Source organism: Halorientalis sp., assembly GCF_028275115.1.
Taxonomy (GTDB): domain Archaea; phylum Halobacteriota; class Halobacteria; order Halobacteriales; family Haloarculaceae; genus Halorientalis.
This window is the reverse complement of the sequence record NZ_JAQCNH010000083.1, coordinates 1-57,671: the sequence shown is the minus strand read 5'-3', so window position 1 is coordinate 57,671 and position 57,671 is coordinate 1. Positions and strand designations below refer to the sequence as shown.

The window sequence follows — 57,671 nt, the reverse complement described above, 5'->3', positions numbered from 1 at the left end:
GTGAACGACTGGGCGAGCCCTGGAACGAACACGACGGGGAACTCCAGCCCTTTTGCGTCGTGGACGGTCAGCAGCCGGACACCGTCGGCCTCTGCGGGCACCTCGGCGTCGCCCTCGCGAGCGGACAGCTCTGCTGCACGCTCGATCCGGTCGACTAGCGCCGAGAGCGTCTGCACGCCGTCCTCGTTCCACTCCCGGAGCCGGTCGCGGAACTTCTCGACGTTGGCGACCGCCTGCCGGCCTCGCTCGTCGACGGCGAGACTCGCGAGATAGCCCGTCTCGTCGACGATTCGACCGAGTAACGCGTCCCAGGTCTCGACGACGGCGTCCCCGCCGTCGATACCCGCGAGCCGTCGCCACCGCTCGACCGACGCCCTGGCTGCGGCGAGCCCCTCGTCGTCGGTCCGGCCGAGCGCCCGCCACAGCGCCCCGTCGCCGACCTCGCTGGTGTCGAGAGCTGCCCAGCAGCCGACGACCGTCGGGTCGTCGAACCCGAACAGCGGCGACCGCAGGACGCCGAACAGCGCCAGGTCCGCGGTCGGATCCAGCAGGACCCGAAAGAGGTTGCGGAGAGCGACTACTTCGGTCCGGTCGTAGAACCCGATACCCGACGCGACGGTGTAGGGCACCTCGTACTTCGAGAGGGCGCGCTCGTACTCGTCGAGGTCGTTGCGGTTCCGGAGCAGGACTGCGACGTCGGCGGGCTCGACCGCCGTCGCCTCCTCGACTGGCACCGCGTCCTCGAAGCCGACCGTCTCGTACCGCTCCGTCTCCCCGTCGAGCAGTGCCGCGACCTCGGCGGCCAGCGTCTCCGCCCCGAGGATACTCCGTGTCTCGGGCGTCTCCGAGAGCCGATTGGGGCCGTCGAACAGGCGGCTCCTGGCTGCCTTCTCCTCGGGCACGAACACGCCCGTCACGCCAGTACTGACGTCGGCCCCGTCGGTCCGGTTCGCCGCGAGGGACTGTGCGACCGGCTCGAAACTCGTGTCCGCCGTCACGCCCGTCGGCACGTCCCGGTACTCGGCGGGTACCGCGCCGAAGAGGTGCTCGAACAGGTCGTTGATCGGGTCGAGGACCGCCGGGAGCGACCGGAAGTTCCGGGCTAGACTGCCGTCACCGCCGGTCTCGCGGTCGCGGTCGGGGTCGGCCGGCGGGCGGTCGACGTTGGCGGCCGACAGCCGCTCGCGTTCGCGCCGGAACTGTGCCACGTCGGCTCCCCGGAACCGGAAGATGCTCTGTTTCTCGTCGCCGACGACGAACACGTTCTGCCCGTCGTAGTCGTTCTCGGCGGAGGTCAACAACCGCACGAGCCGCCACTGGCGCGGGTCCGTGTCCTGCACCTCGTCGAGCATCACGTAGTCAAACGAGTCACGCACCTGCGCCCGGACCGCGGGCGTGGTGGACAGTAGCGTGACGGCCCCGTCGATGAGGTCATCGAAGTCGAGGACTGCCTCCCGGCGTTTCCGCGCCTGATATCGCTCGTGGAGGTCCCGGTAGAGTGCCGCCAGCGCCGTGTACGCCCGTGCGGCGTTCCGGTCGACGCCGAGCCGGTCGGCGGTCGCCCACGCCTCGACGGGCATCGCCTCGGCGACGACGTCCGTCGCAGTCTCGTACCGGTCGGCGTTCGCCGCCGTCCAGTCGTCGTGGCCGGTGTACGACCAGACGTCGAACCCGCCACGGTAGGCGGTCCCGTCACTGGTCAGCGCCTCACACAGCGCCGCGACGGCGTCGTGCACCTCGATGTCGTCCATCTCGTCCGGGGCGAACTCGTGTGTCGCCGCCACCTCGGCGACGTTCTGCGCGATGGTGATTCGCTCGCGGCCTGCGGATTCGGCCGCGGCCACCCGTTCGATGTCCGCGACGGCCGCCGCGACGCCCTCGGCGTCCAGACAGCGCCGTGCCTCGTCGACGTCGACCGTCGCGTACTCCGAGCGGACGTACGAGAGATACTCGGCGGGCGACCGGTCGGCCCAGGCGTCGGCCCACTCCCGCGCCCGGTGGTGGTCGGCCAGCAGGTCCCCGAGCAGTTCTTCGAGCCGCTCACGGCCGTAGACGACCGTCACCGCGTCGAGTCGCTCGTCGTCGAGGTGTGCCTCGACGAACGACTCGACGACCTCTCGCTGGTAGCCGCGGGCGGCGGTCTCCTCGATGACGTCGAAGCCGACCGGGACGTCGGCCCGGAGCGCGTGCTCGCGCAGGAGCCGCGCACAGAACCCGTGGATGGTGTGGATGTACGACTCCGGGAGCGCCTCGTGGTAGGTCTGCCACTCGCGGCGAGACTCGCCGTCGGTCGTTCGCAACCGGTCGCGGACTCCCTCTCTGACGCGCTCTCTGAGTTCCCGGGCGCCGCTCTCGGTGAAGGTGATGGCCGCGACCGACGCCGGTGTGGCATCGGTCTCCCGGAGCAGCGTCATGTACCGGGAGGTGAAGGTGGTCGTCTTCCCGCTTCCGGCGCCGGCCGTCACCGCGTAGTTGCGGTCGTGGGCCTCGACGGCGCGCCGCTGCGCGGCCTCGAGGTGCTCGAACGAGACCATCAGTCCTCCGCCTCCTGGCCCGCCGCACCGTCGTCCATCCGGTACTCACTGAGGTCCAGGTCGTCGTCGGTCGCCCGCTCGGAGACGTAGTGCTCGCTCCAGTCGAGCCGGCTGATCGTGTCCCGGCGGTGGTGGTGACGCACGTCACAGACCGCCCGGAACGAGCAGTGGTCGCAGCCGGCCTGTGACGCGGGCAGCAGCGTCGGCTCGAACGCCCCTCCCTCGACCGCGGTCGCAATCTGCCCGAGCCGGACCGGTGTGACCGCCCGAACGAACGACCGGAACCCCGACCGCTCCTCGAACGGCAACAGCCACGGCGCCGACACCGCCGGGAGCAGTGCTCCGTCCTCGACGTCCGCCCTGGCGGCAACCAGCCCGCTCCTCGGGTCGATATCCGCCGGGTCGCCGAGCGCGTAGTATGACCCGCCCACCACCTCGTGGGCCACGCCAGTTCCGTCCGACAACGCCGTTTCGAGCGCCAGCCCGTACAGTGGCAACTGCAGTTTCGTACCCCGCACCACGTCGCGCCGTCCCGGTGCCCGCCCGGTCTTGTAGTCACGGACGTGGAACTCGCGGGGCGTGCCCGTCCCGGTCGCGACGTCCACGCGGTCGGCGACGCCGTGGAGCGGGACCGGACCGGCGGGCGTGTCGATCTCGACCGGGTCCGCCGAGAGCAGTTCGACGTCGTCGAAGTCGAGCCCCATCGACCCCTCGAGGTAGGTGGGCTGTGTCCCGACACCGGGCTGGTCCTCGTACTCCGCATCGAGGATGCTCGCGAACAGCCCGGTGGACGCCTGGCCGCCGAACTCGTGGTAGGGATTCGCGTCGGGGTCGCCGAGCCCGCCGAGCAACTGCCCGACTTCCCGGCCGGCGAACGGCGTGTCCGCGGCGCCGAGTTCGTCGAGTCGGTCGAGCGCGACGTCGAGCAGGAGCGCCTCGGCGCGTTGGCGGTCGACGGTCTCGATCCTGACGGGCGTGTCGGCGGCCTCTCGCAGGCGCCGGTAGAACACGGCCAGGACGTCGTGGACGTAGGTGCCGCGGTCGGCGTAGGAGACCCCGTTCGCGCTCCCGTAGTCCTCCTCGAACCCCAGGATTCGCTTTGACATGAAAAGAAACGGACAGCGGGCGTACTCCTCGACAGCGCTGGGGCTGTACGGCTCGCGACGGTCGGCCGGAAAGACCTCGTCGATGATCTCCCCGATCTGTGCGTCGTGTGGCGTCAGGTCGGGCTGGGAGCGACGCCACGCACACCGGGCACCCTGGACCGCGAACTGCCGTCCGGACGCGGGGAACCAGTCGGCGGCGGCGAGCGGCGCCGTCGCCCGGTCGGCGGTGTCGAACGCTTCGCCGCGAGCCCACGCCGCGTAGGTCCGCTGACAGTCTTCTGCCGTCCTGTCGGGCGGTGTCGGAGTCGGCTCCCTGTCCGCCGAGACGTACCGCTCGAGTTCGGAGAGCACCGGCGCAGGCACGTGGTCGGTCCCGTCGACGGTGTGTCGTGGCCGCGAGAGGGTCACGTGGTCCGAGCCAGTCAGAAGCGTCCCGAGAACGTACCGGGCTCGGCGCCCAGTGTGGGCGCGGCCGAACTCCTCGTCGGCCTCGTTCACAGCGGCGAAAAACCGCATCCGGTCGGACTCCTCCGGGAACGAATCCATGGTTAGCCCGAGGACGAACAGATGGTCATACGCGGTCGTAGCGGCCTCCGCGAGCGGGCGGACGTCGACGTACCCGGGCCGTCGACGGGGGCCACCCACCAGTTCGGCGAGCAGTGCCTGCCGGACCCGCGCCACCGGGTCCACGGTCGACAGATGCTGGCTGACGCCATCGAACGACGACAGAATGCGTTCGACCGCCCGGAGTGCCGAGCGCTCGTAGGCCGGTCGGTGTGAGCCAGTCGCGTCGTCGTCCCCGTACTGCTCGACGGTTTCGGGGACGGACAGGAGGTCGAGCGCCCCCGTCAGGGTGTCCGTCACCGCCGTGACCGAGTCTGCCGTCGGTTCGAGATGGTTTAGTAGGTCCGTAATCCCGGCCGCGACGGCCGGTTCGTCCATCTCGTTGAGGGTCTCTACGAGTGCGTCGACCGACGCTCGTTCGGTTGCCGCGACCGCCCGGCGGACGGTCGCGGGCTCGATAGCTGTGTCGTCGAACGAGACGAGGCCGTTCGTACAGAGGTCACCGAGCAGCGACGGGGTCGGTTCGTCGACGAGGGCCAGGAGCGTCCCTGCGGTCGCGCCGACGACCGTCCCCTCGATCCCGACCTCGTTGTGAAACGTGAACGGGACGTCGTACCCCGACAGCACCTCGGCGAGCGGGCCACGGTAACTGGCCCGGTCCGTCACAACGACCCCGATGTCCGCCGGCGCGACCCCGGCGGCTAGGCGGGAACGCACCTGCCGAGCGACCAACCGGACCTCCGCTCGCTCGGTACTCGCCGTCGTGATCGAAAGTCCGAGTTCTGCGGGCGAGGGCAGGTCCTCAGCCGGTTGCTCGGGTGCGTACATCGCCCGGGCGACGCTCAGCCGTCGGTCGTTCGTCGTCTCTGGTGTCCGATACTCCAGCTCGAAGTCCAGTGCGTCGTAGAGCTCGAAGGTGGACTCGACGCCGGCGTCGAGTCCCGTCGCGTCCAGTGACGGATGCGTCGCCGCGACGGCACCGAGTGTGGGATTGGCCTCCGCGAGTCGGGCGACGGCTTCACGCTCGGCCGGGGCGAGCCGCGTCAGCCCGTGAAGCACGACCACGTCGACCGCGTCGGGCACCGCCGCCAGAAGCGCGTCGTTCCGCAGCAGGTGGAGGTACTGCTCGGCGACAGTCCCGGTGTCGGGGTAGAGGTTCGCCGCGAGCGTCCTGTACGCGTCGTAGACATCCGAGACGACGGTCGCCTGTTCGTCGAGCGGGCTCTCGGCCCGCGTCGGAAGAACCGACTGGAAGGAGCCATAGAGTGCGTCGGAGACGAGGTCGTCGCTGCCGTCGGTGCCCGCCGTCCGGAGGGCGTGTGCGATGGCGTCGGGCGTGTCGTAGCCGGCGTACTCGAGCAGGGAGAACAGGCCGCGCATCTGATCGACGAGCGCGTTCGCCGGCTGCTCGATGCCGACGAACGGCCCGTTGCTCGCCCGGTCGCCGTGGATTTCGAGCGCCGCCTCGACCAGTCGCGAGCGTGCCGCACGCGAGAGCGTCGCCGTCGCCAATCGGCCAGTCGCCCGCTCGAAACAATCGGACACGAAGTCGTCGAGGGTGGCACACCTGAAGCGGAGCGGGTCGTACTCGTCGCGCCACTGCCGTCCGAGCCGCTCAGTGTCCTCCCGCGATTCCGTCAGGCAGAGCACGCTGTCCGGCTCCGCCCCCGCGAGTTCGGTCGCCCGTGTGAACGCCCGGCGTGTGACCGCGTCCCCGGAGGGGCCGGCCAGAAGCGTACGAGTCCCGTTCACCGTTGTTCCGTGAGTGGGTACAGGAACATGAATGTATGGCCGACGCGCTCGGTGCCACCGGCCGCGTCGCTTCGTCTCACTGCCCGTCGCCACCTCGAAGTGCCGCCGCGACGGCGTCGCCCACGAAGGCACTCGCAGCGTCGTCGTCGTCGAACCGTGCCGAAAGCGCTGCCGCGACGGCGCCGTCGAGTTCGACTGCGGTGGTAGCGTTGCCGGCCAGGGCCCGCTGGAGCGCGACGTCGACCGCGTGCCCGACGGTTGCGCCGGGCGTCTCGTCCACGAGCGCGCCGAGTAACCGCTCGTGGTGGTCGGAGAGTTCGACGTCCAGGACCTCGCGTGGCTGGTCGTCGGCCCGGTCGGCGAGCTGCACGTCGTCGTCGACGGCCGTCTTCAGGAGCGCCGCGACCGCGTCCGTCACGACGTCCGCGAGCGGCTCGTCCCTGGCTTCGGCGGCGGTGAGCAGGAGACTATTGACGGTGACGGCCGGCTGCCCGGCGGTGGCGTCAGTCTCGGTCGCTGCCTCGGCCCCTGTGGCGGCCGAGCCACCGTCGTCTGCCGTCTCGTCGGTGGTGGCCGGGTCGGCGGCCGACCTGTCGTCTTCGGGCTGGGGCTCGTCGACGATTCCATCGACAGTCAGGTACCGACCGTCCGGGAGCGGGAGGGCGTAAGGCTCGCCGTCCTCGACGGGCAGGAAGATCGGGTCGGCTTCGGCGTAGGAAACGCCGATCTCGGCGACGACCTCCCGGGGGAGCATCACGGCCTCGCCGTCCGGCGGCTCGGGCCACTCGCTCCGGTACTGCGGGAGCGACCCCGGTTCGCCGCTCCCGTCGCGGTTGTCACACCGCTCGCGCCAGTTCCGGTACGCGTTCAGCCAGTATCTCAACTCGGCGTGTAACTCCGTGTCGGATAGTCGTTCGTCGTCCACGGCGACACGATACCCGTCGTCGGCCTCCTCGATGTCCACCTCGGCGTCGTACAGGTTCGTCGCGACCGCTTTGCACGCGCGGTATGGGCTCAGCGTCAGGCGGTACTGCTCGTACGCGTCGTTGCGTTCGGGATACAGTCGCTCGTCGTCGGCGTCCGCGGCCGCCCCGGCGCTCGTCCAGTCCGTCAGCGCCGGTGTCGTGCGTGGTTCGTCCGCGTCGTGGGCCACCTGCGTATCGTAGATGTGGGCCTGCAACGACCGGAGGTGTTCGTGTGCCGCCTCTGTGTCGACCAGCAGGCGTTCGTCCTCGACCCGTTCGAGCAGTTCAACGCCGCCGTCCTCAAGATCGGCGAGTACTGTGTCGGTCTCCGGGTGGGCGCGAAACAGCGGCGCCTCACGGAATGTCTTCCCGAGGGCACGGAACGAGGCCGCCCGCTCGAGCAGTTTGGCACCGTCGTCGACGAAATCGATCGCGTCGGGCTCGGTCGGCTGTGCGATGAGGTGGTGGAACTCGGCCGTCTTCTCGCCGGAGGGGTTCCGCAGGATACGGCCGATCCGCTGGACGAGCGAGGCGTTCACGCCGCCACGAGAGACGTTCACCGCGACCTCGGCGTCTGGCATGTCTACTCCGGTTCCGAGGAGGTCCCCCGGACCGATGATGACACCGTGGTCGGCCGCGTTGAACCGCTCGACGGTCCCGAGGCGGTCCGCGTCGCTGTCGTCGAACACGAACAGGTCCGCTTCGGCCATACCGTGGCGTGAGACCAGTCGGTCACCCAAACGTCGTGCACCCTTGTAGGAACGGACCAGTACGACGGTCTTCTCTGCCGGTGCGTGCTCGGCGACGAGGTCGGCGATCGCGTCGTCGTCCGGGGTAGTGTTCCAGCGGAGGGGTTTCCGGGCGAGCAACGCCGAGGCGAACGCGTCGAACGCGCTGGAGCGGCTCCGCAGGTCCCCGCCGTCGTTCGACTGGACGAGCGACCGGAGGTCGTCGTAATCGACGACGTCCGCGGGGAGTGTGTCGGCGTCGACACCCAGCGCGTCGGCGTCGAGACGGCCGGTCGCGGCGTCGTAGCCGGCGGTGGTGATGCGGGTCTGACTGGCGACGCGGTCGACCCGGTCACCGGTCGCCGGGAGGTAGCGGACCGTCCAGGAGAAGTCCGCGATGACGCCATCCTGGCGGGCCTGTGCCACGTCGTACCGATAACAGCGGGGCAGAACGTCGTCGAGGGCGTCCTTGGCGTCCGGGTCCCCCACCCAGCCGTCGTCGATGGAGCCGGACATGGCCAGGACCGCGTTCGCGCCGTCGGTCAGTGACTCGAACAGGTCGCCCCAGCCGCGCCCGCCGCGTTTCGACCGCGTGTACCGGTGCGCCTCGTCCAGGACGACGAGGTCGTAGTCGTCGAACCAAGTCACGTCCAACAGCCCCTGAGCCGTCCGGAACTCGACCGTCCCCCAGGAGAGCTCGATGGTTCGCTCGTCGTCGCCCGTGGGTCGAGTCCGTGTCGTGGGGATGTCGAGGTGCTCGTCGAACTGGGTGCGCCACTGGTCGAGGATGAGGTCGGTCCCGGCGACGATGAGCACCCGTGGGTCGGACGGGACGTCCGGTGTCGAGTCCGCCCCCTCGGTTGGCACGTCGAGCGCCGCCCGGTCGGTCGGGTGGAGGGTGTCGTACCGGAGCGACAGCGCCGCGAGCCCGAGGACGGTCTTGCCGGTCGCAGTCGCCATGTCGACGTAGCCGAACTGGCCGTTGTCCTGCCACCGTGCGAGCGCCTCCCGCTGGTGGGTCCACAGCGGCGTCGTCATCCGGGGTGCGTCGAGCTGCTCGACAAGGTCGGCCCGGCTCGCCCGCGACCCCGGCAGCCGGTCGATGAGCGCCTGGGCGTAGGCGTCGACACGTGGGTCGGAGAACAGCCGTGCCGTGAGTTCTCCGACGGAGTCGGTCCCCCGGAGCGAGCGAAGCCCAGCCCCCGCTTCGCCGCCGGTTTTGACGGACTCCTCGATCGCCGCCGCGGCGGTCTTCTCGGTGATCGCTTCCAGCGCCCGGTCGATGTCCATCGCGCCGTCGTCGGTTCCGAGCGTGTGCCGGAGCGCGTTGAGTTGATAGGCGAGGTCGCCGATCGTCGCCGGGTCGTAGTCTGCGAGCGTCCCGGCCAGCCCCGAATCCTCGCCGGCGATCGCCTGGAGGCCATCGACGTAGAACTCGCCGGTCGCCTCTTTGAAGTTCCAACTGCTGATTGTTCCGCCGATGTCACGGTGGTCGTCGGTCTGCCCGACGGCGATTCCGCGACAGAGGTCGAGCGCGGCCCGGTCGACCTGCGCCGGATACTGCGTCGGCTCTATCCCGTCACGGTCGAGACGGTCGTTCTCGAACTGTGCCGCCGGTGTGGTGTCGTCGGTTTTCGCCTGAAGCGGATCGTTTCCCGGCATTCGTACTTCCCACTGACGTGTGAACTGTATTTGACAACGTAACGCACGATAATAACTTTCCCCATCCCGTCGTTGAGGGAAACTGATACATTCCGACGGTCGTTGTACACGCCCATGAGCGATTTCGAACGGGCGACACTCGTCGACGACCTCCGGGCAGTCGCGGCAGGGGTGGCGGGTAGCCCATCGATCGAGACGGTGACGGCGGAGTGTTCGGCTGGAGTCCGGGAGTACGTGGACACGTTCGGGAGTTGGTACGAGGCGCTGGCAGCGGCCGACGCGGCTGAGGGACTGTCCCCGCCCAACACAGACCGGGCGGATTTGCTCGCCGACCTCCACAGACTGGCTGCGGACGGGGACACGGTGACGAAAAACAGAATCGCCGAGGAAGGGGAGTACCGGCCCGCGGCGTACGAACGGCTGTTTGGCTCGCTGGTGATCGCGCTGGAACAAGCGGGCGTCGAACCGACCACGCGGCAGTACAATTTCGCCGGCGTCGAACCGCCGCCGGAGCGTGCGGCCACGAAGAACATCCGCCACCTCCGTGAACACGGCCCGACACCGAGTTCGGAGATGCCGCTCGGGAGCGACGCGAGCGACCGCCAGCACGGGATGTGGAAGTTCGTGATCAGGGCCGGGCGGTCGAGCGCCGACGCCGGCGGTGGCCGCCCCGAACCGGTCTACTACCTCGACGCGGACCACGACCCCGAGACGGTCATGCGGGCGTTCTTCGAGGCCAACGAGCGGTTGCTCGAATCCAAGACGTACCACGGCCTCATCCAGGGCGTGGGCGACCACAACGCGGACTGGGTCGACATCGCGAAGGAGTTTCTCCCGGACCTCGTCGAAGCGGCGAGTAACCACGACTCGGGTGACCCGGGCGTGCTGTACGTGGTCCCGGACGGGGGGACGACCCGCGACGCGGCGGCGTCGACGGTCACACAGCAGACCGACGACGCGGGAGTCATCAGCGACGTCGACGTTTCGGAAGGATACGTCTGGGGGCTCCCGGACGACCAGCAGGCGGCGTGGAAGCAGGTCGATCCTGGAGATCTCGTCTTCGTTCGCCTCGATGAGACCCTCTACGGGTTCGAGGTGACCGAGTGCGCCCGAGACTGGAACGCGACGACCGATATCTGGGCGCGGTACGAGGACGGCGTCAAAGTCGCGGGGCCCGACAGACCCTGGCCGCACCTCCTCGTCGGGACGACCGGCGGGGTCTTCGGAACCGCTCCCGACGAGTTCGAGACCGCGGTGTCGGCCACGCTCGACGACGGGCCCATTACGTATCTGGAACCGGACGCCGTCTCGTCGGTTCTGGACGCCGGTGACCGCTGGCGTCCGGTCGAGACACCGGTCGACGCGACCGCGGCCCAGGCCGCGGCAACCGAACACGACGAGACGGATGCCGACAGTTCGGGCGAGGCGGACGATGTACCCGACGTCGGCGCGTCGGCGACACACACCACGAAGACGGAAGCCGACGGCGGTTCCGCAACCGAGCGCGACCGAACGGCCGAGGCGCCCGCCGAGACCCTCAGCATCAACGCGACCGTCGCCACCTTCGCGACCCAGGAGGGCGACTCGTTCGTCGACGAGGCGGTTTCCGCGCACCTGAAACGCTCCGTCGACGGTATTGAGCCGACGACGACGGCTGTAACGGCCGACGAGACGGCGCCGATCGCGGTCGACTTCGGGTCGAACGAGCCGCTGGTCAAGGCGCTGTGTGGCCCGAATGGAACCTACGAGTCGCCGGCCGCGTTCCTCGAGGATGCACTCCGCGTGGCCCTCGACCTCCCCGACGAGGACAGAGAGGTCACCCTCACACTCGACGGCGCGACCGCGGCGCTGCTCGAGACACGGGCAGCGGCACAGGATACCGACCTCACGGGGCTGCTCACGGAGCGAGCCCGCGCGCTCGCGGCCGAGTCCTCACCCCATGTGACCGACGAGTGAGCCCGCGCCGCACGACCGGCACGGCAGCGTGAACACCGCATCGTCAGGACGGAGGAAGGCGGCGTTCGGTCGGTCGACCACGCCGGTTGTCGCTCAGATTCCCGGAATGCCAAACGCGTCGAACTCGGTCACGCCGGCTCCGACGAGTAGGGAGAGGACCAGAATGGCCGCAGCCCAGGCGACCAAGGCGATAGCGGCAGCCGAGAGCCAGCCCCCAGAGTACCGGCGTCTGATAACGCCGAGATACGCCAGAAACACGAGGACAGGGCCGAGACCGGGAATCCAGCCGAAGAGGAAGCCGACGACGCTCCAGAGTATCGCGCCGAGCAGCGCCGTCCAGACCGCGTGTGCGTAGTCGTTTTCGCCGGTCACGATTCGCGCACCGACGTGGATTCCAAGCGCCCCAATCAGCAGGCTCACGAGGAAAACCACCAGACTGTCGACGAGTCCCATGTTCGGTCAGTTCCCGCGACGGGTGAAAAAATCAGTGACCGCGGCCGAGAAACTGCCTCGGTACCACGCCGTCCCGGGTCATCGACACAGAGCCCACTCCGTCTGGACTCCTGGTTGGGTACCCACAGGTCGAGGTTTCGGGTATCCGCGAGCGCCCGATGTGTCCGGAGAGAAGTCGAGACGGCGTCTCGGTGGCGTCGCGTCAGCGGCTGGGCCACACGGCATCGAGACGAGTCCCAACGTCACGGCCCCGGCAGACGAGCTTTAGAGCGGGAGTCCACTGACGAGCCTCGGGGCTTGACCCCGAGGCGATTGACCTGACGGCGGCCGGCCAGCCTCTCCGCTCGTGGAAGCGGGGCGGGGCAAAGGGTAGCACCCGTCAGCTATCGTTCTCGTAGTACTCGGCGACGAGGGCAGCGGCTGAATCGGCGGTCTTTCGATACGCACGGCCACCGTCGGGCGTCCTAACGGCGAACGAGTAGGTATCACTGTCGGGAACGTACCACCGGTCGCGGTGGCGGTCCATCGCCTCTGGCAGGTCGTCGTCGGCTCCCGGCCCGGTGTCACGCACGGCTCCTGCCGAGTGACCCGCTGAACCGCTCTCGACCGGCTGGCCGCCGTTCGGGGTGGACTCCGCGTCCGGTCGCTCGGCCTCGGCCACGTCCGCTCGCTCCTCGGTCGGCGCGACCAGCAGTTCGGTTTCGGTCGGTGGCGAGGCGGTCGTTTCCACGCCGAGGTCGTCGTCGGCGTGCAGCTCCTCCAGCGTGTTCTGCATGAGCAACTGCTGTGTGTTCCGTTCGGGTTCGTCCGCGTCCGGACGGCGCTGGACGTAGGTCCCGTCGGACTGCATCTCCCAGCATTTCCGATTGTCAGCGAGCATTATCTCCAGAATATATCGGAGCTGTCGGCGGATTTCGACGTCCTCGATGGGTGTCACGGCCTCAACGCGGTTGTCGAGGTTCCGAGTCATCCAGTCCGCCGAACCAGTGTAGTACTCCGGCTCACCACCGTTCTCGAAGTAGAAGATGCGTGAATGTTCGAGAAACCGACCGACGACGCTGTACACCGAGACCGTCTCGCTCACGTCTTCGAGGCCCGGGCGGAGTCGGCAGATATCCCTGACGATGAGGTCGATGTCGACGCCGGCGATGGATGCGCGGTAGAGTTCTTCGACGATTTTCGGGTCTTCGAGCGCGTTCACCTTGGCCACGATCCGGGCGCGCCGGCCGGCCCTGGCGTGGTCTGCTTCTCGCCGAATCATGCGCGTGAACTCGTCCCGCATCGTCACCGGGGCGATGAGGAGTTCGCTGAACTCTTCGTCGATCGACGGGCCGGTGTAGAAATTGAACAGCTTCGCCAGGTCGCGACCGATGTCTCGGTTCGCCGTCAGCAGTCCCAGGTCGACGTAGCCTTTGGCCGTCTCGGAGTGATAGTTGCCGGTGGCCACGTGTGAGTACAGCTGCATCCCGTCGTCTTCGGCACGGACGACGAGTGCCGTCTTCGTGTGGGTTTTCAGCCCCCGGGTTCCGTACGCGACGTGAATACCCTCCTCTTCGAGTTTCCTGACCCACTCCAGATTGTTCTCCTCGTCGAAGCGAGCTTTGAGTTCGACCATCACGGCGACCTGTTTGCCGTTCTCGGCCGCGTCGATGAGGCTCTGGATCACCTTCGAGTCCGATGCGGTCCGGTAAATTGCGGCTTTGATCGCACGGACGTCCGGATCGGTGGCCGCCCGGTCCAGAAACTCCTGGACCGTTCCGGTGAACGAGTGGTACGGGTGGTGGAGGAGGATGTCTCTCTCTTGGATCGCCTCGAAGATGTCAAGCCCGTCCGAGAGGCTGTCACCCTTCCACTCGTCGCCGGCAAAGCGCGGATGTGGAAGCGGTGTCCACGGTGAGAGTGACAGGTCGGGTCGGTCCAGGTCGGTGAGCGGCATGAACTCGCGAAAGCCGAGCGGTCCGTCGTGCTCGAACACCTCTCGCTCATCGAGGTCGAGCTGTCTCGTCAGGAGGTCGCGCATCTGCTCGGACATCCCCGCCTCCACTTCGAGCCTGACGACCGAGGCGAATCGGCGCTGCTCGATGACGTCTTCGATCATCTCGATGAGGTCTTCGGCGACCTCCTCGTCACGCCGGACTTCGGCGTTCCGTGTCGGGCGAAACAGCGCCGTCTCCTGGACCTCGACATCGGGCAGGAGGAGGTCGAGATTCGATCGAATCAACTCCTCTATGAGTATGTACCGGCTCCCGGCCTCGATTTCGATCAGTCGTGGCTGGTTCGGCGGAATCTTGATACGGGTGAATACGTCCGTCTCCCTATCCTCTCGGGTGACGAACACGCCGAGCGAGAGGCTGAGATTCGAGATGAACGGGAACGGATGTGCCGGGTCGAAGCTCAGCGGCGTCAGAATCGGGAACACCGACTCCTCGAAGTACTCCCGGAGGTCGGTGCGGTCGGCCGCGGAGAGGTCCTCCCAGGACTCGATGTCGATTCCCGCCTCGGCGAGTGCCGGTTTGATCTCGTCACGATAACAGGCCATCTGGTCGTCGAACATCCCCTGCATGGTTTCGAGGACCGCCACCCACTGCTCGTGAGGTGTCCGACCGTCGACGGACTGTTCGGTGACACCGGCCTCTATCTGCTGTTTGAGTCCACCGACACGCTTCATAACGAATTCGTCCATGTTCTTCGTGAACAGTCCGAGGAATCGAACCCGTTCGAGCAACGGCGTCCGCTCGTCGAGGGCCTCGTTCAGGACGCGTTTCTGGAATTCGAGTTGACTCAGTTCACGGTTCAGGTAGTACTTCGGGTCGGTCAGGTCGGCGATCTCGTCGACGGTCGCTGGAGCGGACTCCGAATAACGCTCAGTCATCGTTCTCCGGCCAACCCGCAACGAGTCGAGTTGTGCCGTGGTGTGTCTCTTTGTCTGGTCGTCATCAGATGTGGATTTTGACTGTGGGTGGTTACTGAAACAGGAGGGCAGACGGGTCGGCAACGCCCCCGGGCGGCTGCCCTCAAGCGAATGTCATTATTACACTTTCGGTTCCAGTCTTTTTTGCTTTTTCATTTCCGTGCCTGGCGGTATTCAAACCAGCACACTCAGTACCGTGTGTTCGAGGGGTCGGATGGACGTATCTCGGTGGAGAGAGATGTGAAGTACCTCGGGGTCAAGCCCCGAGGCACTCGGCCTGTTTCTCTGTAGAGGCAGGGTGTCCTCCAGATTACTCCCCAGCCCGTTCCACGGGCTGTCGAGGGGAGTGCGCCGGGAGGCGGCCCCGAGACGGTCCACGGCACTGTCGTCTTCTGGGTCTGTGAACGAGGTCTGAGTCCAGTGTGACGCCATCGAGTCGCTCCCGCTGGGGGCCGCCGAACGCTGTGTGGGCCGGATGTCACGTCGTGGTGCGGGCGTGTTACATCGTAGCGCTTCGGATCGAAATCGTCGGTCATCGATGTCGAGTCCGTGTCGGCCTCGGTGGGTCGTCGGACATCGGTTTCTCTCTTTAACCAACACATGGTGTGAGGGTAGCTCTGTTGGTTAACACCGGGGTATCGATTTTATTTTCGACTGGTCACACCGGCGGTTTGGACGCACGAGCGCAGTTAGCGTGCTATCTATCGTCGAAAAGCGGGCCCGAACGGCCGAATATCGGCCGTTTTGCCGCCCTGAACTGGGCCCATTCGGTACTCCGGCCCTCCAAGTCGAAGCACCAAGTTACAATCCGTTCGAGGTGTACTTATCTCTGCTGATGTGTCCCGGGGATGGACGTTCGAGAACGAGAGCCGAAGTCGAACCGCTCGTCGGGTGACATCGTTTCGACCGTGCCTGCCGTTGTCGCTCGGGACGGCGCGTGCTTCACCGACATGGGGGTCCGGAGTTCGCCTTCCGGTTCGTCTCCGGCGGGGAGAGAGACAGGGCCAGGTGTACGAGCCCCGGTTTCCGTTCACGAGTAGCCCAGATGCTCCAGTCGGTCGGTCACGGATTCGGGTGGGGTCGCGTCGTGTTCGTTTCGCTGTGGTGTGGCAGTACGGATTCGGTCGCGTCGCGACCGGACGGCGTCGTGGAGGCGACCGACCGTCGACGGTGCGGCCTCGTCCGGTGAGCGTGGGTCCTGCTCGTCCGGGTCGGTGTCCCTGTCGTACAGTTCGGCTTCGCCGGTTTCGTCGTGATAGACGTACGTCCAGCGCTCGTCCCGCGCCGACAGCAGGAGCGACCCCTCGGTCGGGGACCGCGGAATCGGCTGGGTCGTCACCGACTCCCCACGGACGGTCACGGACACGACGGGACTCTCCTGGTCGATGTCGCGCCCGTCGAGGGCTCCACGCACGCTCCGTCCCTCGAACGGGGCGGAATCGAGCCCGAACAGTTCCGCGACCGTCGCCGGGACCACCTCTAAGCCGACGGGTGCCTCGACCGTTTCACCGTCTCGGCCAGGCCGGTGGACGACGAGCGGAACCTCGAGGAGTTCCGCGTACAGTTTGGGATAGTGTGCAGTATGTCCATGTTCGAGGAACTCCTCGCCGTGGTCGCCAGCGACGATGAGGCAGGTTTCGTCGGCCAAACCGCGGTCCTGCAACGTCTGTACGATTCTCGCGAGACTCCGGTCGACCTGGCGCGCAGCCCCGTGGTATCGGTCCCTGAGCAGCGAGATGTCCGTCGTGCCGAGCAGGTTCCCCAGGCTGGCGTTCGCCTGCTGGAGGAGTCGTGAAAAAGCAGACGTCTCCGAGTCGCCTGTCAGATACCGCGGAGCGGGGACGTACGGCGTGTGCGTGTCCATCAGGTGTACCCAGACGAACTGCCGTTCCTGTGTCGGACGAAGGACCGCACACAGTTCGTCTTCGATGTCGAGCAGTTTCGAGGTATCGACTGTGTGTCGGTCGTCGGACGAGACAAACGGCCGACGGAGGGCGCTACTGAGCAGTTGGACCCAGCCGTTAGCCGTCGGATGTGTTGCCAGCCACCGGTTCACCCGCCCGGTAGTGTTCAGAAACGAGTCGAATCGGTCGAACCCGCGACTGTATCCCCAGTGCTCGGTCAGGAAGCCGTTCGCGGCGTTCAGGCCGACCGTCTCGACACCGTGTGCCGAGAGGTGCGACGCCAGTGTCGGTGTCCCGAGTTCGTGACCGGTCGAACCGACGAACACTGGATCCGGCCCCAGAATCGAGGGGAACGACAGTGGCGTCCAGTTGCTGTGTGCGTACGCCCGCTCGAAGTCGGTCCCCGTCCTCGCTAACTCCGCAAGTGTCGGCATCGTTTCGAGACAGTCTCGCCGGAGTGAGTCGACCGTGACCAGAATAACCCGATTGCACCAGCGCGTGCCGTCCATACACAGTTGACGGACCGCCGAAACGTAGCGGCTGCTATGTGTTCACAGTAGCAGTAACTACCGATCAGTACTCGCGGTCGGGCGGGGGGTGCCGGAAAACGCGAGGAATCGGCTCCAGTCACGCCGGCGAACAGCGACACCCAGTCGCCGGACAGCTATCCCGACAGTTCGGACAGGGCAGCGTTCGCCCGTCGGTCGCCACACGAGTGCGAACTGCACTCCTACAGTCGTTACAGATGGACGGTCTGTTGACCGAACTACTGTGTTCGAACGTTAGATATACACCAGTGCTCACGTCTACAACGACGCTCGTCGGGTGTGCGTAGAAACTGAAACTGCGGGCAGATGTATCATCGGTAGATTTTTTGATTATATCGAGATGAGCGGACTGTTCCACGACCACGACTCACAGAGTGCACAGGCCCTCGGCCTGGGCGTCGACTCGGTGAGCCAAGCCGCCGGCTACGGCGGCAACATCGCCGATGCCGCGCTTTAGAAGGCCTCGCCGTGTCTGTGAGGCGGGCTGAGCCGTCGGCTCGGTCGGTGGACAGCGGCTCAGCCGTCGTCAGTCCGGCGAGATATAGATGTTGCATATAATAAGTAATATTCGAGGCGTTTATAACCGCGAAGGAAAGGAAGGTGGGCGATGTCCGAATCGGATTCCGGCAGACCGGTGTAACCGTTTGCCACGTCGACGGGACCGGTTGGTCCCGCGTTCGTGGATGCTGGCGACGCCAGTCTGTGTCACGAGTCGGACCGGCCCGTGACGTACTCGTCGAGGTTCAGCACGAGGACGACGCCGATTGCTGTCGCCGCCACCCCAAAAATCGCCCCGGGAACATTCAGCACCCAGGAGAGGTCGTCGAGCGCGAGCGATGTCCCGAAGAGAGCACTAACGGACGACTGCAACATCAGTATCCCCAACACCAGTGGTGGAATCCCCATCGCACGCGGGTTTTTCATGTGAACACTTCACTAGCGAAGTTTGAAAAATTATCGGATTCCGTATAAATACTGTATATACAGCGGTGGGCCGCTACTGATAGCTATAGAGGTCGTCTTCGGAAACGCTCGCGTCGCGTCCACGCAGTTTTCGAGGGGTGACGAGAGCCACTTTTGCCACGGGCCCGTGGCGGCGGGGTTCGTAGAATCCGGAACGTGGCGACTGGACTCGGGTCGGTCGAAGCAGGTAAGAGGGTGGGACGGAGTACACGGTGTATGGCCGACGGGTCGATCTGCTACGCTCTGGTTCGGAAAGTCGCCGCCGAAAGGGGAGTCGATTCGGACTCGCTGGCGCCGCTACACACCGCAATCGACCCCGACGCGCTCGAATCGATGTTCGATAGCTCCAACGGGTCGCGACTCCGGAACGGGCACGTCTCCTTCGAGTACGAGGGGTTCACCGTCAGCGTAGACCACGAGGAAACAGTCTCGCTCACGTCGAGCGCTGACGACGAGTAGTTGCGCCGCGTCGAGCGCAGGGGTCGAGTTCTGTTCGGGCAGTTCCTGTCAGGAAACAATGACAGAAATCAAATAACTAGCGGGAGATACAACAAGCAGATGTTCGATGAGCGTTCGCGGGACGTCTTGGAGGCCCTCCCGGAGTCGGCGATGTACCCCGTTGCACTGCTCACCCTGTTGCTCGGTTCGTCGTTGGCGTTCGCGACGAGCCACGATATCCTCGGTGCGGTCGGCGTGTTGATACTCTGTTTACTCTCGCTCGTGTTCGGCGCGCTGCAGATGCCCGAGCGGATGGAGTAAGTGCTAGAACAGGCCGAGAATAGCCGTACTCAGCACCTGCACGAGTCGCTCCCAGACCGAGAACCCGACAGTAATCGACAACACCGTGTCTAACCCGAAGAAGGTGAACAGACCGGCGCCGAAAAAGTGGGCCTTCCGGAGGTCGAACGTGTGGGAAAACCGGTAGAAGAACACGGCGTTGGCGAGGCTCACTGGGACGATCACCAGCATCTCGCCCGCCCAGATTGCAGGGTGTGCGCCGTACTGGATAGCGAGGCCGATGGTGACCAGTTGTGTCTTGTCGCCGAACTCACCGACGGCCATCATGCTAAAGATCGGAAAGAAGGAACCGAACGTCGTTGGAACTCGCCCGACCAGCGGGAGTTCGTATCCGTCGATTGCCCGAACGCCGGAGCCGTCGGTGTCCATCGGTTGTTCCTCGGCCGCCGGCGCCGACCGCCAGAGCGCGGCCGCAAAGAACAGAAAGAGAATGGCAGTAATGGCGTCCAGATAGACGCCCGGGAGCGCCCCCTGGACCGCCTGCCCGAACCAGATTTCGAGGGCGGTCCAGCCGGCGAATGCCGTCCCGGCAGCGGAGACGACCACGAGAGGATTGTAACGCGTCGAGAGTCCGGAGATGAGAAACTGCACCTTCTCCCCCGGTAGCACGGCCAACTGGGCGGTCATCGCGACCACCATGATTTCGAGAAAGCCGCTCATAGCTCCGTGACGTGCCGGGCGTCGGACTGCTCCTCGGTGTCAACGTCGACGGTCTGTGCCCTGATCGTCCCTGCCACCTCGTCGGGGAGATTCTGCTGGCCGTCGCCGTGAGAGACTGTCAACATTCCGATCGGTGCCTTCTCCTCGATTACGAGCCGGCGACCGGGAACGATGCCCGCTTCGGCGAGGTACTCCAGTTCGTCCTCGTCCCGGTCCCTGACCCGTGCGACGACGACGCAGTCACCGACTGCGAACTCCCCGAGTGGCCGGGTCTCGTCTGCTGTCGGCGGTTCCAGTGTGGCCTCCGGGATCGGGTCGCCGTGGGGGTCGACCGTCGGGTCACCCAGTCGCTCGGCGATTCGTTCCTCGAACTCCTCGCTGATGTGATGTTCCAGCACGTCGGCTTCCTCGTGGACTTCGGTCCACTCGTAGTCGAGGTGGTCGACCAGGAACGCTTCCAGCAGTCGATGATGCCTGATGATCTCGACAGCGACCGTCTCTCCCTCGTCCGTCAGTTCAACACCCTCGTATTTCTCGCGTGCGACGAGCCCCCGCTCCTCCAGTTTCTCCATCATACTGGTGACCGTCGGTGCCGTCACGTCGAGCGACCCCGCGATCAGTGACGTCTCGACCGGTGCCCCGCCCTCACGCTGGAGGTCGTAAATCCCCTTTAGATAGTCCTCCATCACGTCGCTAAGCATTCTCGTGAGAGTTTAGACGAGTCTAATTCATAAAACTGCCCCTTCGAACAAATTCGTTAATGTGGGGGAAACAGTTGGCCTGAAAGCGGTGACGGACGGTTCACCAGTCGCCGGGGCGGCCCGGCGCGACCGACGGGAACTGCGGTTCCCAGGATTCGAGGTCGCTGCCGCACGTCGGGCAACAACCGGTTGGGCGCAGAGACCGGAGAACGGCTTCAGCCCCACTCCCGCCGTCGAACACGCCCGCCTGCATCGCGAACGCACACTCGTCGGGATACGACTCACACCTGATCCCGGTCGTCTGCGCGACGACTGACCCCCAATTTTCGCTCATAGCCGTATCAACGATGTCGTTATACTTACCTTCCGGGGTCGGACAGGAACCGATCCGGCAACGTTCGGCGTGCCGGTGTCGTCGACTACAGGTTCCAGTCCAGGTTCGTGGCAATCTCAGTGTGACCAGCCGAGTGCAGTACCGTCGCCACACCCACGCCAACGAGAACAGAGCCAGCGAGGACGCCCGAGACGAGCACCGTCCACACCGTCGGCCCTGCCGACTGGATCGACGGCGAGTACGTCGCAATAGCCCAGAAGAAGTCCCCGATGAAGACCCCGCCACCGATCAGGAGGATAAGTCCGAGGAGACGACTCGGGGTCGGCGTCGCGGGTTTGTCTTTGATACGCATCGAACAGTACTCCGTATTCCAGCGACATACGTGTTACTACAGCCACGAGTGTCGAGAACGTCTGCGCCCTGCTCCGGTCTGGTGCCAGGACCCGCCGCCGATTCCTCGACGACACCGGGCCAGAGACTGCGACCGGTGACGGTCTCTCGCATTCAGTTGGAGTCGGCTACTCTGAACACGACACTCATACCGGGCAGACACCGAGAGCAATCGGTATCGAGGTATCGGACGGGGCGACGCGGTTGGCGACCGGCTGGCCCGCGATTCCAAAGTTTTGAAGCTGAGGCTGGCCCGCTATCGGGGCGCGGTCGTCTCCCCGCGCTGAACTGGAAGATTGGTCCAGAATCGACCGACGGTCGCGCTCCCTCGACCGGCGGGAAACCCGCCCAGAATGTCGATACTGGCGGCTTCGGCCTCGCCCTATTTTACGAGTTGATAATTGGGCCGAGCCAGTTTATACCGTTGAACAGGTACATTGTATAGCTCAGTTCATGCTGGGAGCAATCCGACGCAGTTACGGCATCAAGCTGTCGGTGGGGTATCTAGTTACAGCTGTGTTCATTGCAACAGTTGGAATCACAACGAACGACGCTGGGTCGACGGTCATCGCTGCTATCGCGGGACTGCTGACTCTGGGCTCGATTAACGCCGCGGAGACCGTGGCGACGCTCCGGGAGAATACCAGACAGATTCAGCAGGTGGCAGCAGGTGAGGTCGAGGACGAACTCACGACCAAGCGGAGCGACGAGTTCGGTGAGTTCGTCGATACCATCGACGACATGCGTGCCTCTCTGCGAACGCAGATCGACCAGGTCCAGACGATGCGGGCCGACGCCGAAGAGGCCAAGTCGGAGGCGCAGGCGGCACAACAGCGTGCCGAGGAGGCGGAAACTGAAGCCCGAGAACAGGCTGTCAAGTACGAGCGTGTGGCGACGTCGTACGCGGAGACGATGGCAGCAGCTGCCGACGGCGACCTCACCAGGCGGTTGGACGTCAGTCACGATCAGCCGGCCCTCGAGACCATCGGCGAGTCGTTCAACGAGATGATGGACGACCTTCAGACCGCACTCGGAACGGTCGTCGACGTCAGTACCGACATCTCGACGGAGACGAGTGAGATGCAACAGGCTGGCCGAGAGATGCTGGACGGCGTCAAACTCGCCGACCAGCGGGCGACGGACATTCAGGAACGAACCGAGCGCCAGCAGTCGGAACTGCAGGCAACGACCGACGACCTCGGCGAAGTCAGTCAATCTGTCAGGGAGATGGCAGTGACACTGGATAGCGTCAGCGAGCAGGCCCAGGAGGTGTCCACTGCGAGCAACTCCGCACAGTCGGCGTCCGAAGCGGCGCTCGAAGAGATGGCCGCCATTACCGAGGAGGTCGATACGACGGTGGACGCCGTCGAAGTGCTGAACGAACAGACGGACAATATCGACGAGATCGTCGAGGTCATCCAGGATATCGCCGAACAAACCAACATCCTCGCGCTGAATGCCTCGATCGAAGCGGCGCGGGCCGGTGAGAGTGGAAACGGGAGCGGAGACGGCTTCGCGGTCGTCGCCGATGAGGTAAAGCAACTGGCCGAGGAGACCCAGGACCAGGCCCAGGAGATCGCCGACATGGTCGAGAGGGTTCGGAAACAGACCGAAACCGTCACCGAGACGATTCAACAGACCAAGGGCCGCGTCCAGGAAGGAAGCGAGACCGTCGGGAGTGCACTGGCAGAGGTCGAGGGTATCGCCGAGTCGATTGCCGAGATTACGGGTTCTATCGACGATATGCAACGGACGGCCGCCGACCAGACGGACACGGTCCAGCAGGCTGTGGACTCTGTCGACGAGGTGGCTACGCTGAGCGCGGAAACCGCCGAGGCCGCGAGTGAGGCAGCCGCCGCCATCGACGAACAACGCAGTCTGGCGGAGCAAATCGCGAACTCTCTCGAACAGTTCGAGACGACGGCGGTCCGCGACCTCCGGTCGCAGGTCGACATGTTCTCTGTCGGCGTCGATACCACCAGGAAACCGCAGGCCCGGGCCGACGGAGGTGAGCGGCGATGATGGCCACGACGCTCACGTACTGGCTGGCAGTCGCATCGTTCGCAATCGGGACTGCCATCGTGATCGCTATCCGTAGCTCACTCCCCGAGTCGTCGGATAGAACCACGCTGACGTACCTGTTGATCATCCCGGCCGGGGCCGGCATCGCGTACGTCGCGATGGCACTCAATATCGGGATGGTTTCGATCAACGGCCTGACACTGAATACACCCCGCTACATCGACTGGCTCGTCACGACGCCGTTTCTGATCGGGTTCGTCGGCTACGCTGCCGGCGCGCCGCGGTCGAAGATCGCGGGTTCGATGCTGGCCGATGTCGGCATGATCATGGCGGGACTCGGTGCCGTTATTACGCAGGGGGCGGTCCGCTGGGGCCTGTTCGCCGTCTCGTCGGCGCTGTTCCTCGGCCTGCTCTGGTACCTGTACCGTGGGTTCCAGGGCTACCTGAGCGGTGACCCGGTTCAGGTCGGCCTCTACACGCTGTTGAAAAACCACATCGCCCTGCTCTGGGTTGCGTACCCGCTCGTCTGGTTCGCCGGTCCGAAAGGGGTCGGCTTCGCCACAGTTGCAGGTGTCAGCATGACCTTCGCGTTCCTGGACGTGCTGGCGAAGATCCCCTACGTGTACTTCTTCTACATGTATCGGGGCTACTTCATCACCGACACGACCGGGAGTGGCTCGAACCAGTCGAACGGTCCAATCGCGGACCCCGCTCCGTCGGATGGCGACTGAGACGCGCTCTCTGTAAAGATACGACCGTCACGAAACCGTGACCCGACGGCCGCCTCCCACCGAGTGGGAGTGCGTGGGCGTCAGTCATCTGGTCCACGTGCCGCCGGTCGCGGTGAGGCGAGTGTACACACGTCCCACCCCGATGGTCCCGACCACGCTGTGGTCCCCGTCGAACGGAACCTACGACGAGTGAGTCAGGTACTCCGCGCGCAGCAGGGTAGTGTCGCTCAGACCTCGCTAGCGGGGTCCCGGTCGTCGCCGCGCCGTGCGATTACGATTCCAGCGATAAAGAGGACGCCTGCGAGTCCGAAGAGACCGATGGTAAGCAGTCTGTCCGACAGGAAGAACCCGCCTCCAGCGAGGACGGCGGCTGTCATGTGAAGGATTGCCGTCTGATTCACAGATGGAACAGGGCTCAGACGAACTAAAGTGGCGCGGCTGCGGTGAACCGACAGAGAACGGGATTTTCCGAGGCGTCGATCCGGAGCGTCCCGTGCCTGGCCGCCTGTCGACCGGGAGAAAGAGGCGAGTGCCGCGTTCACACCGCTCTCCGCCTCGAGCCACACGCCGGAGAGGGGCGTTCCAGCGCCCGTAGCGCCCCGCCGGTCGAAGCGCGTTCTGTTTGCAAACGAGCTACGAATTCGAGTCTCCGTCACCGGTGGACCCCCCGGACTCGCTCCGGGTTTCCTCTTCGAGGTAGCAGGCTGCGCGGTGGTTTGCCTCGATTCGTTCGAGTGGCGGATTCGACTGCTCGCAGACGGTCTCGAACGCGGCGGAGAGCCTGTCTATCGCGTCCGCCGGACCCTCGCCGACGATGGCATCGAGTGCGTCCGACAGGACCGACTCGGCGCGTTCGTCCTCGATTGTCCGCGGAAGGTCGTACTCCGCGCGGATCCACCGTTTGAGGTCGGCGACGGACACGCTGTCGGCTGTCGGTTCCTCGAGACCGCCGTAGTCGTCCTCGTTTTCCAGCACGCCGACACGTGCGATGCCGTCGAGGTCGATGGCGTCTTGTTCGGCCTGCTTACGGAACTCGAGGAGCCGTCGCCACGTCGACTGTGGCAGGTCGAACTCTTCGGGCGGGATTACCTCGGGACAGCGAGTGTGGAACCGGCACCCGTCAGGCGGCGCGGACGGATCCGGAACGTCGCCCCTGAGTTCGGTCCCGGGACCGCCACCGGCCGGGTCCGGTGTCGGAACCGACGCCAGTAGCGTCCGGGTGTAGGGGTGCCGTGGGTCCGAAAACAGTGTCTCGGTCGGTGCAACCTCGACGAACTCGCCCAGATACATCACCGCGACGCGGTCACACACTTCCCGAACTACCCCGAGGTCGTGGCTGATGAGCACGACCGCCAACTCCAGGTCCGACTGAAACTCGCTGAGCAGGCGCAGAATTTCGGACTGTATCGACACGTCGAGTGCGGAGACGGGTTCGTCGGCCACGAGCAGTTTCGGGTTGACGCTGAGCGCGCGAGCGAGGGCGATACGCTGTTTTTGCCCACCCGAAAACTCGTGCGGGTACCGGTCCATGTCCTCGGCCGACAGTCCGACCCGCTCGAACAGGTCGGCCACGATGCGCCGCCGTCGCTTCCGGTCGTCCATCCCCTGCACCACGAGGGGTTCAGCCGCCGACTTGCCGACGCTCATCCGCGGGTCCAGGCTCGAATCGGGGTCTTGAAAGATCATCTGTGCGTCCCGACGGAACCGGCGCAGGGCTTCGGCGTCGTATTCGAGGAGGTCGGCACCGTCGAAGAACACCGCTCCGTCGGTCGGTTCCTCCAGCCTGAGCATCGACGTGGCAGCAGTCGACTTGCCACAGCCCGATTCACCGACGATGCCGAACGTCTCGCCGCGTCGGACCTCGAACCCGACGCCATCGACGGCCCGAACCTGGCCGGCTGCCTCGTTCAGCAGTCCCTCGGTGAGGGGGTAGTGTTTCGTGAGGCCCCGCACCGAAAAAAGGGCGTCAGTTCCGTCATTCATCCTCGTCACCCCGCTGCGACGGCTCGGGAGACGATGGCGCCGTCTGTCCGAGCGGGTTCCCGGCGCCCGTCTCCGGGTCGTAGTGGACACAGGACACGGTCTGCTCGGTGTCGCCGTCCAGTTCGTACAGTGGCGGTTGGTCACCGGTTCGACACTCGGACACGGCGTGGGGACACCGTGGCGCGAATCGGCAGCCGTTCGGCGGTGACTTCGGGTCGGGCAGTCCGCCGGGGATTCCGCCGAGTTCTCCGGACCCCGGCAGGCACTCGAGGAGCGCACGTGTGTACGGGTGTGCTGGCGACTCGAACAGCTCCTCGACGGGGGCCTGCTCCATCACCTTTCCGGCGTACAACACGACTACCCGGTCCGCAATCTCGGCGACGACACCGAGGTCGTGCGTGACGAACAGCAGGCCCATATCGTGCTCGCGCTGGACCCTGTCGAGGAGGGCGAGTATCTGTGCCTGGATCGTCACGTCGAGCGCAGTCGTGGGCTCGTCGGCGATCAGCAGGTCCGGCTCGCAGGCCAGTGCCATCGCGACCATCACGCGCTGTCTCATCCCGCCCGAGAGTTCGTGTGGGTACGCGTCGAGCTTCGAGCTGGGCTGTGGGACCCCGACCTGTGACAGGTGGTCGACGGCTTGTTCTCGTGCTTCCGCTTCGGTCACGTCGTGGTGGAGGGTAATCGCCTCCTCGAGTTGCCACCCGACGGAGTACACCGGATTGAGCGCACCCTGCGGGTTCTGGAACACGTGCCCGACCTGATTCCCGCGGAGTGCTCGAAGTTCGTCGTCGCCCAGGTCGGTTACCTCGCGGCCGTTAACCCGTACCGAACCGTCGGGGACGTATCCGGGTGGACTCTGGAACAGCCGCGTGACACTCTCGGCTGTGACCGTCTTCCCCGAGCCACTCTCGCCGACGAGCGCGACCGTCTCGCCGCGGTCGACGGAGAAGCTGACGCCGTCGACCGCCGCGACCGTTCCCTCGTCAGTGTCGAAGTGGACGTGGAGGTCGCTGACCTCGAGCAGTGGCCCGGGGTCGGTCGCGTCCGAGCCGGGTGAACGCGATTCCCGGTCGCCCGGACCCGCCGTCACGACTCCTCACCTCCGTGTCGCGGGTCGAGAGCGTCCCTGAGCGCGTCACCGACGAAGTTGAACGCGAGCACCGTACAGAACAGGAACAGTCCGGGAATCGTCGAAATCCACCACGCGTTTCGGAGTTGCCCCTGTCCGTCGGAGATGATCCGCCCCCAAGACGGGATAGTCGGGTCGGCCAGTCCGATGAACGAGAACGTGGCCTCCGCGATGATGATGACGGGAATCGAGAGTGTCGCGGCCGTGATAACGCTGTTCGAGACGTTCGGGAGCAGGTGGTTCCGGATCGTCCAGAACGGCGATGCTCCGGCCGACTTCGAGGCCTGCATATAGAGCTGTTCTCGTCGTTGAAGGGCTTCGCCACGGATTAGTCGTGCGGAGTTGCCCCACCCGAAGAACCCAAAGATGACGACGAGGAGAAAGAGACTTCCCCCGAGGCTGTACGCGAGCAACAGGAAGAGAAAGAGCGTCGGGAACGTCTGTTGGATGTCGACGTACCGCATCAGGACCTCGTCGACGTAGCCGCCGTAGTACGCCGCGGTGAGGCCGACGGCCGTCGCGATGGCGAGACTAATCAGGGTCGCGATCAGTCCCACCTGCATCGACACCTCCATCCCGTGAATGACGGCTCTGAGAACGTCTTCACCGGCCCCGGTCGTCCCGAATGGGTGTGCGAGACTGCCCTGACAGAGCTCCGTCCCCCCCTCCATTCGCGTCCCGCCCGGACAGTCGACGCCCGTGACGTAGGACGGGACGGAGACGAAGGCGGGTGGTTGGCTCTCCAGCCCGGGTGTCGGGGACGGCTCTGGCACGACTCGGGCCCCGACGATGCCGACGACGAACACGACGACGAGGTAGATGGCGCTGACGACCGCTGCCGTATTCCTGCGGAACTGCCGCCAGTAGTACCGGGCTATCCGCCGGTTGCTGGAGAGCGGGACGACCCCGTATCGCACGAGGACGGCGACGGTCAGAAGCCACAGCCAGTCGACCGGTGTGACAACGCCGAGGAGAGGAAACGCCGCCAGGCCCGACTCGTCGCCCAACTGGGTGACTGCCGTCGCGGACACGCCGGCGAGCCAGACGCCGGTGAACCCGAGCCAGAGCGTCGCGATTCGTGACCGCCTGAGCGGACGGAGGCCGTAGTACGCAGTACCCAGGGCGAGGGCAGAGCCCACCCAGGCGACCGGACCGACAGTGCCGACGACCGGGAGCGGCGCCAGGGAACCGCCGCCCCCGCCCCCGCCGGAAGCGAGACTGGCGAGGAACTGCAGCGAGACCTGCACCGCACAGACGAGCCACGGTGCCGTCACGAGTATCCACACCGCCTCGGCTCGGCGGCTAGGTCCCGCTCTGTCGATGTCGTCCCACTCGACAGTCTCGAAGGTGCCACCGGCCCCGCCATCCGTGGCGGTCCGGTCGGTGTCGTCGCCCGCCGGTGTAGCGCCGCGTTTGTAGTCGTCACCAGTCACTAGCGATCACCGTAGTCGATGCGTGGGTCCAGAACCACGTATATCAGGTCTTCGAGCAGGTTCCCCAGGACGATCAGGAACGTGGGCAAAAGGACCGTTATCATGACGAGATTGGTGTCCTGTGTGAGCACGGCTCGGAACGACGCGAGTCCGATACCGGGAATCCCGAAGACGAGTTCGGTTACGTAGGCACCGAACAGAACCAGGCCGAGGATGCGACCGACGATGATGGTCGTCAGCGGGACCGCTGCCGGGCGCAGCACGTGTTTGCCAACGATACGCCAGTTGCCGACGCCTTTTGCTTTCGCCGTCTTGACGAAGTCGGCGTCGACGTACTCGAGGGCCTCTGCGCGCGCGAATCGCATCACCGAGGCGATCGAGGCCGTCATCACCACGACCGTCGGGAGAATCAGCTGCTTGAGATTGCCTGGGCTGAGGATCCCGACGCGCCTCGGGCCGTCGACCTCCTCGCCGATGAACGCCGGATGGGACGCCGTCGCGGTGTCGAGCCAGACAAGATTGCCGGCGGCGTTCTCTGCCAACTGTGGGTTGAATCCGATTTCGACCCAGCCGAGCACGGAGCCGAAGACGACGAGCAGGACGATTCCGAACCAGAAGTTCGGGATACTGATGCCGAAGAACGCACCGAACGTCGCGACGTAATCGCGTTTGGTGTACTGGTTGACCGCCGAGTACAGCCCGATAGCGATGCCCAGCACGGTCGAGACGAGTATCGCCGGGAGTCCGTACATCAACGAGTACGGTGCCTTCCGGAGGACGACCTCCCGGACTGGCCGGTTGTACTCGTAGGACCAGCCCCACTCGAGCTGGAGGACACTCTGGAGAAAGTCGAAATACCGAACGTGTGTCGGCCGGTCGAGTCCCAGCCGTTCGCGTTCGGCCTGGACGGCCGTCTCGACGTCGACACCCTGTTGGGCCGCCTGGAACTGTGCTTCGAGGACGCGCTGATTCGGCACGAGGTCCATCAACACGAACGTCACGGTCAGGATGACCAGCGTCGCGACGCCAGTCCAGAGCAGTCGCCGGAGCAGGTACCACTTCATGACTGCCAGTTCGGCCCCGATAGATGTCGAGAACGTGGCCGTTCCGCCCGATTTGTCTGGTTGGACACGTTTACACCGACTCCACCGAGAACGGCTCGCTCTCGCGGAGCAGGTCCCGGGCCTGCCTGACGTCCTCCTCTGTCACGCCGATACCGTACTCGGTCACTGCGTCCTCGTTGTAGTACTCGGACCACGTCGGCTGGAACGTCGAGGTCGGCGTCGTGAGCCCGCGCTGAATCTCGTTCGAGATCGTCTCCTTGTCGACGACGAGCGCGCTCGCCTGTCGACCGGCCCGTGTCCGGGTCAGCGTGTCTCCGTTCGAGCGCTGGTTGAAGAACATGACCGAGATGAACGGGAACTGTTTACCCTCGACACGGACGTCGTCGACGGACTGCCGGAACTCCTCGACGGCGTCACTCGGGGGGATGTACAGGCTCCCGTCCCCGTTTCGGAACCGCTCGGTTGCGACGGACTGGTCGCTCTCGTTGTCGAACTGGTACCGCTCGAAAAACGGCGCGTCCGCCCAGCCGTCGTCGACCGTCCGGACGTTGCTGTCCGTCACGTGGTCGCGCATGTAGTAGTCGTCGTTCCGTGACGCGGTGAAGGACCCGGCTACGCCGCTAGTCCGGCTCTCGAAGCTGTACGGGCCGAGATTACCGGTCCAGGTGAGTTGGGTAATCTCCTCTGCCTGCCGGGCCGCCTGCGCGTCCGGCGCGTACGCCTCGTAAAACGCCTTCGGGAGGCAGTAGGCGCCCCAGAGAACGGGCCGGAACAGAAACACGGGGTCCGGTTCGGGCAGTTCGACCTGGAACTCCAGTTCGCCGGTCTGTTCGACCCGCTCGATCTGCTCGTAGTCGCCGATCTGTGCGCTCGGTGGCGTCTGTTCGTTCCACCGGTCGGAGGCGTCGTCCGCGACACCGTGGACGAACCGCGTCTGGTACACCCAGTCCTCGGCCGTCATCTGTCCGTAGTCGTTGCCCTCGGCGTCGGTTCCGAACTGGAGGTTGTCACGGAGGGTGAAGACGAACACCTGACTGTCGCCGGCGTCCTCGGCGTCCATCAGGAGCGGGTAAATCTCGTTGTCCGGCGTGACGTCGTACGTCGGGTCGGAAACTAAACCGAACCGTCGGGTGGAATTCCCGTCGTCGATCTCCGGCACGAAGAGGTTCGTCAGCGGGGTCGTCGAAATCCAGACGAAGTCCTGGCCGACGGACTGCTGGTCGCGGTACCTGTTGAGCGTCCCTTTAGTGTATCCGAAGTCGGTAAACTCCTCGCTGGTGTTAATATTCTCGCGGAACGCAAAGTACTCCTTGCTCTGGCTGAGGAAGTTGCCCGGCAGGTCCTCGGAGAGATTCCCGAACACCTCGTTGAGTGCCGCCTGTTGCTCGTCCGGGTCGGTCGTCGACCCGAACTCCGCGTACAGCGATTCGTGGTCGGTACTCGGGACGTACCCGTAGGCGTTCGCCTGTCCGTCCCGGGTCCAGAACGAGTCGGTGTTGTCCGGCGTCCGGGGATAGGAGTTCGCGACGATGCCGATGAGCATGTCCCAGTCGCCGGTGGTTCGAGTGCGGTCCGGCGGCCCGGCGTTGCGGCCAACCGGTCCGTACTCGAACGCCGCCGGGTTCTCGTCGGGGAGTGGCTCGGAAGCGAAGTCCTCCGCGAGCAACTGGTTGCGTGGCCGTGACTCCAGTTGCAGATCGACACCGATGTTCGCGAGGTTGTTCTTGACCTGTTGTGCGATGCTCTGTGACTGCGGGTCGTCGGCCTGGTAGTAGAGCGTCGGAGTGACGCGCTCCCCCGACGGGCCGTACAACTCGACGGGTTCCACGTCGAGGCCGTCCGACCCGTCGCCGCCGAAGAGCGCCGGACACCCCGCCAGACTGGCTGTCCCGGCGACGCCTAACCCTTGCAACAGTTTCCGTCTCGAACTGGCCCCTGTCTCTCGTTTCACCACTTCGTCCCCTCGGGGTGGCATATATACAGAAAAGCGGGTGTGATCTATTCAATCTTGCTGCGCTTCGCCCGAGGCGGCGGTGACTGTCGGACTCGGAACGGCCCTGTGTCAAACTGCACAGTCCGAAGGACGTGACAGGCGGCGAACAAGAGGGGCCGAGACGGCCGGCGGTGTGGCACTCGTTCAGATGAACTGAGTGTTGCGCGCAGTCCCCGACGGTATTCGCGTCCTTGCTGGCATTGAATTAGCTACGGTTCTGATACCGTGTATGGACTGCACGATTGTCGGTGGCGGTGTTCAAGCGCTCTCGACGGGCATCCTGCTCGAGCATCTGGGTCACGACACGCGAATGCTCGCGACGGATTTCGCGTATCTCGACGGTGACGACGTTTCGACCGTCGCAACCGACTACGCCGCCGCGTCGGTGTACCCCGTCGCGATCGAATCCAGTTTCTCCGAGGACGAACTCATCCGTCGGGCCCGGGATTCGTTCGAGCCGTTCTACCGTACCGACGACGTGGCGGTACGAAAGCACACACACTACTATCTCTACGAGGACGCGGACATCGCGACGCTCCCCGGCCGGATGGACGTGCGTCGCGCGAGTGACCACTCGGGCGAACTGCCGACCCGTGATGGGAAGTCGATTCAGGACGGGTACGTCTGCTCGGAGTACTTCGTGGAGATGCCCGAGTACGTTCCGCAGTTGTATCGAACATACGAGGCGCTCGGCGGAGAGGCCGAACGCCGAACCGTCACGGCGTCGGAGGTCGACAGCCTCTCGGGCGGGGTCCTGTTCAACTGTAGCGGCTACGGCAGTCGAGAGCTGTTCGGAGACGACTCGATGCGAGCGATGAAAGGGCATATCCTCCAAGTGCCGTACGACGGGGACGACCCCCTCCCGTTCTCCTACACCTACACGCCCGACGAGTACAGCCACTACGCGTACATGTACCCCCGGCGGGAGACGATCCTGTTCGGCGGGTCGTATCTAGAGGGCGACATCGTCGACGGCGAGTGGCAGGGCGAACGCCCGACAGAGCCGATGTCGGTCGACGGCGTGACCATCCCAGAACGGCTGTACACGGTCACTGCAGACATCATGAGCGATTACGTCGATATCACGCCCGAGCGCATCGACGCGAAGTACGGGTATCGGCCGTACCGCGAGGACGGGATGCGGGTCGAGCGGACCGGCGACATCGTGCACAACTACGGCCACGGCGGCGCAGGCGTCTCGATGTCGTGGTGGTCGGCCGTTCAGGCCGTCGAGTCCGTCGGAGAGGTCCCGGACGGCACGCTGCCGGAAGTCGCGTCACAGGTTGCCACACACGGGTGAGCGGGCTGTCCTCGACGCTGGGGACCGACCACGCGGGCAGGCTGGCCGGGGCCGCCGGTGTCTCAACCGGCACCGACACCACGAGCGGATTCGAGCCCGGTCTTCCCGGTTCGCCGACGGGCCGACGGCGGGACATCGGGTCCGCCACCAACGGCGATTTGAGGGTGCCGCCCCTGTAGTTGTGTATGACGAACACGCCGGCAATCGAGGCCGAGGGCCTCGTCAAACGGTACGACGGTGTGCGGGCGCTAGATGGACTGACCCTGTCGGTCGACCGCGGCGAGTTCTTCGGACTGCTCGGCCCCAACGGTGCCGGGAAAACCACGTTTATCGAGACACTCGTGGGACTGGTCGAACCCACCGCCGGGCAGGCAGCCGTGTTCGGGAACGACGTCGAAACCGAGCAACAGGCTGTTCGCAACCACGTCAGCGTCGCGCCACAGGAGTTCAACGTGGACCGGTTCTTTCCCATTCAGGAGGTGCTCGAACACGCGGCGCGGATTCACGGTGTCCGTGCCAGCGACGCACGAGAGCGCGCGGCCGAAGCGCTCGAGTCGGTCGGCCTCGCCGCGAAAGGCGACCGGAAGTTCCGTGCACTCAGCGGGGGCATGAAGCGCCGGTTCCTGCTGGCACGGGCGCTGGTGTCGGACCCCGATCTGCTGATACTCGACGAACCCACCGCGGGTGTCGACGTCGAAATCAGACGGGACATCTGGAACGTGGTCCAGCGACTCAACGACGACGGCATGACGGTTCTACTGACGACACACTACATCGAGGAGGCAGAACGCCTGTGTGACCGCGTCTGTGTCGTGGACGGGGGCCAGACGGTGGTGGTCGACACGCCCGGACAACTCAGGCGTCGCGGGACCGACACGATTCGGGCCGAAATCGACGGAGAGAGAGTCCATGCGAACCGGCTGCGCGCCGTGGACGGTGTCGACGACGTCGCGGTGACGTCCGACGGCGTCACTGTCAGGGCGGAGCGAGCGGAGTCGGTCTTGGCAGCGGTCGTTACCGCGGTGTCCCGGCAGGGGCGGACCGTCGAGACACTCGAGGTCGACCGTGCCTCTCTGGAGGACGCGTTCGTCGACTTGACCGGCCCCGGGGCCGACGGCAGCGGCGGGCCCGAGTCGGACGAGACGACCACCAGCCAGCCGTCCGAGCGGAGTCGACAGTCCAGCACCACGGAACAATGACCGACGACAGCACTCTCTCCGTCCCCGACAGTGTCGTTCCGACCTGGGTCGTCCGGACGCTGGGTCTCGCGAGACGCGAGGTACTCCGGGTCACCCGGCGCGCAAAAAACACCGTCCTGCCCCCCATCGTGACGAACGGGCTCTACATCACCGTCTTCGGGGTTATCCTCGGGGCCCGCATCGGCGAAACGCAGGGTGTCCCGTACCTCCAGTTCGTGCTTCCGGGGCTTATCGCACTGGGGGCTATCAGCCAGTCCTTCCAGAACGCCGCCTTCTCGTTGTTCCACAGCCGGTGGGAAGGGTACGTCGAGGTCATGATCGCGGCCCCGATCTCCAGCGCCGAGGGAATCGTCTCCTATCTGCTCGGCAGTGCCGTCCGCGGGTTGCTGGTCGGTGGCGCCGTGTTCGCACTCGGCTACCTGTTCACCGGAACGCCAGTCCGTCACCCCGCTCTGCTCATCGCGTTCGTCGTCGTCGTTGTCCTGTTGTTCGGCGGCCTCGGGCTTGTGGGGGGCATGTGGGCGGACGACTTCGACCAGCTCACCGTCTTCAATCAGTTCCTCATCCGACCGCTCGTGTTTTTTGGCGGGGTGTTCTATCCTCTGGCCGACCTGCCTGGCATCGCCCGGACGGTCAGCTATCTCAACCCCATCGTCTACATCGTCAACGGCATCCGGTTCAGTTTGACCGGTATCTCGAGTGTCCCACCGCTGACCTCGCTGGCCGTACTGGTCGGCGCGACAGTCCTCGTCGTCGGCCTCGACGTCTGGCTGTTCGAGCGAGGGTTCGGCCTCACGGAGTGAGTCCGTCTGGACTGCCGTTCCGCCGGTCGGTGGGTCACCGCGCAGTCCGCAGACGCAGTATCGACTGCTCTTTGCCGTTGGATTCAATCATCACGTCCGACTCACGGGCAAGCCACTCCGGGACCGACGCGACGTGTTCCGCGTGGTCCTGTGGACGTGCGTCCGTCGCGCCGTGTAGCCGCGCGGGCTCGGAGTAGTGCGTGATTGGCCGCACGTCGCCCCAGGTGTCGCGTGCCATCTCGAAGCCCTCGCGGTAACTGAGCCCCCGGTCGGTGAAGCTGTGGTGGTGGTAATCGAACGTGATCGGGACCCCCGTCCGGGCTGCCACGTCGGTGACGAGTTCGCTGACGCTCCACAGTGACTCGGTGTCGTCGTTCTCGACGGTCAGCCGGTCCCGGGCACGCGGCGGGAGGTCGTCGATGACGTCGCAAAACCGGTCGGCCGTCGCCGCCTTGTCGCCGTAGTGCGCCCCGATGTGGACGTTGATCGCGTACCGTGGCGAGCGGGGAAGGTCAAGCAGGTCCAACCACCGCCCGTGGTGCCTGACCGACTCGACGGAGCGGGCGACGGTGTCAGCGGACTCGCTCGCGAGCTTACACCAGTGGCTCGGGTGGAAGGTGAGACGCATCCCGTTGTCTCGAACGAGGTCGCCACACTCGCGTGCGAGCGAGCGAATCCGCTCGAAATTCGGGAGGTCGGTGATGTCGAACTGCGAGTTCCAGGGGACGAGGGTGGAGCTACACCGGTAGAACCGGATACCGTGGTCGAGGTTCCACTGGAGAATCGCTCGCAGGTCTGTGAAGTTCTGCACCGTCAGTTCACCCGCGTACGCGAGCCCCCTGTCTTTCCAGGTCTGCTTGTGCATGTCGCGGTTGCACCGACGAGGTGGGTCCGCGTCACGGAGCGTGTGGTTCATCGCCGCGTACCCGAGCATACCTGTCGTTCGTGCCCGGACAGATAGATGTGTCCACCGCCGGCGGGAGTCGGGTCCGGAGTCGCCGCGGGCCGACGCCGATTGATTGGTCCGGCCGAGTCGAGGCCTTTCTACCGGGGGACTATCCCGTCCGGCGGCGGACCAGGACGAGCGCAGTCCCGGTCAGCACTGCGACGGTCACGGCGCCGATACCGAATCCCGGACCTGTGGCGCCGCTCCTCCCGGCACCCGCGTCAGTCGCGGCCCCGTCCGTCGCAGGTGCGAACGCCGCCTCGAACCCGTCGAACTGCGTACTCGCACTCCACGTCGCGCTGTGTTGCTGTTGGGTGGTCGGCGTCGGCGTGGTCGTGCGTAACTCGTAGCCGTCGGGGCTAACGACCCTGAACGGCCGGTCGATGTCGAAGCCGCTGGCGAAGGGGCCCCGGAGCACGAGTTGGTCGCCCTCTCGAGCAGCGAGCGCCTCCCACGTTACCGACAGACCGACCACGCCGGTGTCGTCGTCGGTCCTGAACGTCATCGCAGGGTCCCGAATCGTCACGTCGCGGTCGGAGGCGTTGTCCGCCCGCGTCGCGGTTGCCCGCATCCGGGCGGCGAACTGGTTCGTTCGCTGTTCTCTGGCGGTCTCGTTCGAGCGGAGCGCCTCGAATGCGGCGCGTTCGCCGTCGGTCGTCAGGTCGAAGGTGGTGAGCAGTGTCACGCGAGCGGCACCGTCGGTCTCGAGGTCGACGACGAGCGCCGACTCCGCGGGCGGCGACTGTTCCGAGTCGGTGGACTGTGCCGCCCCCACAGTGACGGCCATCGACCCCGTCAGGAGGAGGCCGAGAGCGAGGAGTGCGTAACCGAGACGGACGCCGTTTGCTCTCGTGAAATGTGTGGTCGTGTCTGTACGGTCAGTCATGAGCGTGTCTCATACATGGGTTGGAAACGGTCGTCACGGGCGAGGTTTGTTCTACGCGCAGGTGGCGGTCCGGACTGAGTCTATTTGGGGACGACTCAACCTTCGTTCTCCGGTGGTTCTCCGTCTGGAGTCTCGACTTCCTCTTCAGGCTCCTCTTCAGCTTCCTCCTCGCGCTCCTCTTCGAGTTCTTCCTCGCGCTCCTCTTCAGCTTCCTCCTCGCGCTCCTCTTCAGCTTCCTCCTCGCGCTCCTCTTCAGCTTCCTCCTCGTGCTCCTCTTCGAGTTCTTCCTCACGCTCCTCTTCAGCTTCCTCCTCGCGCTCCTCTTCAGCTTCCTCCTCGCGCTCCTCTTCAGCTTCCTCCCGAGCTTCGGCCTTGTCGCCATCGCCCTCGTGGGCTGTCTCGGTCAGGGTGAGCGAGCCGTCCTGGAGGACGTACTCGAGTTCGGCCTCGAACGCACCTTTGATGACTTCGAGTTCGAGGTCCTCGGTCGCGTTCGTGTCGATGGCGAACCTCACCGCTCCGTCTTGACCGGTCGTTCCGACAGCTTGTTCGTTCGCGTAGACGGTCGCGTTCGGGACGCCCGAACCGTTGTAAGCGACGGTCACCGAAACTGTGTCGTCGGCCAGCGCGGCGTCCACGTTCAGCTTTCGGAAGACCTCGTCGTCTTCCGCCTCGAACTCGAACTCGAGTTCACCCTCCGCCTCACCGCTTCGAGCCGTGAGTGTTGCCTCGCCGCTCTCCGGGAGCGTCACCGTGGCCGTCCCGTCCGCGGTGGTCGTCCCAGCGACCCGCTCGTTCAGGAAGACGGTGACGTCGTCGACGGGTGTACCGTCCGAAAGAACCGTTACTGTGACCGTCGCGTTCGGGCCGGGCGTTCCTTCGGAGACGAGCATCGCGAGTTCGTCGTCAGCCTCGTTTTCTTCGTCTTCGGCCTCCGCTTCACGCTCCTCCTCACGCGGTTCGAGCTCCTCTTCGAGCGCGAAGACCGCACCCGAGGAGCCGTCGACGTCGATCTCGGCTTCGCCGGTTCGGGTGGTTGCTCCACGCAGGACGAACGCGAACTCGTATGCGCCTGCATCCTGCTCGAGTTTCGCCGCAGTGAGCGTCCACGTTCCGTTCTCCGGCGTCGAGAGCCCTTCTCGCGCCGTTTCGAGTGCGGCTGACTGGCTCACGACGACGCTCGGATTGGCGTCACGGGGGCGCTCTATCTCGCGTGACTGTTCGCCGTCCTCGCTCTCTATCTCGAGCGAAAAGCCACCGGCGGTTTCGAGTTCGATGTCACCCACTGACTGGCCGGTGAACTGGTCGAGCAGCGCCGCAGGACCCGCGCCACTGACGCCGCTCAGGTTCTCGACGGTCTCACGCAGTGCCGACTGGTTCACGCCGGCCGCCCGGAGTTCGAGCGCGGAGACGTTCTGAGCACGCTGGCGGAGTTGCTCGTGACTGTCGAGGAGGTTCGTCGCCTGGCCGTTCAACGTGGCGAGTCGTCGGGCGTACGCGGACGTACTGATTTCGCCCTCGCGGTGCGCCTCCGTGGCGTCCTCGTACTCATCGCGGATGTTCTCGGCCCGGTCGCTTAGTTCGTCCGCGCGGTTGGCGATGGCCTCGGCCCGCAGTTCTTGACCCGCGTTCTCGACGGATATCTCGAAGGCGGTGTCCTCGAAGTCCGTCTGTACCTCGTCGCTCGAGACGCCGATCACCGTCGAGAGCTGCTGCCCGACAGTGACGTTCACGCTCGAGTTCCCCTGTGTCGTATTCGCCTGTGCGGTCGTCGCGTCTGCTGTCGCCGCGTTCGTGTCGGCGGCTGTCACACCATCGGCCGTCGACACCGCTGCTACCGGGGCGGTCAGCCCGACGACCAACAGCGCGACCAGCACGCATCCGAGTGCCTCTGTTCTCATCGTGAGCCATACGTATGAGGGAGATGATAATAAACCGGGGTCATAGTCGGGGTGATTCGCGGACGTTTGCAGTCGTTTGCAGCCATTTTCACCGTTTGAATCGCCCGACAGCAGTGTGTTCGACGTTCGACCGCAAAACGGACTCGTTTCGGCTCGGTTGGCCCGAGAGGGCGACCGGTGAACGAACTACTTATACGCACTTCGTCGGAACCTAGATGCGACCGGATGACTGGTTCGTCGCGAAAGCGTTCGGCAACTGTCGTTTCGATCTGCGTTACCGGGTTCTTGCTTGTCGCGGCCGTCCCGCCAGTGGCGGCCGCGGACGCTGTGGGACAGACGGCACAGCCGGAAGCGGACAACACGGTTACTCGCGTTCACGTCTATCCGAACGGGTCGGCGCAGTGGACAATCCAGATTCGGACCCGACTCGACACCGACGGTCGCGTCGCCGAGTACGAGGCGTTCCAGGAGCGCTTCCGGGCGAACACGTCGCAGTATCGCGACCCGTTTCGCCAGCGGATGCAGGGTGTCGTGGCCAACGCAGCGAACACGACTGGGCGCGAACTGCGCGTCGAGAACGTCACTGCCTCGACGACCATCCAGCAGGTTCCCCGCCGCTGGGGGGTCGTCACGTACCAGTTTACCTGGACGGGCTTTGCTGCCCAGCGCAACGAGTCACTCGTCGTTGGCGACGTCTTTCAGGGTGGATTCTTCTTGACGGCGAACGATACGCTCGAGTTCGAGGCCCCGGCCGGCTACGACATCGCTCGTCTGGAGCCGTCGCCCGCCGCCCGGGACGGCGGGGTCGTGACGTTCCTCGGCCGCGAGGGGTTCGCCGACCGTCGCCCCCGGGTCGTGTTCAGCCCTGTCACGGAGCCACGACAGTCCGACGGGCAGGCAGCAACGCCGGGCGGAACGGCATCGTCGCCGCTCGCCGGTATCGGACCCGGAATCGTTCTGGGTGGAGGACTCCTCCTGGCTCTCCTCGGCTTCGGTGTGTACGCGGGCTGGCGTCGACGTGACGACGCCGAACAGCCGTCGTCCTCGGCGGCGTCCGTGGACGTGGACGCTCCAGCGCAGGCAGAGACGGGCGAGGACGTCTCGGCGGCTGCCACGGCGACGGACACGGCAGTTATGACCGATACGGAGCGTGTTCGGGAGCTGCTGGAGGCGAACGGTGGGCGCATGCGCCAGGCCGCCATCGCCGACGAGTTTGACTGGTCGGCCTCGAAGACGTCACGCGTCATCGGCAGGATGGTCGACGAGAAGACGGTCGAGAAACTCCAGTTGGGCCGCGAGAACCTGATCGAACTCGGCACGTCCGACGAGTAACTCCCTGTGGAGTCGAACACGGGCTGGCCTCGGCGAGGCAGGCGGCGAGCGGGACCGTCGGGTCTCGGTTCGGACGCCTCCTACGAGACTGTCAGCGCGGACACGGTCGCTAACTCGGGTTCGATACTGGCATGTCACAGCGACTCCTTGTCCAAACGTGAATCTCCGAAGACTCCACCGAGACCTGGTCGAACTTCACGGACAGCCCGACCGGGCCTACAGCGAGGACGGCGTTCGCCAACTGCTCACGACGATTCTCTCGCAGAACGTCACGGACACACAGACTGCCCGCGCCGCGGAGAGTCTGTTCGCGACGTACCCGGACTATCGGGCGATGGAGAACGCCGAGCAGTCCGAACTGGCGGACGTTATCTCCGACGTCGGGCTGATGAATCAGAAATCTCGGCGCATCCAGCGGTCGTTGACGCGTATCCGCGAGGAAACCGGCGGGGAGTACACGCTCGCGTTCCTCGAGGCGATGGCAACCGACGACGCCCAGGCCTGGCTCACCGATATCAAGGGTATCGGGCCGAAGACGGCGAGTGTGGTGCTGAATTTCCACTTCGAGAAACCGACGTTCGCCGTCGACACCCACATCGAGCGCCTCGCGACGCGGTTCGGGCTGATCGACGAAGCCACGTCGGCCGAGGCAGCACACGAGGTACTGAACGAGACGGTCCCCGACGACATCAAGTACAGCCTCCACGTCCTCCTCATCGCACACGGGAAACAGTACTGCTCGGCTCAGAACGCCGACTGCACCAACGCAGTCTGTGAGACGTACTGTGACTGCGAATTCTGTTGAGCGTGCAGCCACAGACCCCTCGACTGCGACGAACCCCGGTTTCGATGCCGACCGCGAAGCCTATGAGCTAACCGTCCATCGGGACCGCAGGCCGCAGTGGGGACTCCCGCTCCGGCCGGTCAGGTTCGAGAATATAAATGGCGTCGGCGCCGCCCGGCGGTGCCGTCTCGCGCGACCGCTGCAGGGGAGGCGGGCACTCTTTTCCTGTGCGACACCGTGCTGTTCGAGGCGAACGCCTCGCTCCGCTGTGGGCGGGGTCGAAGTCGACAGGACGGTCCGGATAGCGGACAGTGCCGAGTCCCGGGACAGTCAGTCGAGAACCACCCGGTCGGTGAGCCAGTGTTCGTCGAGGCTGCCGTCGCGACGGTTCGAGAGCCCGAACACGTACGTCTTCGTCCGGTCGTCGGGGCCGGTGAGTGTGACGCGTTGCTCGGCGGTGGTCCCGTCCTGCTCCATCGGGCCGGCTGTCGCCTCCACGTGGTCGACCATCGGCGCGTACTGCGGTCCGGTGACCATTCGCACGAATCGGTCGAACGGGCCGGTCGTCCGCCTGTTGGCCGGTGACGCGAAATTGTACGCAGTGCCAATGCCCGCGTTCTCGAACGGCTCGTCGTTCGTCGCGAGCGCGTCGAGTTGGATGGTGACGACTCGTTCGGGTCCGTAGGTCGGGTCCGGTGTCGGAAGCCCTGCGACGGGGTACTCGTCCGGCATAGTTCCCGTTAGTGGCGGAGCTGCATCAATCGTCGGTACGGTTGCCGGGTGTCCACCGGCCGTCGAAGGCGTCGTGCGTGAACGGTTTCGCGTCTTCACCGGCGTACGTCGCGACGACCTGTCCGTCGCCCTCGAGATAGTACTTGTAGGTCGTCAGCCCCGCCAGGCCGACGGGACCCCGTGCGTGGATTTTGCCGGTCGAGATGCCGACTTCGGCGCCGAGGCCGTAGCGGTAGCCGTCGGCAAACCGTGTCGACGCGTTGTGGAAGACGCTGGCGGCGTCGATACCGGTCATGAACGTCTCGGCGTGGTCGTCGTCCTCGGTGACGATCGACTCGGTGTGCTTCGAGCCGTGGGTGTTGATATGCGTGACCGCGTCGTACACGTCGTCGACAACCCGGATGGAGAGTTCCAAGTCGCCGTACTCGGTCTCCCAGTCGTCGTCGGTCGCCGCGTCCACGTCGACGACGTCTCGGGTCGCTGCGTCGCCGCGGAGTTCGACCGCTGCCTCCTCGTACCGCTCGACGATAGTGGGAAGGAACTGGTCTGCGACGGCGTCGTCGACCAGCAGGGTCTCGACGGCGTTACAGACCGCGGGGTACTGCACCTTGGCATCGAAGGCGATTTTTTCGGCCATCTCGAGGTCGGCTGCCTCGTCCACATAGACGTGACAGACACCCTCGGTGTGGCCGAGGACGGGAATCTGCGTGTTGTCCTGGATGTAGGAGACGAACTCCGAGGAGCCACGGGGCATGAGCAGGTCCACCTCGTCGTTCATCTCCAGCAACCGGTCGACCTCTTCGTGAGCTTCGATGAGCTGAATCCAGCCGTCGGGCAGTTCCGACGTCGCATCCCGGATACGTTCGTAGAGGACGCGATTCGATTCGCTGGCCTCGCTGCCGCCTTTGAGGATGACGGCGTTGCCGGACTTGAGCGCGAGCGCGGCGATCTGGACGAGCGCGTCCGGTCGCGACTCGAAGATAGTCCCGACGACGCCGATGGGTACTACCACTTTGTAAAGTTCGAGGTCGTCGTCCAGTTCCCGTGCCTCGAGTGCCGTCCCGAGTGGGTCCGACTGCTGGGCGACGCTCTCGATCATCTCGGCGATACTCTCGAGTTTCGCCTCGTCGAGTTTCAGCCGGTCGACGAGCGCCTGCGTGTACTCACCTCGGTCCAGCATCGCCTCGGCCGCCGTGACGTCAGTGGCGTTCGCGTCGAGAATTTCCTCGGTATGGGCCCGGACCGTGTCGGCAATCGACGCTAGCGCCGCGTTTCGCGTCGCCTCGTCGACGTTCGCCAGTCTCAGTGCTGCCTGCCGTGCGTCTGTCACTTGGGTTTCGATATCGTACTCAGTCATCTGTGTCTCCGTTTATCGGGACGAATATCGTCCCTGCGGGTTTGGCGGTAGCGATTCGTTCCAGAACGTCCCGGTCCTGGGACCCCGCGATGATCGCGGGGGTCCCGTGTTCGCTGGCGTCGCGGGCACCTTCGACTTTCGTCTGGATGCCACCGAACTCGGCGGTCGTACTCTCCTCGACGAGTGACTGGACGGCGTCGTAGTTGGCCCCGACGGCCTCGATCAGCTCTGCGTCCTGGTTGGCTTTTGGATTGCCCGTGTACACCCCCCCAACGTCGGTCAGCGTCACCAGCAGGTCGACGTCCATCCCGATCGCAACCGACGCGGACAGCATATCGTTGTCACCGATCTGAATCTCCTCGGTCGCGACGGCGTCGTTCTCGTTGATAATGGGGACGATGCCCCAGTCGAACAGCGTCTCGATGGTGTTGTGAACGTTCGTGAACCGTTCGGGGTTGGTGAGGTCGTGTTCTGTCAGCAGAATCTGGGCGACCGTCTGGTCGTACCGGTCGAAACTCTGCGTATAGTGCCGCATCAGGTGGCTCTGTCCCACGGTCGAGAGTGCTTGGCTCTCCTCGAGAGTCTCCGTTTCCTCGCCGTTGAGCATGCCTTTCCCGGCCCCAATCGCTCCCGACGAGACCAGAATCACCGACTTGCCCCGGTCTCGAAGGTCCATGATATCGCTGACCAGTTTGTCGAGTTTTACCCGGTCGAGTCTGGAGTTCTCGTCGGTCAGTGAGTTCGTGCCCGCCTTGACGATTACACGGTCCGCTGTGGCGGCCCGTTGGCGGGCCCGTTCGACGGTTTCGCTGTCGGTGTGGTCGGTGAAACTGGGTTCACTCATGTTGGAACTGTTCGGCCAATTCGCGCGACCGCTCTTCTGCAGCCCCCACGGCTTCGACGACCGACGCGTCGGCGTCACTGTCCCACAGGACCTCCATCCCTTCAATGGTGGTCCCGTTCGGCGAGCAGACGGCGTCGATGAGGTCGGAGACGCTGCGTTCGTCCCGGAGCACCGTTTCGGCGGCACCTTTGAACGTCTGTGCGGCGAGGGTCTCGGCCTGTTCCGGGTCCAGGCCGCCGTCGATGCCCGCCTCTTTCATCGCGTCGATGAGATAGAACGCGAAGGCCGGTCCGCTACCGTTGACGGCCGTCGAGGTGTCCATGCGACTCTCGTCGATCTCGACGAACTCACCTACCGCGTCGAGCATCTCGCGTATCTCGTCGGTGAGCCCCGCTTCGGTGGCCGCAGCGGCCATGTTACCCGTCTCCGCCGCGAGGTTCGGCATGATTCGGACCACCGTTGCGTCCGTCTGCTCGGCGACGTGCGCCCGTGGGACACCTGCGGCGATGGTGACGAGCGACTGGTCCGAACGGAGTTCGAGGTCCGCGAGGACTGCGTCGACGGCTGTCGGCTTCACCGCCAGGACGACGATGTCTGCCTCCCGGGCTACGGCGACGTCGTCGGTCGTCCGGTCGGCGCGGTCCGCCACCGACGCGAGTGCGTCCGGGTCGAGGTCGATAGCCGTCACGTCGTACGTGCCGGTTCGAGCGAGCCCACTCAGTAACGCCCCACCCATGTTCCCGCAACCGATAACGCTCACGTTCGTCATTGTGTATGAAGAAGACAAGCAGCGAGGCATAGCACCTGCGGTTTCGGTCTGAGAGTGCCATTCGGCGGCATCCGAGGTTCCGTGCCTTCTGCTCGTGTTCTTCAGATGACTGGGGAGTACAAACGGAACGTGCCCCGGTCCGTCCGTGTCTTCGACCGAACGCCCGCACGACGGCCAGCAACGAAACCCGCGACCACGACGCCGTGTCTCGTCGTGGCCACCCTGGCGACTCCGAGACGCTCGTCGGTCCGAATGTCGGCGGACGCGACGCGGCAGAAAAGCATCGGGGACCCGGTCCACGACCGCGGGGTGGACGGCTACCAGTGTACGAGCAGCGAGAACGGCCGGTCGCTCGCGTTCCGTGGGCGACTCCGTTCGGGTTCGCGGCGCTCTCGGTCGCGGTATCCACAGTCCCACCTCGGTTCCCGGAGGTGGGTTCGAGGCTGGGGTCGAACGAGTGCGAGGCGGTCCGGAGAGCGAGGCTCGTGAGTCCACCTGCCCCGCGAGAATCACAAAACCGTTAGAAATTTTTACTCGTAAACGTTAGTAGTAGTCGATGGACCATCTCGACGAAATCTCAGTCGGGGAGTTGCAGAATGCTCTCGACAACGTCGAGGAAGCGAAGCCGACGCAGCGGTTGCTGGCGGCAATCGCGTACCAGAACGGGATCTCGCAGACGGAGTTGGCAGAGTGGTACGGCGTCCAGCGTCGGACGATCTACAACTGGCTCAAGCGACTCGACACCGACGAACCGCTCGAAGAGGCCGTGACCGATGCCCGTCGGCCCGGGCGGAATCGAAAGCTCTCGCCATCGCAGCGAGACGCGTTCGAGTCGGCAGTCCACGAGGCCCCGTGGCAGGCCGGTTTCGACGCTCAGGCCTGGACGCCGGCGCTCGTTCAGCGGTACCTGGAGGAGACGTACGACGTCGAGTACTCACTCCCGAGCTGTCGGCGATTGCTCAGAGAAGCGGGATTGATCTATCGTAAGCCACGCCCGAGGGCGGCCGAAGAGGACGGCGACGATGGAGGCGACTCCCGCGGCCGGGGCGAAAAAAACGGCGGCAGGTGGGAACCGGAGTAGTCTACACCGACCGAGCCGGCGGATCGGCATCCTCTGAGCCGCCCCTCGTCCGATTTTCCCTGCACGACGCGGCCACCCATCGGGCGCCCCGGCCGACACGAATCGATACCCGACGGGACGCCGGACGGAGGACGGAGGACGGGGAACGGGTGACGGTCGGCCCTCGCGGCTCTGCATCCAGGTAGCGGGTCCAGTCGCGTCGGGTTCTTGATACCGGGTGGGGGCCCAACCCTGCCGAAAAGCGCCGACAGTAGATACGGGAGGGACTCGGCGACTGACTGCTCAACTCCTGCGACGAACCGCCGGCGACAGCCGGGACGGGTTTCGACGGGTTTGTGAGTAACTATTTCTACTGGCTATTCGAGCCTCGTTCCCCTGACCGGTGAGCGACGGTGCCAGTTCGAGGCGCGCGGACGGTCGTCGGCACGCTGTCGACCTACCGAGAGAAGGTAGCGGCAGTGAGCGACCACTACACCCCCCACGTTCGGTCGAGGGTCTCGTCGGTACGAACTCGGCACGTGCCGGTCACGAAAGCATGCTAAATCCGTAGGGTCCAACTGTCGCACTCATCGCCGTGCTGGCCACGACCAGCACCTGCACGACCCGAACTGGTCGCCCACCGCGACCCTCCTGATGCGGGTGTAGCGACACCGGTTCCGAGGTCGCGAGGCGACTTGCAGTTCGTTCGCCCGCCTACTCACCGGTATCCGACGGCGCGGTTAGGTGTTGGACTGACCGCCGTCGACGACGGGAAACTCGCCGTCCAGTTAGCCTGCGAGGTCGTCGGATGGACAGTACACGGCTGCGCCGGCGACGTCTTCGTTCGCCGAGTCGGTGAAGCGGCGTGTTCTCCGCGCTCCGTTCGGTCGCGACGAGGACGGTTTCGTTCGTCATCGCCGTATCGATGACTCCCGGGTGGATCGCGTTGACGCGAATCCCTTCCGGTCCGAGTTCGTCGGCGAGCGAGTACGTCAGAAACTGGACCGCGTTTTTCGACGTATAAGACGTCGGGAACGTCGCGCTCTCGCGGATGCTACGACGCTTGACGTATATATGATGTCCCGCCGGTGTCGTTTCCTGCCGGTATCGCCGCGCATCTGTCGGGGAAGCACGGGGGTTTCGGAACGTTCCGGCAGTAAAATATCATATACAACACGTCCGCAGGACCACTCCTCTATCCACGTGCTTCTAAATGAGAACAAGCGGTCAGCCTTCGCCGAGGAAAGCCGCTGGTTTCAATTCACTGGATGCAGTCAGAAAACACAGTCCTGCAGTACTTCTGAGGCTACACATCAGGTGAGGTGTACGTGCCACAACGCCAATGTGAGAGCGCGAAAGCCGGCTAATAATGGAAGTGTCAACCGGGAGGAAATCGCCGCATCGTAGGTCCGGACTTACAAACGGCGGCTGAACTGAGAGCCTGTGGCAGGGTTTTTGCGGAAATTGAGGACTGCATATTATTTCCGAGCCTCACCGACTCGGGACCTACTTCAGTAAATTGTGTGCCGTCCTGCGATTTCGGCACCACGAGAGTGAAACCCTGCCGCCGGAGTTTCGCCGTTTTTGAGAGATGCGTGAGCCTGAAACAGACCGGATAACTGTAGTTCTCGCCTGCTCTTGTCACCGTAACACGACAGCACCGAGACTCGTCCACAGCCATTTTCAGCCGTGCCTGCATATCATTGTAATAGTTGTGACAGACGATTCGGCAGTCTCTCGGCGGCGGGTTCTCCGGACTGTTGGCATCGGAACAACGGTCGCACTCGCTGGATGCTCGAGTGGTAGGAACGGGTCAAGTGATGGAGGCTCCGGTTCGACCGAGTCTACGACGCAGGGAGAGTCAGGTTCAGAGGAGTCCACGCCTGAGGAGAGCTCCGACTCGATGGAGTCTACCGCTAATTCAACAACACAGACCGGTCAGATTGAATATCAAGACTGGTTACCGACTCGAGAAACGCTCGGGTATGAGAGTAGTTATCGTGTAACCGGCATTCGTTCGAATTCAATCCAAGAGAACAAATCTCAGATCAAACCCTCGGTTTACGAGTTTCTCAGCGAAGGGCTACCGCAACTTATCACTCCAATTGATCTACCGTTCGAGTCAATGTCTGGGTTTCTCGGCTACCCTAACGCCAATATCGTTCAACTAGACGTCTCCGAGCAGCGTTTGATAAACTCGTTATCGGAAAATAACTTCCGGAAAGAGAACTCAAATAATGGCTTCTCCGTCTATGGTAGTAACTCGTCGGAGCGTCGCGCCGCTGTCGACGGGGGCACCCTCGTGATGAACAGTCAGGAGAATTACTCATACGACGGCGTTCGTATTGCCGTCGATACCAAACAGGGAACGACCCCTCGGTTGGTTGAACAACGGGAGAGTGCAAATCGACTAATAAATACATTTAACGACTGGACTGTTCTCTCGATTGGCCTCGGTGGCACTGCAAACGCGCTGTTATCTGGTGACACTATTACAATTGAGGGAGAAATGTCAGCTATAAACAGTATAGAAGTCTACGAGAGTGCATCCGATATCCCCCAAATCAAATTGGAAGACCAGATAGCAGAAGCAATCGAAGAGGACGGCGTTACTAATGGGCAATTACACACCAGTGGACGCGTCGCAGTCGTTGAGATAACTGCGAGAACAAAAAGTGGATATGTAAGCCAGGGAATGCGAACACTTATATCCTAACTGACTTTTCCCTTTTGTTGGACGATTCCGGTCGCGTGAACCGCTCGGTGTATATCAATTAGCACATATAGAGGACAGTCTGTGACGGTGTCCGTAGGCTATCCACTACTCGCCTCGTGCAAAAGAGCAACTACCTGCTGTGGCAAACTTCGGGGCCGAGGGCCGGTTCCGCTCGTCGGCCGAGACGCCCACGCGTCGGATTCCGCACTTCGGTATCGCCGGCGTCGTCGCCACCGGCCCGGCGCCGTCCTACGTGGTCTCGAACCGGCCCGTCTCCGCACCACAGTTCGCACAGCAGAGTGTGAACGTTCCGTCGCGCTGTTCGATCTCTCTGTCGCCGGTTTCGCCACACTCGGAGCACGTTTCGACAAACACCGGACGGTCGTCGACCTTCGGTGCGCCGATGGCGAGCAGGCGGGCGGGATCGTCCCCGATGGCCTGCCCCTGTTGTGCGTGATTCGGGGGCACGAAGAAGGCCTCGTTCGCCCCGACGGTCCACACGCCGTCCTCGGTCTCGAACTCCAGGGTCCCGTCCAGGACGTAGAACAGTTCCTCGTGCTCTGGGTGCTTGTGGTACCCGAACGACGCTGGCTCACCGGGGTCCAGCACGTAGAGGTTGCAACCGAACGTTGTCGCGCCGACCGCCTCGTCGATCTCGGTTTTTTCTCTCGCCGGACTCGGTACGTCTGGCAGGTCGTCGACCTCGACTTTGCGATACGGCATACACTACCGTTGCTGGAGAGGATAATATGTGTTTCTCCTGTGCCGTCGTTTCGGAACGCAGTGGGCACGTGCCTCCTCACACGGCGTCTCCGCTAACGGAGAGCGGTCCCGTTCGCGCTGTCGTCGAGAGGGTCGGTGTCACCAGGCGTCTTCGAGAGTGCGTTCGATGTCGTCGACCGACGGTTCGAACGCCTCTGGCCCGAGGTCGAGAAATCCGTCTTCGGCCGTGTGCTCGGCGGCCGCGCGAAGGCCGTCTCTGCTCGTGCCGTCGACGTCCCGGAGCCGGGAGGGGAGTCCGAGTCCGTCCCGGACGGTTTCGACGGCTTCGACCACCGCGTCCTCCGTGTCGCTCGTCGTCTCCTCGCCGGTGAGGAGTCCCTCCGCCAGCACGTCGGGACGGCCGCCGCCCTCCGCGAAGATGAGTCGGAGCGCGTGGGGGACGATTACGCCGTGAGCGACACCCTGTTGGATGCCGAACTGGTTACGGAGTGCGTGTCCGAACGCGTGGACGATGTTTATTTTGTACGACGTTGGCATCGATACCCCGTGTTGCACGAGGAGGGTCCCCATCACGGCCCGCGACACGACCGATGGGTCGTCGGCCGAACGGAGACGTGGAAGCGAAGAGCGGAGGTAGGCCAGTCCGCGAACCGCCGTCGCGTCCGTTACGGGATTCGCGAACCGGGAGTAAACCGCCTCGATACCCTTGTCGAATCCGTTGATGGCCGAGCCAGCGAGGACGTCCATCGGCGTCGTCTCGAACAGGTCCGGGTCGTAGAACAGGTCGGTCGGCATCAGTCGGGTGTCGATGGGAATGGCTTCGGTCGGCCCGTCGTCGGTTTCCGCGACGAGTCCAGCGGCGACCGAGAGATCCGCCCCCGCCAGCGTCGTCGGAACGACCGTCACCGGAACGTACGCGTCGTCGTCGTCCGGCAACGCCAGTTCACCCGTCTCGGCGACTGCTGCGTGTGCGTCCTCGTACGTGTAGTTCGCGTTCGCCAGCGCGCTGATTCCCCGGGCTACGTCGATGCTGCTCCCGCCACCGACCGCGACGATAGCGTCAGCCTCGGTCGCCCGCAACCGCTCGATGCCATCGAACACCGTCGACAGCGTCTTCGCCGGCGTCGTCTCGTCGAATATGCCAGCCGCGTTCCGACCGAGGCCCGCCACGACCGGGTCTATCAACGCCTTGTTCGACCCGACGGTGCTGCCACAAACCACGAGCGCATCGTTCAGACCCTGCTCGGAGAGCGTCTCGTCGATGTGGTCGATGCAGCCACGGCCGAAGTGGATCCCACCCGGCTCGAAATCGTGCGTGAACGACGGTATACTGAGAGACATGCCAGTGTCTACTGCGCGCCAGCTAATAAGAATTAGTGGGGAAAGCAACCGCGGTGCCACGTCTCCTGCTCCCGGTAACCTGTCACAGGCTCCGGATAACCCGTGTGAGAAACGAGAGTGAGGGGGCAGTGTTCGTGGCGGCCGCGTGAACGGGTACCACAGGACCGTCGGTCAGGTGGGTGCCAGCTTTGTACAGTGGGGTTTGATAATTCGACAGAGAATAATAAACCGGAATGAGCCGGGGCCGATCAGTGACGATGCAACAACACAGCAATCGGCTCTAACGACTGACCGACAGTACTGCGGTCGGCGGGGGTGTCGAGATTCGGTTCAAAGTTCACATCCGGTCTCGGAACAGTCTCTCATCTGCGTCTCCTCGACGTTCTGAGGCGCATTCACGACTTCGAAGTGGTTCTGACCGTCGACTTCGGACGGGTCTCGGCCAGTCACTGTCAACGTTGGGACTGTTGCGGCGTGGTCACACGCCCGGAACCGCTCACCGGTGCCCCACAGTTGTGGGAACAGTTCCATTCCTTCGAGTTCTTTGCGAACGGGGTCCATCTCAACGGTTTCTGCGTTGCCAACTGCCCGCAGGGCTGTACGAGTCCCGGCGTACATACACGCTGAGAACCCATATGGGAGTTCGTCGTACTCGCTCCGGTAGGCCTCTGTGAACTCAGTTGCTGCGGGAGTTTCTCGTTCCCAATACCACACTGCGCCAGCGTAAAAGTTGTCCTTGCTGATTACGTCCTGTCCGATTTGTCCGGCTTCCGTGATTCCGGTCGCCGGCCAGACGCAAACGTGGTTCTCGAAGAGTCCGAACTCGTTCGCCTGTTGCGCACTCTGGATGTGGTCGCCCGCTGCCTGATTGAAAACGATGACGTCGGCTCCAGATTGTTGTGCATCCGTGATGGGTTGTGAGAAGTCCCCCTGTCCCACCTCTGTCCAACTGTTCCCGACGAATTCCGCATCGTTCTCTGGTGCTAGCACGGACTCGTCCCACGTTTTGTGATCCTGCCCCCATGAGTAGTCCGAAGAGATAGCATAAACCGAGTCTCCCAGGCCTTCGGACAGGACGTATCCCAGACTACCGCTTGATTGTTGTACCGCGTTCGTCGCGCTGACAAACATGTTCGGGCGGCATTCCTCACCCGTGGTTGTGTTCCCACCGCCGAGGTTCACATAAATGAGGTCATTACGGGCCGCGATCTCGGTGATACTCAGCGCCACTGAGTTCGAGAAACTCCCGGCGAGCATGTCGACGTTCTCATTCTGAATGAGACTCTGAGCGATCTGTGAGCCCCGCTGTGGGTCCGTCTGTGTGTCTTTGAATGTAATCTCAACGTCTCTACCGGCCGCATCTCCGTTTTGATTGGCATGCTTCACCCCGAGCTCCATCGCCTGCTTGATATTTTGTCCGACTGCACCGAATGGACCACTTGTCGGGAGGGTTGCACCAATATATACGGAGTCGCTGTCGTTGCCACCACCGCTGAGACAGCCAGCAAGCGATGTTGCCGCGAAACCTGAGCCTGCTAACCTGAGAACGGTGCGCCTGTTCGGAGTGTTATCTGATTTCGTCATTGTGTTCTACTGTCATGTGGTCCGATAGTTTGATTGCTACAATCATGGCAATAGTTCACATTACTCATAAAGATTTTGGCCATATAGATTTGATATCGATAGAGCAGCTAAATATAGCTCAATTACCCGTCACCGCCGGCGTGTATTGCAGGGAGCCCCAACAGGCACAAAGAGCATTCAGACCTAACCCAGCGGGCCAAGCCAGCAGGTACGTTCCGTCGTCAGTTTTAGACCACGGTCATCGTTTCTGGCCGATGTGCCAGTTCACCGTCGCCCGCTACACCTCGATGAGGTAGTTCCCAAATTCGGTGATAGTGAGGGCACTTTTTGGCGGTAGCACGATCGTCGTATTGGACCCATCGACGAACGCTGGTCCGGAGATTGAATCGCTGCTGGTGAGTTCGGCGGAACGATACACCGGTGACTGTACCCTCGCTCCATCGAAATAGGCCTCTCGCTCTGCTACAGTCTCCGTCGGCTCTTCATTACTGCTCGAAGACCCACTAATTATGTCTTCCACCGCAATGTCTGGACGACTAGTGGCCTCGACACGCCAGTAGAGGAACTCGATGTCCTCGCTGGTGCTAAACCCATAGACGTCCTGATGCCTCTCGTCGAACCGTTCGGTAAGCACCTCAAGTTGGTTCCTGTCGATACGAGACTCGGGCAGCTGAATCTGGAGTTCCCAGACCTGCTGGGGATATCGAGCCTCAGCATAGAAAGACAGGTCGCGATTATCGTTGTCGGCATCAATCCGGTCGAAGAAGTCTTCGGCCTTCTGTTCGAGCGACGAGAGCGTCTCATTGACGCTTTCGAAGTCGAAATCGGACTGTGTCGTGAACTCGCTCATTGAGAAGTCCCGACTGATGTCCGAAATGAGACCTCCGATGGACGTGGCAACGCCTGCGTCTCGGGGCAACAGCACCTGGTCAATCTGCAGTTGCCGTGCGATTGGGACAGCAAATGTCCCGAGCGCACCGCCACCACCTGAAATCACATAGTTTCGCGGGTCGATACCCTGCTCAATGGTCACGCCTTGGATTCCGTTCGCTATATCCTGTACTGTCGTGGCGTATATCGACCGGGCGGCGTCGATAGGATCGATATCAAGCTCGTCGGCCACATGCTCTTCGATCGCTGCCACCGCGCCCTCGTAGTCAAGGGTCATATCTCCTCCCAAGAAGTACTCCTGATCGAGATATCCGAGCACGAGAGCTGCATCTGTGACAGTCGGTCGTTCGCCGCCACGCCGGTAGCAGACGGGGCCAGGGTCCGCGCCAGCACTCTCCGGACCGATGTGGAGCAGTCCACCTTCGTCAACCCACGCGATGCTCCCACCGCCCGAACCGATGCTGCGGACGTCTACTTTTTCGATACCGAGGATGTCGTCTCCGACTTCCGCTTCCCGTGTGCGGGGAATGATGCCTTCGGTCGCGACGTTCATATCCAGACTCGTCCCACCCATATCGAGAGATATGACATCGGTTTCGTCAATTTCGGCGTTTACAATCTCTGTCCCAGCCACCGGTAGCATGGTCGGTCCAGCGTCAACAAGCCACACTGGGCGTCTCACTGCTTCGTCTAATTGAATCGTCCCCCCGTTCGCAGTGATCAACAGCGGTTCGCCGCTGAACCCGGCTTCATTGAGTCTGCTACCAAGAGTCGACAGGTAATCATTGAGGAGGTTGTACACCGACGCGTTGATAGCCGTCGTTGAGGTTCGTCGGTATTCCCTGATAATCGGGTTGATTTCGTGACTGAGTGAGCAGTGGATCCCCGGGGCGTGCTCTTCGAACAATTCCGCGATACGGCGTTCGTGAATGGGGTTGACGTGCCCCCAGAGGAGAGAGACCGCGACGGCTTCGACGTCCTGGGATTTGATCTCACCGATGGCATCGATCACGTCGTTTTCGTCGAGAGAGTCGACGACATTACCTTCAGAATTGACACGTTCGTCGACACCGAAAGTTAGCGAGCGGGGAACGTACGGGTCTGGGTAGTCGACGGACCAATCGTACGGATTGTTCTTTCCGCCTTCGCGGAGGAGGAGGGTTTCTCGGAACCCATCCGTACATATTAGTGCGGTCTTCGACGTTTTGTCTTCGACAATCGCGTTTGTCGCGATAGTCGTTCCATGAACGAGTCTGTTCGTATTCTTCAGTAACTCTTCAGACGACATCCCGTAACTCGCTGCCGCTTTCTCGAACGTATTGAACAGGCCGTTGAGTAACTGGTCCGGCGTCGTTGGCGATTTGAACGAGTCTCCATCACCGTTTTTCTGTACGACATAGAGGTCAGTAAACGTTCCACCGATATCACAAGCCATCTGATAACTCATTGTTCGGCCTCCGTCTTGCCGCGCCGGTTCGCAGTCGCTTCTTGATCGATTTCAAGCCCGTTTCCTGTCTCCTCAACGACGACACCGTAGTCCTGTGCGGCCTGCTCGATCGACACGACGCCTTCTTTCACGTCTTTTCTGACACGGTCTGGGTCGCGCTCGTACGGATTTCCGTAGCCGCCACCGCCTGCCCAGCGGCCCACAATCGTCTCATTGGGCTCAATCGGTATCACGTCCATCGTCAAAATAGGGAGATCCTCCGTCGCCCCATCCTCGGTGATTTTCGTCGCTTTGCTTGGTGCGCCCGGTTTCCCACCGAGGATACCTTTTGGTGGATTCTCTTTAGCATTTCCAAAGTAGGCGACTTCCATCGTGTCCTCCCGTGGGCCGTACTCGACTTCCGTCGCAGGTGCGCCACGCCACTTGCCGGCGCCGCCTGTGTCCGCGATGAGTTCTTGACGCTTGATGTAGATCGGAAATTTTTGCTCGTCAATCTCAATGCTGTCACGGTAGAGAGCGCCACCGGCGTTAGGAACAGCGTACGTAAGCCAGCCATCGTGTCCCGCCAAGCCGGGTCCACCACCGCCGATGTGGAACATTTGATTGACGTACTGTTCATCGTCGTGTCTAAAGTCAGTCCCAGAAATAACCGGTAGACAGGGGTTTTGCGATGGGTTCCCCTCCGCGATTCCCCACGGTTCACCGAGTTGACCGAATGCCGCCTGGACGGCGTTGAGAAGGACATCCGCGATGTTCGTCGTCGCAGCAGCGGTCCCGACAGGAAACTCAGGATTCCCGACGATGCAGCCGTCAGCCAACTGGAAGTCAATGCAACTTAGACTACCTTCGTTGATCGGAATATTCGAGTCTATATTATTAAAGATACCTGCGAGCGCCGCGGCTTTCGCAGTTGCCTCACAGAGGTTGAGCCCGAATGGCAGATTATCAATATTGTCGGTCAAATCGACGACGATATTCGGCTCGTTCGGGTCGATACGGACAGTGACGTTGACCGGTATTCGATCCTCAGTAACATCTGGTACAGGGTCGTGATAAGATGTATACGAGATGTCGTCCTCGGGCAACTTGCTAATTTCGGCTGCCATCATCTCTTCACCGTAGTTCAGCCAGGCGTCGATGAAGTTCTTGATTACATCAACCCCATACTCCTCACAGATCTCCTGAACTTTCTCCTCACCCGTCCGGACTGCAGACACCTGTGCCAAGTAGTCCCCGTACCACTGGTCTTCTCCACGGCGGATATTCAATTTCAGCATCCGCACAATGTCGTCTTTCGACTCGTAGTCCTCTTGGATGCGCACCGACGGGAAGTGCATCGCTTCCTGATACACATCCTCAGCGTGGGCGAGGTATGTCGATGGAATTGAGGCCCCTATATCTGCCTGGTGCGCTCGGTTGATCGACCAGAAGAGTGGTTCTCCGTCGTAGAAGACGGGAACGTGAAGAGTGTAATCTGCGTGATGACTGTTACCATAATAAGGTGAGTTCGTGAGGAAACAATCACCCGGTGAGATGTCGTCGTGAAGATCCACTGTGTGCTCCGGAGTCAGACCGATGTTCCCGGTATGGACCGGGAGCCCCTCCCGGACCATGAATTGTCGACCGTCGAACAGTGATATTGCAGAAGAAAAGTCCCGCGCGACGTTGACGACTCCTGACCGGGCCGATTTCAATAGTGACTGGGTCATGTCTCGAGTGGCTGACTCAAACTTCTTCGACAGGATCGTCATGAGGTATGGTTCTATCTGGCTGGAACTCTGGCTAGTTGCCATGATGAATGTTAACTACCACCTAGTATAAAAAATATTCGCTAGTCTGTAATAACGATAAACGTAGAGAAATCGAACAGAGAGCGCCTGAACTCTCCTCGGACACGTCGTTGCAGGCCGGTACCTGGCAATCGTGTCATCACATAAACATTCCGTGCGATCAGCAGCCACGCGCCCAGCATCTAAAGCGGCTACGTCACGACAGCGAACGAAGCGGCTATGACTGACAGCCAAACTGAGAACCGGTATAGTATGTGTTTCCGGCGACGTTCCACCGGTCACAGCTCATTCACGATCAAATATAGATGGCTTCCACAGTAAGTCGTGTTCGGATTTTTTCAGTCGCTTGAGGTCGGATATCCGCGCGTATTTGAGAAATTCACCGCGATCCAGTCCGATAGTCCAGTTGTAAATAAAAAGCACGAGCTGAATCGAGACAGCACGGGGGACTACTGCAGTCGGTGATCTTTGACACCAGCCTCAGATTGAACAACAACTGGATAGCGGAGCGCGTCACTAGCCGTGTTATTTACCTCTATCATACGACCCCTGGCTCGTTGCTCTCGGGGGCGTCGGCGGGTGAGGGTTCTGCGAAGAGATGGTCCGAGGTCACCGCGTCTCGAATTTGATTGTTTCTGTCCGGTTTCGCTCGGAGTCCATAGACAGGAATCGTACCCGGTTTGTCGACGCTAGCGTGTCGCCTGTTTCCACTTTTTCAGGCCGACCACCGCGCCGTTGAGCTCGGGAGCAGCACACTCCGTCCCGGCCCATCGAAAGAGCTCTGCGACCTCCTGGGGGTCTCGCCCCTGTTGGTCGGTGAGTTCCGTCGCGACCAGGCCAGGGTCGACGATTCCTACGGTTTGTTTGGCGTCGGCTGCGAAACTGCGTGCAACTCCCTCCACTGCCGCTTTGGAGACGCCGTAGGCACCCATCCCCTCGACCGGTTCCCGCGCCACGGACCCCGAGGGGACGAGGACGCGCCCGTCTTCGGGCATGAACTGCAACGATTCGCGTATCACCGCGAACACGCCGTAGACGTTGGTGTCCATGACTGCCCTGAGACCTTCGTGCGTTTCCTCGTCGAGCGGTTGCTGTCCCGGTGGGCCGGTCGTGGTCGCCGCGGCAGGTATCACGACGTCGAGTGCCGAGTCCACTGCTTCCAGAAGTGACACGTAGAACTCGTCGGCGTCTGTGACATCGAGCGGTTTCACGACGGGTGTTCCCCCGGCGTCGGAAACGGCGGCGGCCACGTCTTCGAGTTCGGACCGGGACCGAGAGCAGAGGACGACACGCCACCCAGCGGAACCAAACGTCTCCGCCACGGCAGCCCCAATACCTCTGCTGGCGCCCGTCACTAGTACTGTCGAGTCAGTCATATGTCGACAGCGTTGAGAAGGGGTCCGGTCAGATAAAAATGCTGTTTACACCGGCCGCGTCCTCCCGTTCGTCAGAGTCCCGTGTCGCAGGGACGCGGGCGCTCTCGTGGAGCGCGGCGTGAGAGTTGTCGGTCGCTCCCGACGGGACGAGGACCCGGTCACAGGACGACCAGCGTGGGTGGGTGCGGGAACGGACGCCTGGTCCGAGTCACGACGGTAGAGCGCTGTCAGTCCGGCGCTGTTTCGTCTGGCGGGCAGCCGCCGCTCAGTCTCCCGCCCGCGCCCGCTCGCGCGCTGCGGCCGGGTCCGCACCGTCCAGCACGGCCTCGACGAACAACTCGCCCGCGCGGTAGGACGACCGAACCATCGGGCCCGACGCGCAGTACAGAAAGTCCAGTTCCTCCTCGGCGACCCGTTGCCAGGTGTCGAAGGCGTCGGGGTGGACGTACTCTGAGACTTCCAGGTGCGAGCGGGAGGGCTGGAGGTACTGGCCCAGCGTCACCACGTCGACGCCCACCGTCTTGAGGTCCCGCAGGGTCTGGTAGATCTCGTGGTCGTACTCGCCGACGCCGAGCATGAGGCTGGTCTTGGTGTAGATGTCCG

Annotated in this window: 42 protein-coding genes and 2 pseudogenes (1 of these 44 running past the window's edge); 12 read left to right on the top strand and 32 right to left on the bottom strand. The window is 63.7% G+C overall.

What is annotated here, in order from left to right; translation table 11 throughout:
* From Q0964_RS11315 to Q0964_RS11305, 3 genes are all read right to left on the bottom strand, one after another.
* Positions 1-2,534, bottom strand: partial view of a UvrD-helicase domain-containing protein gene (locus tag Q0964_RS11315; protein WP_299267452.1) — the 5' portion only. 1,255 nt of this gene lie to the left of the window's left edge; only the first 2,534 of its 3,789 coding nucleotides appear in the window; its start codon is at positions 2,532-2,534; its stop codon lies beyond the left edge, outside the window.
* Positions 2,534-5,956 (bottom strand): PD-(D/E)XK nuclease family protein, encoded by a 3,423-nt coding sequence (locus Q0964_RS11310; protein ID WP_299267450.1) that lies wholly within the window; start codon positions 5,954-5,956, stop codon positions 2,534-2,536. Before Q0964_RS11310 ends, Q0964_RS11315 begins: the two co-directional genes overlap by 1 nt.
* 76 nt (positions 5,957-6,032) lie before the next feature.
* Entirely contained in the window at positions 6,033-9,311 is a 3,279-nt protein-coding gene (locus Q0964_RS11305) for a DEAD/DEAH box helicase (RefSeq protein WP_299267448.1), read from the bottom strand.
* A 114-nt stretch (positions 9,312-9,425) separates the two neighbouring features.
* Between Q0964_RS11305 and Q0964_RS11300 the strand changes: the two genes are divergently transcribed.
* Complete coding sequence (locus Q0964_RS11300; protein ID WP_299267446.1) at positions 9,426-11,267, top strand: homing endonuclease associated repeat-containing protein; 1,842 nt, start codon at positions 9,426-9,428, stop codon at positions 11,265-11,267.
* Positions 11,268-11,360: 93 nt separating this feature from the next.
* Here Q0964_RS11300 and Q0964_RS11295 read toward each other — a convergent pair whose 3' ends face one another.
* From Q0964_RS11295 to Q0964_RS11280, 4 genes are all read right to left on the bottom strand, one after another.
* On the bottom strand, positions 11,361-11,720 hold the full coding sequence (locus tag Q0964_RS11295) for a hypothetical protein (RefSeq protein WP_299267443.1): 360 nt from the start codon (positions 11,718-11,720) through the stop codon (positions 11,361-11,363).
* A 379-nt stretch (positions 11,721-12,099) separates the two neighbouring features.
* Entirely contained in the window at positions 12,100-14,592 is a 2,493-nt protein-coding gene (gene ppk1, locus Q0964_RS11290) for a polyphosphate kinase 1 (protein WP_299267440.1), read from the bottom strand.
* Positions 14,593-15,661: 1,069 nt separating this feature from the next.
* On the bottom strand, positions 15,662-17,044 hold the full coding sequence (locus Q0964_RS11285; protein ID WP_299267438.1) for a sulfatase family protein: 1,383 nt from the start codon (positions 17,042-17,044) through the stop codon (positions 15,662-15,664).
* A gap of 744 nt (positions 17,045-17,788) precedes the next feature.
* Positions 17,789-18,007 (bottom strand): hypothetical protein, encoded by a 219-nt coding sequence (locus Q0964_RS11280; protein ID WP_299267435.1) that lies wholly within the window; start codon positions 18,005-18,007, stop codon positions 17,789-17,791.
* Positions 18,008-18,262: 255 nt separating this feature from the next.
* Between Q0964_RS11280 and Q0964_RS11275 the strand changes: the two genes are divergently transcribed.
* Positions 18,263-18,505 carry a HalOD1 output domain-containing protein gene (locus tag Q0964_RS11275; RefSeq protein WP_299267432.1) on the top strand — a complete coding sequence of 81 codons (243 nt, stop codon included), beginning with the start codon at positions 18,263-18,265 and terminating at the stop codon, positions 18,503-18,505.
* Positions 18,506-18,604: 99 nt separating this feature from the next.
* Positions 18,605-18,805, top strand: a complete 201-nt coding sequence (locus Q0964_RS11270) for a hypothetical protein (protein WP_299267429.1) — start codon at positions 18,605-18,607, stop codon at positions 18,803-18,805.
* Between the two features lie 3 nt (positions 18,806-18,808).
* On the opposite strand, the gene Q0964_RS11265 is transcribed toward Q0964_RS11270, so the two are convergent.
* The 4 genes from Q0964_RS11265 to Q0964_RS11250 form a co-directional block, all read right to left on the bottom strand.
* Positions 18,809-19,504, bottom strand: coding sequence for a TMEM165/GDT1 family protein (locus Q0964_RS11265; protein WP_299267426.1), 696 nt, complete (start codon positions 19,502-19,504; stop codon positions 18,809-18,811).
* Complete coding sequence (locus Q0964_RS11260) at positions 19,501-20,205, bottom strand: metal-dependent transcriptional regulator (protein WP_299267421.1); 705 nt, start codon at positions 20,203-20,205, stop codon at positions 19,501-19,503. Before Q0964_RS11260 ends, Q0964_RS11265 begins: the two co-directional genes overlap by 4 nt.
* A 100-nt stretch (positions 20,206-20,305) precedes the next feature.
* Positions 20,306-20,539 carry a hypothetical protein gene (locus Q0964_RS11255; protein WP_299267418.1) on the bottom strand — a complete coding sequence of 78 codons (234 nt, stop codon included), beginning with the start codon at positions 20,537-20,539 and terminating at the stop codon, positions 20,306-20,308.
* 85 nt (positions 20,540-20,624) lie between these two features.
* Entirely contained in the window at positions 20,625-20,891 is a 267-nt protein-coding gene (locus tag Q0964_RS11250; RefSeq protein WP_299267415.1) for a hypothetical protein, read from the bottom strand.
* 491 nt (positions 20,892-21,382) lie between these two features.
* Between Q0964_RS11250 and Q0964_RS11245 the strand changes: the two genes are divergently transcribed.
* Entirely contained in the window at positions 21,383-22,951 is a 1,569-nt protein-coding gene (locus Q0964_RS11245) for a methyl-accepting chemotaxis protein (RefSeq protein ID WP_299267410.1), read from the top strand.
* Positions 22,948-23,682: a bacteriorhodopsin gene (locus tag Q0964_RS11240; protein WP_299267406.1), complete on the top strand. Its 735-nt coding sequence runs from the start codon at positions 22,948-22,950 to the stop codon at positions 23,680-23,682. The genes Q0964_RS11245 and Q0964_RS11240 overlap by 4 nt, the downstream gene beginning before the upstream one ends.
* A gap of 227 nt (positions 23,683-23,909) precedes the next feature.
* On the opposite strand, the gene Q0964_RS11235 is transcribed toward Q0964_RS11240, so the two are convergent.
* The 6 genes from Q0964_RS11235 to Q0964_RS11210 form a co-directional block, all read right to left on the bottom strand.
* On the bottom strand, positions 23,910-24,083 hold the full coding sequence (locus tag Q0964_RS11235) for a hypothetical protein (RefSeq protein ID WP_299267403.1): 174 nt from the start codon (positions 24,081-24,083) through the stop codon (positions 23,910-23,912).
* 232 nt (positions 24,084-24,315) lie between these two features.
* Positions 24,316-25,665 (bottom strand): ABC transporter ATP-binding protein, encoded by a 1,350-nt coding sequence (locus tag Q0964_RS11230; RefSeq protein WP_299267398.1) that lies wholly within the window; start codon positions 25,663-25,665, stop codon positions 24,316-24,318.
* Positions 25,658-26,692: an ABC transporter ATP-binding protein gene (locus Q0964_RS11225; protein ID WP_299267551.1), complete on the bottom strand. Its 1,035-nt coding sequence runs from the start codon at positions 26,690-26,692 to the stop codon at positions 25,658-25,660. Before Q0964_RS11225 ends, Q0964_RS11230 begins: the two co-directional genes overlap by 8 nt.
* 62 nt (positions 26,693-26,754) lie before the next feature.
* Positions 26,755-28,230, bottom strand: coding sequence for an ABC transporter permease (locus tag Q0964_RS11220; RefSeq protein ID WP_299267396.1), 1,476 nt, complete (start codon positions 28,228-28,230; stop codon positions 26,755-26,757).
* Positions 28,230-29,294, bottom strand: a complete 1,065-nt coding sequence (locus tag Q0964_RS11215) for an ABC transporter permease (RefSeq protein WP_299267395.1) — start codon at positions 29,292-29,294, stop codon at positions 28,230-28,232. The genes Q0964_RS11220 and Q0964_RS11215 overlap by 1 nt, the downstream gene beginning before the upstream one ends.
* 70 nt (positions 29,295-29,364) lie before the next feature.
* Positions 29,365-31,269 (bottom strand): ABC transporter substrate-binding protein, encoded by a 1,905-nt coding sequence (locus Q0964_RS11210; RefSeq protein ID WP_299267393.1) that lies wholly within the window; start codon positions 31,267-31,269, stop codon positions 29,365-29,367.
* A 247-nt stretch (positions 31,270-31,516) separates the two neighbouring features.
* On the opposite strand from Q0964_RS11210, the gene Q0964_RS11205 reads away from it, so the two are divergent.
* From Q0964_RS11205 to Q0964_RS11195, 3 genes are all read left to right on the top strand, one after another.
* Positions 31,517-32,587, top strand: coding sequence for an FAD-dependent oxidoreductase (locus Q0964_RS11205; RefSeq protein WP_299267391.1), 1,071 nt, complete (start codon positions 31,517-31,519; stop codon positions 32,585-32,587).
* Between the two features lie 185 nt (positions 32,588-32,772).
* Positions 32,773-33,786: an ABC transporter ATP-binding protein gene (locus Q0964_RS11200; RefSeq protein WP_299267388.1), complete on the top strand. Its 1,014-nt coding sequence runs from the start codon at positions 32,773-32,775 to the stop codon at positions 33,784-33,786.
* Positions 33,783-34,589 (top strand): ABC transporter permease, encoded by an 807-nt coding sequence (locus Q0964_RS11195; RefSeq protein WP_299267386.1) that lies wholly within the window; start codon positions 33,783-33,785, stop codon positions 34,587-34,589. The genes Q0964_RS11200 and Q0964_RS11195 overlap by 4 nt, the downstream gene beginning before the upstream one ends.
* Positions 34,590-34,623: 34 nt before the next feature.
* Here Q0964_RS11195 and uvsE read toward each other — a convergent pair whose 3' ends face one another.
* The 3 genes from uvsE to Q0964_RS11180 all read right to left on the bottom strand — a co-directional run bounded on the left by uvsE (position 34,624) and on the right by Q0964_RS11180 (position 38,322).
* Positions 34,624-35,523, bottom strand: a complete 900-nt coding sequence (uvsE, locus tag Q0964_RS11190; protein ID WP_299267385.1) for a UV DNA damage repair endonuclease UvsE — start codon at positions 35,521-35,523, stop codon at positions 34,624-34,626.
* Between the two features lie 121 nt (positions 35,524-35,644).
* On the bottom strand, positions 35,645-36,421 hold the full coding sequence (locus Q0964_RS11185) for a DUF7345 domain-containing protein (protein ID WP_299267382.1): 777 nt from the start codon (positions 36,419-36,421) through the stop codon (positions 35,645-35,647).
* 95 nt (positions 36,422-36,516) lie between these two features.
* The gene (locus Q0964_RS11180) at positions 36,517-38,322 is read right to left on the bottom strand and encodes a DUF7096 domain-containing protein (RefSeq protein ID WP_299267378.1); all 1,806 of its coding nucleotides are present in this window, start codon (positions 38,320-38,322) and stop codon (positions 36,517-36,519) included.
* A 225-nt stretch (positions 38,323-38,547) separates the two neighbouring features.
* Between Q0964_RS11180 and Q0964_RS11175 the strand changes: the two genes are divergently transcribed.
* Both Q0964_RS11175 and Q0964_RS11170 read left to right on the top strand, forming a co-directional pair.
* A complete protein-coding gene (locus Q0964_RS11175) occupies positions 38,548-39,654 on the top strand; it encodes a helix-turn-helix transcriptional regulator (RefSeq protein ID WP_299267376.1) in 1,107 nt (368 codons plus the stop codon).
* A gap of 157 nt (positions 39,655-39,811) precedes the next feature.
* The gene (locus Q0964_RS11170; protein ID WP_299267373.1) at positions 39,812-40,459 is read left to right on the top strand and encodes an endonuclease III domain-containing protein; all 648 of its coding nucleotides are present in this window, start codon (positions 39,812-39,814) and stop codon (positions 40,457-40,459) included.
* Positions 40,460-40,768: 309 nt separating this feature from the next.
* On the opposite strand, the gene Q0964_RS11165 is transcribed toward Q0964_RS11170, so the two are convergent.
* The 4 genes from Q0964_RS11165 to proC are packed head-to-tail and all read right to left on the bottom strand — an operon-like array spanning position 40,769 to position 44,140.
* Positions 40,769-41,170 carry a DUF4864 domain-containing protein gene (locus tag Q0964_RS11165; protein WP_299267370.1) on the bottom strand — a complete coding sequence of 134 codons (402 nt, stop codon included), beginning with the start codon at positions 41,168-41,170 and terminating at the stop codon, positions 40,769-40,771.
* A 25-nt stretch (positions 41,171-41,195) separates the two neighbouring features.
* Positions 41,196-42,527, bottom strand: a complete 1,332-nt coding sequence (locus Q0964_RS11160) for a glutamate-5-semialdehyde dehydrogenase (protein ID WP_299267367.1) — start codon at positions 42,525-42,527, stop codon at positions 41,196-41,198.
* Positions 42,520-43,371, bottom strand: coding sequence for a glutamate 5-kinase (gene proB, locus Q0964_RS11155; protein ID WP_299267364.1), 852 nt, complete (start codon positions 43,369-43,371; stop codon positions 42,520-42,522). The genes Q0964_RS11160 and proB overlap by 8 nt, the downstream gene beginning before the upstream one ends.
* On the bottom strand, positions 43,364-44,140 hold the full coding sequence (gene proC / locus Q0964_RS11150; RefSeq protein WP_299267362.1) for a pyrroline-5-carboxylate reductase: 777 nt from the start codon (positions 44,138-44,140) through the stop codon (positions 43,364-43,366). The genes proB and proC overlap by 8 nt, the downstream gene beginning before the upstream one ends.
* 556 nt (positions 44,141-44,696) lie before the next feature.
* Here proC and Q0964_RS11145 point away from each other — a divergent pair.
* Positions 44,697-45,370: pseudogene (locus Q0964_RS11145) on the top strand (winged helix-turn-helix domain-containing protein); the annotation flags it as partial.
* Positions 45,371-45,914: 544 nt separating this feature from the next.
* On the opposite strand, the gene Q0964_RS18480 reads toward Q0964_RS11145, so the two are convergent.
* Entirely contained in the window at positions 45,915-46,253 is a 339-nt protein-coding gene (locus Q0964_RS18480) for an SDR family oxidoreductase (protein ID WP_414652153.1), read from the bottom strand.
* A 1,072-nt stretch (positions 46,254-47,325) separates the two neighbouring features.
* On the opposite strand from Q0964_RS18480, the gene Q0964_RS11140 reads away from it, so the two are divergent.
* Positions 47,326-47,916 carry a hypothetical protein gene (locus Q0964_RS11140; protein ID WP_299267359.1) on the top strand — a complete coding sequence of 197 codons (591 nt, stop codon included), beginning with the start codon at positions 47,326-47,328 and terminating at the stop codon, positions 47,914-47,916.
* 249 nt (positions 47,917-48,165) lie between these two features.
* Here Q0964_RS11140 and Q0964_RS11135 read toward each other — a convergent pair whose 3' ends face one another.
* The 7 genes and pseudogenes from Q0964_RS11135 to Q0964_RS11105 form a co-directional block, all read right to left on the bottom strand.
* Positions 48,166-48,639, bottom strand: coding sequence for a cupin domain-containing protein (locus Q0964_RS11135; protein WP_299267356.1), 474 nt, complete (start codon positions 48,637-48,639; stop codon positions 48,166-48,168).
* A gap of 138 nt (positions 48,640-48,777) precedes the next feature.
* Positions 48,778-49,980, bottom strand: coding sequence for an iron-containing alcohol dehydrogenase family protein (locus Q0964_RS11130; RefSeq protein ID WP_299267354.1), 1,203 nt, complete (start codon positions 49,978-49,980; stop codon positions 48,778-48,780).
* 330 nt (positions 49,981-50,310) lie between these two features.
* Positions 50,311-51,564, bottom strand: a complete 1,254-nt coding sequence (locus Q0964_RS11125; protein ID WP_299267352.1) for an ABC transporter substrate-binding protein — start codon at positions 51,562-51,564, stop codon at positions 50,311-50,313.
* A gap of 277 nt (positions 51,565-51,841) precedes the next feature.
* Positions 51,842-53,902, bottom strand: a complete 2,061-nt coding sequence (locus Q0964_RS11120) for a hydantoinase/oxoprolinase family protein (protein WP_299267349.1) — start codon at positions 53,900-53,902, stop codon at positions 51,842-51,844.
* Positions 53,899-55,695: a hydantoinase B/oxoprolinase family protein gene (locus Q0964_RS11115; RefSeq protein WP_299267346.1), complete on the bottom strand. Its 1,797-nt coding sequence runs from the start codon at positions 55,693-55,695 to the stop codon at positions 53,899-53,901. The genes Q0964_RS11120 and Q0964_RS11115 overlap by 4 nt, the downstream gene beginning before the upstream one ends.
* A 686-nt stretch (positions 55,696-56,381) precedes the next feature.
* Complete coding sequence (locus Q0964_RS11110; protein WP_299267343.1) at positions 56,382-57,068, bottom strand: SDR family NAD(P)-dependent oxidoreductase; 687 nt, start codon at positions 57,066-57,068, stop codon at positions 56,382-56,384.
* Between the two features lie 265 nt (positions 57,069-57,333).
* Positions 57,334-57,671 (bottom strand): annotated as a pseudogene (locus Q0964_RS11105) (lipoyl synthase); the annotation flags it as partial.

Bases quoted from the DNA above. Each gene is read 5' to 3' on its own strand.
- Q0964_RS11165 (WP_299267370.1), bottom strand. From the start codon at position 41,170: ATGCCGGACGAGTACCCCGTCGCAGGGCTTCCGACACCGGACCCGACC.
- Q0964_RS11115 (WP_299267346.1), bottom strand. From the start codon at position 55,695: ATGGCAACTAGCCAGAGTTCCAGCCAGATAGAACCATACCTCATGACG.
- ppk1 (WP_299267440.1), bottom strand. From the start codon at position 14,592: ATGACTGAGCGTTATTCGGAGTCCGCTCCAGCGACCGTCGACGAGATC.
- Q0964_RS11255 (WP_299267418.1), bottom strand. From the start codon at position 20,539: ATGAGCGAAAATTGGGGGTCAGTCGTCGCGCAGACGACCGGGATCAGG.
- Q0964_RS11205 (WP_299267391.1), top strand. From the start codon at position 31,517: ATGGACTGCACGATTGTCGGTGGCGGTGTTCAAGCGCTCTCGACGGGC.
- Q0964_RS11130 (WP_299267354.1), bottom strand. From the start codon at position 49,980: ATGTCTCTCAGTATACCGTCGTTCACGCACGATTTCGAGCCGGGTGGG.
- Q0964_RS11305 (WP_299267448.1), bottom strand. From the start codon at position 9,311: ATGCCGGGAAACGATCCGCTTCAGGCGAAAACCGACGACACCACACCG.
- Q0964_RS11285 (WP_299267438.1), bottom strand. From the start codon at position 17,044: ATGGACGGCACGCGCTGGTGCAATCGGGTTATTCTGGTCACGGTCGAC.
- Q0964_RS11265 (WP_299267426.1), bottom strand. From the start codon at position 19,504: ATGAGCGGCTTTCTCGAAATCATGGTGGTCGCGATGACCGCCCAGTTG.
- Q0964_RS11200 (WP_299267388.1), top strand. From the start codon at position 32,773: ATGACGAACACGCCGGCAATCGAGGCCGAGGGCCTCGTCAAACGGTAC.
- proC (WP_299267362.1), bottom strand. From the start codon at position 44,140: ATGACGAACGTGAGCGTTATCGGTTGCGGGAACATGGGTGGGGCGTTA.
- Q0964_RS11270 (WP_299267429.1), top strand. From the start codon at position 18,605: ATGTTCGATGAGCGTTCGCGGGACGTCTTGGAGGCCCTCCCGGAGTCG.
- Q0964_RS11295 (WP_299267443.1), bottom strand. From the start codon at position 11,720: ATGGGACTCGTCGACAGTCTGGTGGTTTTCCTCGTGAGCCTGCTGATT.
- Q0964_RS11275 (WP_299267432.1), top strand. From the start codon at position 18,263: ATGGCCGACGGGTCGATCTGCTACGCTCTGGTTCGGAAAGTCGCCGCC.
- Q0964_RS11140 (WP_299267359.1), top strand. From the start codon at position 47,326: ATGTCTGGGTTTCTCGGCTACCCTAACGCCAATATCGTTCAACTAGAC.
- Q0964_RS11240 (WP_299267406.1), top strand. From the start codon at position 22,948: ATGATGGCCACGACGCTCACGTACTGGCTGGCAGTCGCATCGTTCGCA.
- Q0964_RS11120 (WP_299267349.1), bottom strand. From the start codon at position 53,902: ATGAGTTATCAGATGGCTTGTGATATCGGTGGAACGTTTACTGACCTC.
- Q0964_RS11135 (WP_299267356.1), bottom strand. From the start codon at position 48,639: ATGCCGTATCGCAAAGTCGAGGTCGACGACCTGCCAGACGTACCGAGT.
- uvsE (WP_299267385.1), bottom strand. From the start codon at position 35,523: ATGCTCGGGTACGCGGCGATGAACCACACGCTCCGTGACGCGGACCCA.
- Q0964_RS11245 (WP_299267410.1), top strand. From the start codon at position 21,383: ATGCTGGGAGCAATCCGACGCAGTTACGGCATCAAGCTGTCGGTGGGG.
- Q0964_RS11195 (WP_299267386.1), top strand. From the start codon at position 33,783: ATGACCGACGACAGCACTCTCTCCGTCCCCGACAGTGTCGTTCCGACC.
- Q0964_RS11125 (WP_299267352.1), bottom strand. From the start codon at position 51,564: ATGACGAAATCAGATAACACTCCGAACAGGCGCACCGTTCTCAGGTTA.
- Q0964_RS11210 (WP_299267393.1), bottom strand. From the start codon at position 31,269: ATGCCACCCCGAGGGGACGAAGTGGTGAAACGAGAGACAGGGGCCAGT.
- Q0964_RS11280 (WP_299267435.1), bottom strand. From the start codon at position 18,007: ATGAAAAACCCGCGTGCGATGGGGATTCCACCACTGGTGTTGGGGATA.
- Q0964_RS11300 (WP_299267446.1), top strand. From the start codon at position 9,426: ATGAGCGATTTCGAACGGGCGACACTCGTCGACGACCTCCGGGCAGTC.
- Q0964_RS11260 (WP_299267421.1), bottom strand. From the start codon at position 20,205: ATGCTTAGCGACGTGATGGAGGACTATCTAAAGGGGATTTACGACCTC.
- Q0964_RS11250 (WP_299267415.1), bottom strand. From the start codon at position 20,891: ATGCGTATCAAAGACAAACCCGCGACGCCGACCCCGAGTCGTCTCCTC.
- proB (WP_299267364.1), bottom strand. From the start codon at position 43,371: ATGAGTGAACCCAGTTTCACCGACCACACCGACAGCGAAACCGTCGAA.
- Q0964_RS11160 (WP_299267367.1), bottom strand. From the start codon at position 42,527: ATGACTGAGTACGATATCGAAACCCAAGTGACAGACGCACGGCAGGCA.
- Q0964_RS11175 (WP_299267376.1), top strand. From the start codon at position 38,548: ATGACTGGTTCGTCGCGAAAGCGTTCGGCAACTGTCGTTTCGATCTGC.
- Q0964_RS11230 (WP_299267398.1), bottom strand. From the start codon at position 25,665: ATGAATGACGGAACTGACGCCCTTTTTTCGGTGCGGGGCCTCACGAAA.
- Q0964_RS11215 (WP_299267395.1), bottom strand. From the start codon at position 29,294: ATGAAGTGGTACCTGCTCCGGCGACTGCTCTGGACTGGCGTCGCGACG.
- Q0964_RS11180 (WP_299267378.1), bottom strand. From the start codon at position 38,322: ATGAGAACAGAGGCACTCGGATGCGTGCTGGTCGCGCTGTTGGTCGTC.
- Q0964_RS11185 (WP_299267382.1), bottom strand. From the start codon at position 36,421: ATGACTGACCGTACAGACACGACCACACATTTCACGAGAGCAAACGGC.
- Q0964_RS11110 (WP_299267343.1), bottom strand. From the start codon at position 57,068: ATGACTGACTCGACAGTACTAGTGACGGGCGCCAGCAGAGGTATTGGG.